This window comes from Polyangium sorediatum, assembly GCF_029946465.1.
Taxonomy (GTDB): Bacteria; Myxococcota_A; Polyangia; order Polyangiales; family Polyangiaceae; genus Polyangium; species Polyangium fumosum.
This window is the reverse complement of record NZ_JARZHI010000015.1, coordinates 115,343-173,013: the sequence shown is the minus strand read 5'-3', so window position 1 is coordinate 173,013 and position 57,671 is coordinate 115,343. Positions and strand designations below refer to the sequence as shown.

At 69.0% G+C, this 57,671-nt stretch carries 42 protein-coding genes (2 of these 42 running past the window's edge); 16 read left to right on the top strand and 26 right to left on the bottom strand.

What is annotated here, in order from left to right:
- Positions 1–804 carry the 5' portion of a DUF6688 domain-containing protein gene (locus tag QHF89_RS19225; RefSeq protein WP_284720685.1) on the bottom strand. It extends 531 nt beyond the left edge of the window, so the window shows 804 of its 1,335 coding nt (coding positions 1–804); it begins with the start codon at positions 802–804; its stop codon lies beyond the left edge, outside the window.
- A 135-nt stretch (positions 805–939) separates the two neighbouring features.
- On the opposite strand from QHF89_RS19225, the gene murA reads away from it, so the two are divergent.
- The 4 genes from murA to QHF89_RS19205 all read left to right on the top strand — a co-directional run bounded on the left by murA (position 940) and on the right by QHF89_RS19205 (position 6,656).
- Complete coding sequence (gene murA, locus QHF89_RS19220) at positions 940–2,211, top strand: UDP-N-acetylglucosamine 1-carboxyvinyltransferase (protein ID WP_136928874.1); 1,272 nt, start codon at positions 940–942, stop codon at positions 2,209–2,211.
- Positions 2,208–2,849 carry an ATP phosphoribosyltransferase gene (hisG, locus tag QHF89_RS19215; RefSeq protein ID WP_136969015.1) on the top strand — a complete coding sequence of 214 codons (642 nt, stop codon included), beginning with the start codon at positions 2,208–2,210 and terminating at the stop codon, positions 2,847–2,849. The genes murA and hisG overlap by 4 nt, the downstream gene beginning before the upstream one ends.
- A gap of 61 nt (positions 2,850–2,910) precedes the next feature.
- Positions 2,911–5,202 (top strand): FG-GAP repeat domain-containing protein, encoded by a 2,292-nt coding sequence (locus tag QHF89_RS19210; protein WP_136969016.1) that lies wholly within the window; start codon positions 2,911–2,913, stop codon positions 5,200–5,202.
- A gap of 20 nt (positions 5,203–5,222) precedes the next feature.
- Entirely contained in the window at positions 5,223–6,656 is a 1,434-nt protein-coding gene (locus QHF89_RS19205; RefSeq protein ID WP_136969017.1) for an Ig-like domain-containing protein, read from the top strand.
- Here QHF89_RS19205 and QHF89_RS19200 read toward each other — a convergent pair whose 3' ends face one another.
- From QHF89_RS19200 to QHF89_RS19170, 7 genes are all read right to left on the bottom strand, one after another.
- The gene (locus QHF89_RS19200) at positions 6,657–8,249 is read right to left on the bottom strand and encodes a hypothetical protein (RefSeq protein ID WP_136969018.1); all 1,593 of its coding nucleotides are present in this window, start codon (positions 8,247–8,249) and stop codon (positions 6,657–6,659) included. It lies immediately after the preceding gene.
- Between the two features lie 126 nt (positions 8,250–8,375).
- The gene (locus tag QHF89_RS19195) at positions 8,376–9,899 is read right to left on the bottom strand and encodes an NCS1 family nucleobase:cation symporter-1 (RefSeq protein ID WP_136969019.1); all 1,524 of its coding nucleotides are present in this window, start codon (positions 9,897–9,899) and stop codon (positions 8,376–8,378) included.
- A 30-nt stretch (positions 9,900–9,929) separates the two neighbouring features.
- On the bottom strand, positions 9,930–11,315 hold the full coding sequence (preA, locus tag QHF89_RS19190; RefSeq protein WP_136969020.1) for an NAD-dependent dihydropyrimidine dehydrogenase subunit PreA: 1,386 nt from the start codon (positions 11,313–11,315) through the stop codon (positions 9,930–9,932).
- A 3-nt stretch (positions 11,316–11,318) separates the two neighbouring features.
- The gene (locus QHF89_RS19185; protein WP_136928881.1) at positions 11,319–12,674 is read right to left on the bottom strand and encodes an FAD-dependent oxidoreductase; all 1,356 of its coding nucleotides are present in this window, start codon (positions 12,672–12,674) and stop codon (positions 11,319–11,321) included.
- Positions 12,671–14,077 (bottom strand): dihydropyrimidinase, encoded by a 1,407-nt coding sequence (gene hydA, locus QHF89_RS19180; RefSeq protein ID WP_136969021.1) that lies wholly within the window; start codon positions 14,075–14,077, stop codon positions 12,671–12,673. Before hydA ends, QHF89_RS19185 begins: the two co-directional genes overlap by 4 nt.
- A gap of 24 nt (positions 14,078–14,101) precedes the next feature.
- On the bottom strand, positions 14,102–14,977 hold the full coding sequence (locus QHF89_RS19175) for a nitrilase-related carbon-nitrogen hydrolase (protein WP_136928883.1): 876 nt from the start codon (positions 14,975–14,977) through the stop codon (positions 14,102–14,104).
- Positions 14,977–16,425 (bottom strand): CoA-acylating methylmalonate-semialdehyde dehydrogenase, encoded by a 1,449-nt coding sequence (locus QHF89_RS19170; protein ID WP_136969022.1) that lies wholly within the window; start codon positions 16,423–16,425, stop codon positions 14,977–14,979. Before QHF89_RS19170 ends, QHF89_RS19175 begins: the two co-directional genes overlap by 1 nt.
- Positions 16,426–16,720: 295 nt before the next feature.
- On the opposite strand from QHF89_RS19170, the gene QHF89_RS19165 reads away from it, so the two are divergent.
- The 3 genes from QHF89_RS19165 (at position 16,721) to QHF89_RS19155 (ending at position 19,932) form a co-directional block, all read left to right on the top strand.
- Positions 16,721–17,926 (top strand): PAS domain S-box protein, encoded by a 1,206-nt coding sequence (locus tag QHF89_RS19165; protein WP_284720684.1) that lies wholly within the window; start codon positions 16,721–16,723, stop codon positions 17,924–17,926.
- On the top strand, positions 17,923–19,155 hold the full coding sequence (locus tag QHF89_RS19160) for a PAS domain S-box protein (protein ID WP_136969024.1): 1,233 nt from the start codon (positions 17,923–17,925) through the stop codon (positions 19,153–19,155). The genes QHF89_RS19165 and QHF89_RS19160 overlap by 4 nt, the downstream gene beginning before the upstream one ends.
- Positions 19,156–19,272: 117 nt before the next feature.
- Positions 19,273–19,932, top strand: a complete 660-nt coding sequence (locus QHF89_RS19155; protein WP_284720683.1) for a CAP domain-containing protein — start codon at positions 19,273–19,275, stop codon at positions 19,930–19,932.
- Between the two features lie 234 nt (positions 19,933–20,166).
- Here the strand turns inward: QHF89_RS19155 and QHF89_RS19150 are convergent, their stop codons facing one another.
- The 6 genes from QHF89_RS19150 to purM form a co-directional block, all read right to left on the bottom strand.
- Positions 20,167–21,102 carry a sigma factor-like helix-turn-helix DNA-binding protein gene (locus QHF89_RS19150; protein WP_284720682.1) on the bottom strand — a complete coding sequence of 312 codons (936 nt, stop codon included), beginning with the start codon at positions 21,100–21,102 and terminating at the stop codon, positions 20,167–20,169.
- A gap of 42 nt (positions 21,103–21,144) precedes the next feature.
- The gene (locus tag QHF89_RS19145) at positions 21,145–22,038 is read right to left on the bottom strand and encodes a hypothetical protein (protein ID WP_136969026.1); all 894 of its coding nucleotides are present in this window, start codon (positions 22,036–22,038) and stop codon (positions 21,145–21,147) included.
- Positions 22,039–22,294: 256 nt separating this feature from the next.
- On the bottom strand, positions 22,295–23,335 hold the full coding sequence (locus QHF89_RS19140; protein ID WP_136969027.1) for a hypothetical protein: 1,041 nt from the start codon (positions 23,333–23,335) through the stop codon (positions 22,295–22,297).
- Positions 23,336–23,711: 376 nt separating this feature from the next.
- On the bottom strand, positions 23,712–24,656 hold the full coding sequence (locus QHF89_RS19135) for a hypothetical protein (protein WP_136969028.1): 945 nt from the start codon (positions 24,654–24,656) through the stop codon (positions 23,712–23,714).
- A 5-nt stretch (positions 24,657–24,661) separates the two neighbouring features.
- Positions 24,662–25,555, bottom strand: coding sequence for an SPFH domain-containing protein (locus tag QHF89_RS19130; protein WP_136928891.1), 894 nt, complete (start codon positions 25,553–25,555; stop codon positions 24,662–24,664).
- Between the two features lie 41 nt (positions 25,556–25,596).
- On the bottom strand, positions 25,597–26,649 hold the full coding sequence (gene purM / locus QHF89_RS19125) for a phosphoribosylformylglycinamidine cyclo-ligase (RefSeq protein WP_136969029.1): 1,053 nt from the start codon (positions 26,647–26,649) through the stop codon (positions 25,597–25,599).
- Between the two features lie 50 nt (positions 26,650–26,699).
- On the opposite strand from purM, the gene QHF89_RS19120 reads away from it, so the two are divergent.
- Together QHF89_RS19120 and QHF89_RS19115 are read left to right on the top strand one after the other, a co-directional pair.
- Positions 26,700–27,125 carry a (deoxy)nucleoside triphosphate pyrophosphohydrolase gene (locus tag QHF89_RS19120; protein ID WP_136969030.1) on the top strand — a complete coding sequence of 142 codons (426 nt, stop codon included), beginning with the start codon at positions 26,700–26,702 and terminating at the stop codon, positions 27,123–27,125.
- A 44-nt stretch (positions 27,126–27,169) separates the two neighbouring features.
- Positions 27,170–28,546 (top strand): flavin monoamine oxidase family protein, encoded by a 1,377-nt coding sequence (locus QHF89_RS19115; protein ID WP_136969031.1) that lies wholly within the window; start codon positions 27,170–27,172, stop codon positions 28,544–28,546.
- Between the two features lie 6 nt (positions 28,547–28,552).
- On the opposite strand, the gene QHF89_RS19110 is transcribed toward QHF89_RS19115, so the two are convergent.
- From QHF89_RS19110 to QHF89_RS19095, 4 genes are all read right to left on the bottom strand, one after another.
- Positions 28,553–29,194 (bottom strand): hypothetical protein, encoded by a 642-nt coding sequence (locus tag QHF89_RS19110; RefSeq protein WP_136969032.1) that lies wholly within the window; start codon positions 29,192–29,194, stop codon positions 28,553–28,555.
- Positions 29,195–29,549: 355 nt separating this feature from the next.
- Entirely contained in the window at positions 29,550–31,214 is a 1,665-nt protein-coding gene (locus QHF89_RS19105; protein ID WP_284720681.1) for a sensor histidine kinase, read from the bottom strand.
- Positions 31,215–31,224: 10 nt separating this feature from the next.
- The gene (add, locus tag QHF89_RS19100) at positions 31,225–32,457 is read right to left on the bottom strand and encodes an adenosine deaminase (protein ID WP_136969033.1); all 1,233 of its coding nucleotides are present in this window, start codon (positions 32,455–32,457) and stop codon (positions 31,225–31,227) included.
- Between the two features lie 60 nt (positions 32,458–32,517).
- Positions 32,518–33,687, bottom strand: a complete 1,170-nt coding sequence (locus QHF89_RS19095; RefSeq protein ID WP_284720680.1) for a vitamin K epoxide reductase family protein — start codon at positions 33,685–33,687, stop codon at positions 32,518–32,520.
- 184 nt (positions 33,688–33,871) lie between these two features.
- On the opposite strand from QHF89_RS19095, the gene rnr reads away from it, so the two are divergent.
- A complete protein-coding gene (gene rnr / locus QHF89_RS19090; protein WP_284720679.1) occupies positions 33,872–36,214 on the top strand; it encodes a ribonuclease R in 2,343 nt (780 codons plus the stop codon).
- Here rnr and QHF89_RS19085 read toward each other — a convergent pair.
- From QHF89_RS19085 to QHF89_RS19075, 3 genes are all read right to left on the bottom strand, one after another.
- Positions 36,211–36,672 carry a 1,2-dihydroxy-3-keto-5-methylthiopentene dioxygenase gene (locus QHF89_RS19085; protein ID WP_136969035.1) on the bottom strand — a complete coding sequence of 154 codons (462 nt, stop codon included), beginning with the start codon at positions 36,670–36,672 and terminating at the stop codon, positions 36,211–36,213. The two genes, rnr and QHF89_RS19085, sit on opposite strands and share 4 nt — an antisense overlap.
- A 62-nt stretch (positions 36,673–36,734) precedes the next feature.
- On the bottom strand, positions 36,735–37,703 hold the full coding sequence (locus QHF89_RS19080) for an FHA domain-containing protein (RefSeq protein WP_136969036.1): 969 nt from the start codon (positions 37,701–37,703) through the stop codon (positions 36,735–36,737).
- A 46-nt stretch (positions 37,704–37,749) separates the two neighbouring features.
- Complete coding sequence (locus QHF89_RS19075; RefSeq protein WP_284720678.1) at positions 37,750–40,104, bottom strand: methyl-accepting chemotaxis protein; 2,355 nt, start codon at positions 40,102–40,104, stop codon at positions 37,750–37,752.
- 550 nt (positions 40,105–40,654) lie between these two features.
- Between QHF89_RS19075 and QHF89_RS19070 the strand changes: the two genes are divergently transcribed.
- Together QHF89_RS19070 and QHF89_RS19065 are read left to right on the top strand one after the other, a co-directional pair.
- Positions 40,655–42,391, top strand: a complete 1,737-nt coding sequence (locus tag QHF89_RS19070; protein ID WP_284720677.1) for a sensor histidine kinase — start codon at positions 40,655–40,657, stop codon at positions 42,389–42,391.
- Between the two features lie 131 nt (positions 42,392–42,522).
- A complete protein-coding gene (locus QHF89_RS19065; RefSeq protein WP_136969038.1) occupies positions 42,523–45,234 on the top strand; it encodes a TolB family protein in 2,712 nt (903 codons plus the stop codon).
- 9 nt (positions 45,235–45,243) lie between these two features.
- Here QHF89_RS19065 and QHF89_RS19060 read toward each other — a convergent pair whose 3' ends face one another.
- Positions 45,244–46,479, bottom strand: coding sequence for an aminotransferase class V-fold PLP-dependent enzyme (locus QHF89_RS19060; RefSeq protein WP_136969039.1), 1,236 nt, complete (start codon positions 46,477–46,479; stop codon positions 45,244–45,246).
- A 129-nt stretch (positions 46,480–46,608) separates the two neighbouring features.
- On the opposite strand from QHF89_RS19060, the gene QHF89_RS19055 reads away from it, so the two are divergent.
- From QHF89_RS19055 to QHF89_RS19045, 3 genes are all read left to right on the top strand, one after another.
- Entirely contained in the window at positions 46,609–47,475 is an 867-nt protein-coding gene (locus QHF89_RS19055; RefSeq protein ID WP_284720676.1) for a hypothetical protein, read from the top strand.
- A gap of 43 nt (positions 47,476–47,518) precedes the next feature.
- Positions 47,519–48,055, top strand: coding sequence for a TlpA family protein disulfide reductase (locus QHF89_RS19050; protein WP_136928904.1), 537 nt, complete (start codon positions 47,519–47,521; stop codon positions 48,053–48,055).
- A 591-nt stretch (positions 48,056–48,646) separates the two neighbouring features.
- Positions 48,647–48,985 (top strand): helix-turn-helix domain-containing protein, encoded by a 339-nt coding sequence (locus tag QHF89_RS19045; RefSeq protein ID WP_136928905.1) that lies wholly within the window; start codon positions 48,647–48,649, stop codon positions 48,983–48,985.
- Positions 48,986–49,049: 64 nt separating this feature from the next.
- Here QHF89_RS19045 and QHF89_RS19040 read toward each other — a convergent pair whose 3' ends face one another.
- A complete protein-coding gene (locus QHF89_RS19040) occupies positions 49,050–51,887 on the bottom strand; it encodes a radical SAM protein (RefSeq protein WP_136969041.1) in 2,838 nt (945 codons plus the stop codon).
- A gap of 30 nt (positions 51,888–51,917) precedes the next feature.
- Here QHF89_RS19040 and QHF89_RS19035 point away from each other — a divergent pair, with 30 nt between their 5' ends.
- Entirely contained in the window at positions 51,918–53,267 is a 1,350-nt protein-coding gene (locus QHF89_RS19035; protein WP_136969042.1) for a hypothetical protein, read from the top strand.
- A 3-nt stretch (positions 53,268–53,270) separates the two neighbouring features.
- Here the strand turns inward: QHF89_RS19035 and QHF89_RS19030 are convergent, their stop codons facing one another.
- The 3 genes in view from QHF89_RS19030 to QHF89_RS19020 are tightly spaced (at most 49 nt apart) and all read right to left on the bottom strand, a layout consistent with a single transcriptional unit that may run on beyond the window.
- Positions 53,271–55,898: a B12-binding domain-containing radical SAM protein gene (locus tag QHF89_RS19030; RefSeq protein WP_136969043.1), complete on the bottom strand. Its 2,628-nt coding sequence runs from the start codon at positions 55,896–55,898 to the stop codon at positions 53,271–53,273.
- A gap of 37 nt (positions 55,899–55,935) precedes the next feature.
- Complete coding sequence (locus QHF89_RS19025; protein ID WP_136969044.1) at positions 55,936–56,517, bottom strand: hypothetical protein; 582 nt, start codon at positions 56,515–56,517, stop codon at positions 55,936–55,938.
- Between the two features lie 49 nt (positions 56,518–56,566).
- Positions 56,567–57,671, bottom strand: partial view of a serine/threonine-protein kinase gene (locus QHF89_RS19020; RefSeq protein WP_136969045.1) — the 3' portion only. Its footprint extends 866 nt past the window's final position; only the last 1,105 of its 1,971 coding nucleotides appear in the window; its start codon lies off the right edge, out of view; its stop codon occupies positions 56,567–56,569.

The following is a 57,671-nucleotide window of genomic DNA, read 5'->3' as shown; positions in this document are numbered from 1 at the left end:
CTCCGGGCCTTCGCGATACACGGCGAGCGGCTTTCCGATCGCCCGCGCGTCCGCGCCCCGCAAGCGCAGGCGGTGGCGAAGCTCCGCGCCGTAGAGGATCACGGTCAGGACCGGGGACAAACAGGGCAAGAAGGCCGGCGGGAACACCACGCCAATGAGCACCCATTTGCCGAAATGCACCGCGAGCAGCACGTGGATGGCGATGCCCGCGAGCAAACCCGCGTGCACGAGGAGCTCGGCCATCGCCGGGTGCAGCGCCGCACGCCTGCGCCGCGAGACCATGTAGGCGAGCGCCGTCACGAGGTGAAACGCGAGCAGGCCGAAGACCTCGGGCTCGGCGAGCGGGCGGAAGACCTCGCCGCTCGCCTCGCACTCCATCACCTGGCAGGTCGCGTTGACGATGTGGTTGTAGAGCAGCCCCCACGCGGGGAGGATGCCGAGGACGAGGACGTCCGCCCACGCCAGAGCCGCGCCACGCCCGTGCGTTCGGGTGTGACGGTAGAGCTTGATGACGGCCCAGAGCCCCATGCCGACGGCCGCGAGCCCGAAGCAGATGAACGCGAGGCCGCGGGCTCCCGTGGCGAGCGCGACGAGAGCCGCGACGGTCGGCGAGACGTACCCGATGACGAGCAACGTCACGAGCGCGGCGTCCGCGACGCGGCTGTGCGTGGAGGGCGAAGGCGCGGGCGCCTCCGCGAGCGGGGCCTCGGGCGGCGCGAAGGGAAGCATCTCGGCCTTCGGCGGGGCCCCGTCTTCGGCCTTTGCCTCGGGCTCCTTGTCGCGTTCGTGTTCCCCGGAATTCATGCGCTCTCCGATGCCCATCGTACCTTGCGTCCTGCGAGCTGACACGCGGATCCTACCCACGCCTACATACGCGGCATCGTGCGCAACGCGCCAAACGTTCGCCTTCCCGCGCGAATCATGCGAAGAGTCGGAGCCATGGACGTCATCCGGATTCGCGGTGGAAAGCAGCTTCAGGGCAAGATCCGCGTGAGCGGCGCGAAGAACGCGGCGCTGCCGATCCTGTGCGCGACGCTCCTCTCGGACGGCGAGAGCATCCTGCGCAACGTGCCGGCGCTCAAGGACATCGAGACCACGGGGGAATTGCTCCGGGTGCTCGGGCGCAACGTGATGGTCGACCCGCCCCTCGTGCGCGTCGCCGGCGGGCCCGAGGCAAACCCCGAGGCTCCCTACGAGCTCGTCAAGCAGATGCGCGCCAGCGTGCTCGTGCTCGGGCCCCTCGTCGCGCGCTACGGCCGCGCCAAGGTGAGCCTCCCCGGCGGATGCCAGATCGGCTCGCGCCCGGTCGACCAGCACTTGAAGGGCCTCGAAGCGCTCGGCGCGACGATCCGCCTCGCGAACGGCTACATCAACGCCGAGTGCAAGCGGCTGAAGGGCGCCGAGGTCGTCTTCGACATGCCGACCGTGACGGGCACCGAGAACATCATGATGGCCGCGGCGCTCGCGAAGGGCCGCAGCACGCTGGTCAACTGCGCCCGCGAGCCGGAGGTCGAGGAGCTCGGCCGCGTGCTGAACAAGATGGGCGCGCGTGTCGACGGCGCGGGCACGGACGTCATCCACATCGAGGGGCGCGACGAGCTCGACCCGTTCGACCATGCGATCATCTCGGACCGCATCGAGACCGGGACGTACATGGTCGCGGCCGCGGCGGCAGGCGGCGACGTGCTGCTCGAGAACGCGCCGCTCGAGGACCTCGAAGCCGTGGTGGCGAAGCTCCGCGCGACGGGCGTGGAGGTCGGGCGCGAGGGCGACTGCGTGCGCATCCGCCGCGACCCCGACCGGCCGCTGCGCCCGGTGGACGTGGTGACGGCGCCGCACCCCGGCTTCCCGACGGACATGCAGGCGCAGTTCATGGTGCTGATGTGCCTGGCGCGCGGGACGTCGCGGATCAACGAGACGATCTTCGAGAACCGGTTCATGCACGTGCCGGAGCTGCGCCGCATGGGCGCGGAGATCGACACCGACGGGCACACGGCGCATGTGCACGGCGGCCGCCCGCTCTCGGGCGCGAAGGTCATGGCCACGGATCTCCGCGCGAGCGCGTCGCTCGTCATCGCGGGGCTGCTCGCGACGGAGGGCGAGACCGAGGTCTTGCGCGTCTATCACCTCGATCGCGGCTACGAGTACATGGAGCGCAAGCTCGCGACGCTCGGCGCGGATACGGTGCGGATCAAGGGGCAGCCGGGGTGAACGAGGGGCCGCTCTCGATCGCCGTCCCGAAAGGCCGCATTCTCAAGGCGCTCGCGCCCCTGTTTTCCCGGGCGGGCCTCGACGTGGGCCCGCTCGTCGCCGACGACCGGCGGCTCGTGCGCGACGACGCGGCGGGCCGCCTGCGCTACGTGTTCCTGAAGCCCGACGACGTGCCGACGTACGTGGAGTACGGCGCGGTGGACCTCGGCATCGCCGGGCGAGATACGCTGCTCGAAAAAAAGGCGGACCTCTACACGCCGCTCGACCTCGGAATCGGCCGATGCCGCCTCGCGGTGGCGGGGCCGCGGGGCAAGCAGGCGCCGGACGTGCCGCGCGTGGCCACGAAATACCCGCGCGTCGCGGCGGACTTTTTCGCGAAAAAGGGGATTCAGGCCGAGGTGATCCCCGTCTCGGGCTCGGTGGAGCTCGCGCCGCTCGTGGGTTTGTCGGACCTGATCGTCGACGTGGTCGAGACGGGAAAGACCCTCGAAGAGAATGACCTCGAAGTGATCGAGACGGTCGCCGAGGTGAGCACGATGCTCATCGCGAACCGCGCGGCGTACAAGCTCCGCGCGGCGGAGATCCGGCCGCTTTGTGAGGCGATCGGCAGGGTCGTGGCGGAGGCTCGGACTTCCTGATCCGGCGTTGACCTCGCTCTCGAAGCCGGCCTACGATATCGTAGAAAGCGAGGAATCCATCATGAACATGCGCGGAACGATGCGCGTCGCGGCGCTCTGGCTGCTCGCGGGCGGAATGGTGTTCGCCTGCGGAGACGGCGGGAGCACGACCTCCACGGGCACGAACACGGGCGGCTCCGGGGGCACGGGCGGCGGCCCGACCGGCGGCGGCGGGACCGGCGGGGACGCGGGGTCGGGCGGCGACGTGTTCACGGACGCCGGATGCCCGCCGGCGCAGATCTGCGGCGATGCGTGTTGTCCCACAGGCGAGACCTGCGCGCTCGGGACGACGTGCGCCCGCGCGCAGCCGCCTTGCACGACGAACGACGATTGCTTGTTCGATAGCTACTGCAACGAGGGGCAATGCGTCCCTTATGGCATTCCCGGCGCGCAGGAGAACGATCCGAGCTGCACGAGCCCCGTGGAGATCGGCGCCATCGTGCCGTCGGAGCAATGCCGCTGGACCGGGCCGCCCGACGGCGACGCGCATCCGAACAACTTCCAGGTGATGGCCACGCCCGTCGTCGTCGATTTCGACTTCGATAACGACCCGAACACGCTCTCGCCCTCGATCGTCTTCACCTCGTTCCCCACGGCGGGCAGCTACACGAACCCCGGCGTCCTGCGCGTCATCAGCGGGAAGGATTGCTCGCAACAGTGGAGCTTCGACGCCGCGGGGGACGCGACCATGTCGCCCGCGTCGGTGGCCGTTGCGGACCTCGACGGCGACGGCCGGGCCGAGATCGTCGCGGCGCGCCACGGCGGCGGCGTCCTCGCGTTCCGCTTCGATCCCGCGACGAATACGTTCGCGCAGCTCTGGCGCTCCGGCACGTGCCCGGGAGGCTCCGGCCCGCCCACCACGTTCGACACGACGGGCGGATCCGACAAATGGAGCGGGCCTTCGATTCACGACCTCGACGACGACGGCAAACCCGAGATCCTCTACGGGGCCACGGTGTACCGCGCCGATGGCTGCATGGCCTCGAATGGACTCGGCTTCCCGGCCTACAGCAAGGGCGTCGTGCCCGTCGTCGCCGACGTCGACGAGGATGGGAAGATGGAGCTCGTGCTCGGCAATGGGATCCATCAATGGGATTCCGCGGCCGGCGATTGGGTCGCGGAGGTCTATTTCACGCCCGGCAACCTCGCCGCGGGTCAGGTGGCGGTCGCCGAGCTCGGCAACTTCCCGCTGGAGGCGTTCGGCGGGCAGGATCGCGCCGAGATCGTGGTCGTGTCGGGCGGGAACATCCGCGTCCAGACGCTCACCGGCACCGTGGTCTTCGGGCCCGTCACGATCCCGGGCGGCGGCACGGGTGGTCCTCCCACGGTCGCCGATTTCGACGGGGATGGCCGGCGCGAATTCGCGAGCGCGGGCGGCACGCAGTACGTCGTCTTCGATTTCGACTGCCTCGCGGGCGGCGACCCCGCGAAATGCGGCGGGCAATCCCCGGGGACGGGCATCCTCTGGAGCCAGCCCTCGAAGGACGCGAGCTCCAACGTGACCGGGTCGAGCGTCTTCGATTTCGATTACGACGGCAAGGCCGAGGCGGTCTACGCCGACGAGTGTTTCCTCCGGGTCTACGACGGGACCACGGGCGCCGTCATTTACAGCGTCGCGCGTTCGTCGGGGACGACCTACGAGAACCCCGTGATCGTGGACGTGGACGGGGATTACCACACGGAGATCGTCACGGCCGTGAACAACTACGCGGGCAACCTCGGCTGCCCCGCCACGGATCCGCTCTTCCCGAATGCAACGTTCGCCCAGAACCACGGCATTCTGGTCCTGCGCGACGAGCAGGAGCGCTGGGCGGCCTCGCGGCCGGTGTGGAATCAACACGCGTACGCCGTCACGCACGTCGGCGATCACGGCGAGATCCCCAAGACGTCGAGCGTGGCGGTCAACTGGAAGGCGCCGGAGCTCAACAATTTTCGCCAGAACGTGCAGGGCGACCTCGAAGCGCTCGGGCAACCCGATCTCACGGCGGGCGGGGACGTGGGCGCCGTGAAATGCGTGGGGACCCTCGCGACGATCGAGGCGCGGGTATGCAACCGCGGCACGCTCCCGATGGTGAGCGGCACCGAGGTCACGTTTTATGACGGCTCGGCGATGGGGCCCGCGCTCTGCACGGCCGCGATCCCGGTCGCGCTCGGCGTGAAGGAGTGCACGATCGTGAGTTGCCAGGCGGATCTCGGCGGCAAGAAGCTCGACATCTACGTCCGCGTCGACCCGCAGACGCAGACGCTCGAGTGCCACGAGAAGAACAACGACGCCCTTTATACCGGCGTCGAGTGCGGCGCCGTGCCGAACTGACGCCCTTCCCTCGCCTTGCCATGTATCATCCCTCCCTGGAGGTGATGATGCACGCCCCCCGCTTTTCCTCGATAAAACGCCCCCTCGCCGCCCTCGGCATTCTCCTCGCGACGCTCGGCGCCGCGGGGACCGCCTCGGCCACGGGCATGCAGGGCCATATCTACATGGCCCACTGCGCCGCCGAGCAGGTCACGGAGCCGCGGCTCCGCGCCGTCTTCGACGCCCACGAGAACGATCTCTCGAACGGCGCCTTTTTCCCCGACTCCGGCTACACCGCGGAGGACCACGATCAAGGCGAAATTCCGCACTGGGAGCAATACGTTCAAGGATACGTCGAGCTGATCCGGACGAAGTACGGAGACAAACCGCTCGACAACCCGGAAGCCGCGGTGCACGTGGCGTTCTTGATGGGGCTCGCGGCCCATGGGATCACGGACTCGACGTTCGATTCGCTGCTCTACGAGCGCGCGGACCAGGTCGACCCGGGAGACATGGATACCTTCGACATGGCGATGGATATCTTCCTCGTCCACGACCATCCGCGGTACTACCTGCCCGAGGTCGCCGTCGACGCGAAGACACAAAGCGAAATCTTCGAGCAGAAGATCGCCCATCCCGTGACGCCCGATGCGATCCAGAAGGCCATGTCGACGGCCAGGTCCGGCATCTTCTTGGTGGCGAACTACCTGTACATCGGCGCCGACGAGTACGGGGAGCGGTTCCCCTGGGCCCGGCAAAGCCTGCGGGATCCGCGGACGCCCGGCGGATATCCGTTCGGCGCCCAGGTCACGAAGGGGTATTACCGCGAGCTCCTCCGCCGGCTCGACGGCGATCCCTCGGCCGACGCCGTGGTCATCGGCCAATACCCGGACGAGGCCTATCCGCTCGCCACGCTCGATAACACGCGGCCCGACGGAAACCTCGTGTTGTTCTTCGGCGAGGGAATGGACCGGGCCACGATCGACGACGCGGTCGTGACCGTGCGCGACGGCGCGGGCGCGGTGGTTCCCACGAAGGTCAGCGTGTATCGCGGCGATCAATGGGCGAACGTCCTGCGCATCTCGGCGCAAGAGCCCTGGCAGCCGTCGACGAAATACACGGCGACCTTGCACAAGTCGATCAAGACGCTCGCCGGCGTCTCCCCGACCGAGGATCACGTCTTTTCGTTCACGACCTGCACGCCGGAATCCCCGGGCGGTGATTGCCCGGCGCAGATCGGGCCGCCGCCCGCCTCGCCCTGCCCGAAGCTCGACGCGGCGTATACGATGCGGCCCGAGGATACGCCTCCGGAAGAGGAGGAGCCGCCCCCGCCGACGAATGTCAATCCCGTCACACAGGACGAGAGCGGATGTACGGCCGCGCCGGCCCGCCGCGAGGCGAGCGCCGGGTCGCTCCTCGCGCTCGCCGGCGCATGCTTGGCGCTCGTCGCGCGGCGGCGCGGCCGTCGTCCCTGATCAGCCGCACATCCCGTTCGGCAAGCACCGCTCGCCGACGGCGCATTGCGTGCCGCCGCAGGTGCACTGCCCGTTGCCCCCGCAGGTGCCCGCCGTTCCGGCATTACAATCGGCGTCCGCGTCGCAGCGGCACGAGGGCGCCTGCGGGATCATGCCGCCGCAAACGAAGCCGGTCGGGCAGGCTCGGCCACAAGCGCCGCAGTTCGCGGCGTCCGTGTAGGGGTCGACGCAAGCCGCGGGGTTCTGGCAGCAGAGCATGTTCGCGGCGCACGCGGCGCCGCCGTTGCACGTGCATGCATTGCCCATGCACACCTCGCCGGCCGCGCAGGTCGTCCCGTTGCAGCTACAGAGCCCCGTGGCACCGGCGCAGTTGCCACCCCCGCCGCACTCGTTGTTCGTGTTGCAGCCGCAGAACTTCTGCTGAAGGGGACCGCGGTCGCAATCAAGGCCGCCGCTGCAATCGTTGCCGCAGCCGCCGCAGTTGGCGTCGTCTTGCTGGGCGTTACGCTCGCAGCCGTTGTCGTTGCCCATCGCGGGCATCGAACAGTTCGCGAACCCGAGATCACACGTCGAATCACAGACGCCGGCCGTGCAGCTCTTCGAGGCGACGTTCGTCCCGGAGCACGCGCGGCCACAGGCGCCGCAGTGATTGATGTTCGTCGCCGTGTTCGTCTCGCAGCCGTCCGTCGGATCGTTGTTGCAATCGGCCGTGCCGGCCGCGCAATCGAGCTCGCACATCCCGCTCGTGCACGACGTGCCCGAGGGGCAAACGTTCCCGCAGGTGCCGCAGTTCTGCGGGTCGTTCTGGAGGTTCACCTCGCAGCCCGTCGCGTCCATCATGTCGCAATCGTCGAACCCGCCCTCGCACGCGCCGAGCGAGCACGTGCCCATGTCGCACGCCTCGGCCGCGTTCGCGAAGTCGCACGTGTCGCCGCAGAAGTTGCAATCGAGCAGCGTGCCGAGCATGGTCTCGCAACCGTCGCTCGTGTTCATGTTGCAATCGGCCGTCCCCGGCTCACAGGGGTTCGGCTCGCACTGGCCGGCGATGCAGGACTCGAAGACGGTGCAGGCCGAACCACACCCACCACAATGCAGCGGATCCGCCTGGGTGTTCGCCTCGCAGCCGGTCTGCGCCATCATGTCGCAATCCGCGAACCCCGTCGTGCACGAGCCGAGCCCGCACTGGCCCGCCTCGCACGTCGCCGTCGCGTTCGCCGCCATGCAGACCGTGCCGCACGCGCCGCAGTTGTTCGGGTCGGTGGCCGTCTCCGACTCGCACCCGCTCGTCGCGAGGCCGTCGCAATCGAAGAACCCTGCCTCGCACGTGTCCACGGCGCAGGCGCCGTTGGCACATGCGGCCGTCGCATTCGGGACGTTGCAGGGGCTGCACCCGGTGCCGCAGCCAAAGGCCGGATCGTCGGCGGAGACGCACACGTCATTGCAGCTCACCTGGCCGGTCGGGCACGCGGCCGCGCCGCCATTGCCACCGCTGCCCCCCGTCGGTTCGAACTGATCGAAATCCTGGGTACAGCTCGCGACACCCAGGCCCGCGAGGGCCAGGGCCATGAGGGCAGACAAAACACCAAACCGCATCGACGCCTCCGTCGGGAAAACCGCGACCGCGGCCACGATTATCCAGATCGACGGAAAGTTCAATTGTTTTGTCGATGTACGCCCGGCAGAAGGGCGCGCGCGTCGGCCGCCAAAGCGGAGGTGTCGTCAGGCTTCTGCCTTCACGGCCGTCGCCTCGGTCCTGCCGAAGATCCGCGTGAGGACGATGTAGAGGGCACCCGAGACGAAGAAGCCCACGAACCAGGCATAGTTGTAGAGCTTCATCCACATCGGGTCGACGGTCATGACCTTGATCGTCCCGAGGAAGCCCGGCAGGTTCGGCAGGATGCCCGCGCAGAGGGCGATGATCGCCGCCAGGTTGAAGCCGCCCCGGTACCAGTAGGAGCCCTCGCGTACGTAGAGCTGCACGAGGTCGAGCTTCGTTTTACGGACGATGAAATAATCCGCGATGAGGATGCCGCCGATGGCGCCGAGCAGCGCCGAATACCCGACGAGCCACGTGAAGATGTATCCCGAGGGGTCCGAAACGAGCCGCCAGGGCTGGATCAGAATGCCAATCACGCCCGTGATGAAGCCGCCCGTGCGGAACGAGATGCCCTTCGGCCAGAGGTTCGCGAAATCGTTCGCCGGGCTCACCACGTTCGCTGCGATGTTCGTCGCGAGCGTGGCGATGCAGAGCGAGAAGAGCGCGACCACGAGCAGGACCGGGTTCTTGAACTTCGTGATGAGCACGACCGGATCCCAGATCGTCTCGCCATAGATCACGGCTGTCGCCGAGGTGACCGCCACGCCGATGAACGAATAGAGGCCCATCGTGGTGGGCAGCCCGAGCGCCTGCCCCACGACCTGATCCCGCTGCGAATACGCATACCGCGTGAAATCAGGGATGTTCAGCGAAAGCGTCGCCCAGAAGCCGATCATGCCCGTGAGCGCGGGGAAAAAGAACGACCAGAACTGGCCCTCTTTCTTCCCGCCCGCAGCAAACGCCGAGGGCGTGTCGAGCATCGGGCCGAACCCGCCCGCCTTGCCATAGGCCCATGCGAGCAGCGCGAGCCCGAGCGCGATGAGCAAGGGGGCTTTGATGTTCAGGAGGACCCGGATCGAGTCGATCCCCTTGTGGATGACCCACATGTTGATCCCCCAGAAAAACAGGAAGCAGAGGAGCTGGGGGAGGCTGATGCCGAGGAGGTTCGCGGGCGCGCTCTCCCACGAGGGGACGAAGACGGCGATGATCTTGTAAATCGCCCAGCCCCCGATCCACGCCTGGATCCCGAACCAGCCACACGCGACGAGCGCGCGCAGGATCGCCGGGATGTTCGCGCCGAGAATGCCAAACGACGGGCGGCAATACACCGGGAAAGGAATGCCGTACTTGGTGCCCGCGTGCGCATTCAGGATCATCGGCAAGAGGACGATCGTATTGCCGAGGAAGATCGTGACCACGGCCTGCCACCAGCTCATCCCCTCGGCGATGAGCGAGGAGGCGAGCATGTACGTGGGCACGCAGGCCGACATGGAGATCCAGAGCGCGGCGATGTCCTTCATCGCCCACTTGCGATCCTTGATCCGTGTCGGCTCGAGGTCGTGGTTGATGTAGGGCGAGACGATCTCGCCCTCGATCTCGTGAATGTCACCAGAGACGCGGACGGCGAGGCGAGCGTCGGTCGTCATGGAGGGCCCCCGCAGAGGTAGGATCAGCCGCTAACGTTTGGCGCGTTCGATCTCGGTGACGTGAAGGCCCCCGGGAACGAAATCGGCGCCGCGCTGGACCCGATCGTTCCAGCTCTCGTTGGGTTTGCCCGAGGGCACTTCCTTCATCGTGATGCAGCCCGAGACGGGGCAAACGAGCTGGCAAAGATTGCAGCCGATGCACTCGTCGTCGTCGACGAACGGCACGCGTGCCCCCGGCGCGCCGCCCCTCGCCGTGACCGCGCGGTCCGGGATGAGCTTCGGGATGTGGGTATGCCCCGCCTTGCGCGCCTGCTCCTCGGTGCGGCCAGGCAGGTGGATGCACTGGTGCGCGCCGTCCATGCAGGCGACGTAGCAGAGCTGGCAGCCGATGCACTTGTCGGTCGAGATGTCCGCGACGACGCGATACCCGAGGTCGAGCTCGCCCCAGTTCTTGTATTGCGGCGCGGCACGGCCCCGGAGGTCCAGGATCGATTTCATGCCCTTCGCATCGAGGAAATCGTTCAGGCCCTCGATCATGTCCTCGACGATGCGGTAGCCGTAATGCATGACCGCCGTGCAGACCTGCACGCTCGTGCAGCCGAGCGCGATGAACTCGGCCGCGTCGCGCCAGTTCGAGATGCCGCCGATGCCCGAGATCGGGAGCTTTGAAACGTACGGATGCCGCGTCAACTCGCCGACCATGTGCAGCGCGACGGGCTTGACCGCCGGGCCACAATACCCGCCGTTCGTCGAGGCGTTCCCGACGCGCGGCAAAGGCACCATCCGGTCGAGGTCGATGGCCATGATCGACTTGATGGTGTTGATCAAAGAGATCGCGTGCGCCCCGGATTCGAGCACCGCCTCGCCCGGCTCGACGATGTCCGTCACGTTGGGGCTCAGCTTGACGATGACCGGCTTCGTCGCGAATTCGACGGCCCAGCGCGCGATCTCCCGGAGCACCTTCGGCTCCGAGCTCACGGCCGAGCCCATCCCGCGCTCACACATGCCGTGCGGGCAGCCGAAATTGAGCTCGTGACCGTCCGAGCCCGCCTCCTCGGCGCGCTGGATGATCTCCTTCCACTCCTCCTTCGTCTCGACCATGAGCGAAGTAATGACGGCGTGGTTCGGATAACGGCGCTTGACCTCGCGAATCTCGCGGAGGTTCACTTCGAGCGGGCGGTCCGTGATGAGCTCGATGTTGTTGAGCCCCATCATGCGCGTATTGCCGTAATCGATGCCGCCGAACCGGCTTGACACGTTGACGATCGGATTGCCGAGCGTCTTCCACACAGCGCCGCCCCAGCCGGCGTCGAAGGCGCGCATGACCTGGTCGCCCGTGTTCGTGGGCGGCGCCGAGGCGAGCCAGAACGGGTTCGGGCTCTTGATACCCGCGAAATCAATCGATAGATCTGCCATGTCTCAGGCTCCCACGCCCATCAGGTACGCGTGCATGCTCGTGACCGCGATCTTCGCCTCGGCGACCGCGTTCACGACCTCCTTGCCGCCATTGACGCAATCGCCAGCGCTCCAGACCTTGGGGTTGCCGGTGCGATACGTCTTCGGATCGACGATGACCCGGCCGCGCATGTCGAGCTCGACGCCCGGGAACGAGCGCGCGACCTCGGTCATGCGACTCTGGCCGACCGCGACGACCACGAGGTCCGCCCGGAGGTCCTCCTCGGTGCCGGCGACGGGCTTTTTGTCCTCGGTCCGGATCACGCGCATACCCGTGATTTTGCCGACGTTGTCCCGTAAAACCGCGACCGGCGAGCGCTCGCAAAGGACCTTCATGCCGTCGACGCGGCCGCTCGCGAGCTCGTGCTCGTAGGCCGAGAGGTCCTCCTCGCCGCCGCGGTAGAGCATGGTCGCGTCGATGCCGAGCAAGGCGAGCTCGTGCGCGACGTCGACCGCCGTATTGCCGCCGCCGACGACGATCGCCCGGTCGACGCCCTTGAAGCGCAGCGTCGGGTCGGCCTTGAGCCGCTCGATGAGGTGCGTCGCGCCCACCACGCCGCCGCCGTCCTCGCCGGGGATCTTGAGACGCGAATCCGGGCCGAGGCCGAGGCCGAGGAAGACCGCGTCGTATTGCTGGAGCAGCGACGAGGCCGAGACCTCTTCGGACGAGCCCGAGACAGGGACGATCTCCACGCCCTGGTACAGCTCGACATTGCCGAGCGAGAGCACCCAGGTGATCTCCTGGAGCGCCTCCTCGACCTTCATCTTGTACGGGGCGATGCCCAGCGTATTGAGGCCGCCCGGCAGGAGCTTCTTTTCGTAAATGGCCGCCTCGTGCCCTTCGAGCGCGAGCCAGCCGGCCGCCGCGACGGACGCCGGGCCCGCGCCGACGAGCGCGATGCGCTTGCCCGTCGGCGCCTTGGGCTTGAAGATCTGCGGATCCTCGGCGAGCGCCTTCTCGACGGCATACCGCTGGAGCCGGCCGATCTTGATCGGATCACGGTGCCAGTCGTTGTAGACGCAAGCGCCGGCGCAGAGGACCTCCACCGGACAAACCTGGCCGCACGATTTGCCGAGCAGGTTCTGCGAGAGAATGGTGCGCGCCGCGCCCTTGACGTTGCCCGTGCCGATCTTCCGGATGAACGTGGGAATGTCGATCGCGGTCGGGCACGCCTTGATGCAGGGCGCGTCCACGCAATACAGGCACCGGTTCGCCTCGGCGATGGCCTCGGCGTCCTCGTACGGCGGCTTCTTGTCCTCGTAAAGGACCTCGAGCCGATCCCCTTCGACGTCCGGGATGTGCGGCGAATGATGGGTCATCGGACCTCCCTTGCGGCAGCCGGCGCCTCGAGCTTGCGCGGGAGATAACGCCCCGCGCCGCGCACGACGTCGAGCTTGCCGTCCTTGTATTGGACGCGGCCGTGGACGATGGTGTGGCTCACCTTGCCCTTGACCTCGAATCCCTCGAAGATGTTGCGATCGCAGCGGTGGTGGTGCGTCTTCGCCGAAATGACGCTCGACCCCTTGGGATCGAAAATCACGATATCGGCATCGGCGCCCGGCACGATCGCGCCCTTGCGCGGATAGAGTCCAAAGATCTTCGCGGGCTGCGTGGAGAAGAGATCGACGAAGCGGTTCACGTCGATGTGGCCGCCAAGGACGCCGTAGGTCCAGAGCAGGCCGAGGCGATTCTCGATGCCCGCCGCGCCGTTCGGGATCTTCGTGAAATTGTCCCGGCCCATGTCCTTCTGGCCGACCTGATTGAAGGGGCAATGGTCCGTCGCAACCACCTGGATGAGCCCCGAGGCGATGCCCGCCCAGAGCGCCTCCTGATGTCCCTTCGGCCGGATCGGCGGGCTCATGACGTACGCCGCGCCCTCGAAATCGGGTTTGTCGTAGACCGAGTCGTCGAGGATCAGGTATTGCGGGCACGTCTCGGCGAAGACGAGCTGGCCGCGCCGGCGCGCGTCGGTGACGGCGTCGAGCGCCTCGCGACACGTGAGGTGGACGATGTAAATGGGCTCGCCGATCATACGCGCCATCATGATCGCGCGGTTCGTCGCCTCGCCCTCGACGGGCGCGGGGCGCGAGAGAGCGTGATATTTCGGGTCGAGTTTGCCCTCGGCGACGAGCTTCTTCTGCAAGGCGACGACGACGTCGCCGTGCTCGGCGTGCACCGTGACGAGCGCGCCGAGGTCCTTCGCCGTCTGCATGACCTGGATGAGCTCGACGTCGTCGACGCCGATCGCGCCGCGATAGGCCATGAACGTCTTGAAGGAGGGGATGCCCTCCTCGCGGACGCATTGCTCCATCTCGGACTTCGTGCGGTCGCCCCACCAGGTAACCGCCATGTGGAAGGCATAATCGGCGACGGCCTTCTTCGCCTTCTCCTTCCACATGGCGAGGCCGTCGAGCAAATGCTGGCCGCGCGCAGGGATGACGAAATCGATGATCGACGTGGTGCCGCCGGCGACGCCCGCCGCGGTGCCCGTCTCGAAATCGTCGGAGCTCTCCGTGCCCATGAACGGCAGCTCCATGTGCACGTGCGCGTCGATGCCGCCCGGGAAGACGAGCTGGCCCGAGGCGTCGATGACGACGTCGTCCGCGCCCTGCTTCACGAGCCCGGACCCGACCGCCACGATCTTGTCGCCATCGCAATACACGTCACCGACGAACTTGTCGGCGGCGGTGACGATCTCGCCATTCTTGATCAGGATGCCCATCTCGTCCTCCCGAACGCCCCTCGATCAGGGCAAGAGCTTGACCATGTCCTCGTACGTCTCGGGCCTGCGGTCGCGATAGAACTGCCAGGTGCGCCGCACCTCCTCGATCAGGTCGAGGTCCATCTCCGCGACGACGAGCTCGTCACGGTCCTCGCTTCCGACGGCGAGGAAATTGCCCCGCGGATCGCAGAAATAGCTGGTCCCGTAGAACTTGCCGATGTTCCACGGCGCCTCGGTGCCGACGCGGTTCGACGCCGCGATGTAATACCCGTTCGCCACGGCGTGCGCGGGCTGCTCGAGCTTCCAGAGGTATTGGGACAAACCGGCCACGGTCGCCGAAGGGTTGAAGACGATCTCGGCGCCGTTCAGGCCGAGCAGGCGCGCGCCCTCGGGGAAATGGCGGTCGTAGCAGATGTAGACGCCGATCTTCGCATACCGCGTCTGGAACGTGGGATACCCGAGGTTGCCCGGCTTGAAGAAATACTTCTCCCAGAAGCCGTTCGTCTGCGGGATGTGGTTCTTGCGGTATTTGCCGAGGTAGGACCCGTCCGCGTCGATGACGGCCGCCGTGTTGTAATACACGCCGGCCTGCTCCCGCTCGTAGACGGGAATGATCATCGCCATCTGGTACTTCTTCGCGTACTCGGCGAGCCGCTGGACCGTGGGGCCGTTCGGGACCGCCTCGGCCGTGTCGCACCATTTCGCGTCCTGCGAGGGGCAGAAATACGGGGTGTTGAAGACCTCCTGCAAGCAGAGGATCTGCACGCCCTTCTTGCCCGCCTCCTCGATGTACGGGAGGTGTTTCTCGTACATCGCGTCGCGGATCGCGAGCACCGAGGCGTTCGGATCATTGAGCGGATTGCTACACTGAATGAGCCCGCCGATGACTTTCCTGGCCATTAGAACCACCTCTCGATGACGATCTTGCGCTCGGTGTAAAAGTCGACGCCGGCCGCGCCGTGCGCCTTCGTGTCACCATAGAGGCTCGCCTTCTGGCCGCCGAACGGGAAGAAGGACATGGGCGCCGCGACGCCGATGTTCACGCCGACCATGCCCGCCTCGACACGAGCGCCGAACTCGCGCGCGGCCTTGCCGTTCGTCGTGTAGATGCTCGACGCGTTGCCGTATTCGCTCGCATTCGCGAGCCGGATCGCCTCGTCGAGGTCCTTCGCCCGCATGAAACACGCGACCGGCCCGAAGATCTCCTCGCGCCCGATCACCATGTCGGGGCGCACGTCCTCGAAGATCGTCGGCCCGATCCAGTTGCCGTCCGGCAAGCCATCGACCGTCGCGTTGCGGCCGTCGAGCACGAGCCGCGCGCCCTCCTGGATGCCCTTCTCGATGTACGAGAGCACGCGGTCCTTGTGCGCCCCCGAGACGACGGGCCCGAGCGTGGTGCCGGGCGCCTTGCCGTCGCCGAGCACGAGCTTCTTCGCGTACGCGACGAAGAGGTCGCGCACGCGCTCGTACGCGTCGCCGACGGGGACGATCACGCTGCCCGCGAGGCAACGCTGGCCCGCGCAGCCGTAGCAGGACTCGACCGCGTTCTGCACGGCGCGCTCCATGTCCGCGTCGGGCATGATCACGATGAAATTCTTCGCGCCACCGAGCGCCTGGACACGCTTTCCGGTCTCGCCGCACTTCCGGTAGACGATCTTCGCGACGTTCGAGGAGCCGACGAACGAGACGCCCTTCACGTCCGCGTGCTCGCAGATCGCTTCGACGACCTCACGGCCGCCGTTCACCAGGTTCACGACGCCGTTCGGCAGGCCGATCTGCTGGATGAGCTCGAAGATGCGGCGCTGCGAGAGCGGCACCTGCTCGCTCGGCTTGAGCACGAAGGTGTTGCCCGTAGCGATCGCGTACGGGAGGAACCAGAGGGGCACCATCGGCGGAAAGTTGAACGGCGTGATCGCCGCGAAGACGCCGAGCGGCTGGCGCAGGACCTTCGTGTCGATGCCCGAGGCGACGTCCTCGAGGTTCTGCCCCATGAGCAGCGACGGGATGCCACACGCGTGCTCGACGTTCTCGATGCCGCGGCCGAAATCGTTGTACGACTCGGAGAACGTCTTGCCGTGCTCGCTCGTGCAGATGCCCGCGATCTCCTCGCGATGCTGGTCGAAGATGCTCTTCAGCTTGAAGAGGTACCGCGCGCGCTGCACCGGCGGGACGGCACGCCACGCGGGAAACGCAGCCTTGGCCGCCTGCACCGCGGCGTCGACGTCGGCCGAGGTCGAAAGAGGGACCTTGGCGAGCAGCTCCCCGGTCGCGGGGTTCTTCACGTCGAGCAACGTGGTGCCCGTCGAAGCAACCCAGGCGCCGTTGATGAAGTTCTCGAGCACGCGCATAAAACGACGATCCTCCTCCTGACTGACGTGGGCCTTCGCCCATCCCCCCCGCGCACGCCGCCCGAGCCCCGACGGGGGCCGAGCGAGACACGCCGAGCACAATCAACCGTGATTTTCTCCCCGCGACAAGGCCCAAGGGCGAACCCTCGCACGGCAACAGCGCATGCCGCCCCGCGTCGTCGCAGGCACGGTTCGGGCGCGTCTGGCGCAGCGCGGGCGCTTGCGAGCGCGCCCAGGATGCTCTTACGCTGAGGCGTACATGCCGGGAGCCGAAGTTTCCGCGTTCCGACAGGCGATGTCGCAAAGGCGCCCGGAGATCTTCGCGCGTATCGTGGAGACGAGCGCAGATGGCGGAGCCTGCGAGCTCGGCGAGGTGCCGCCCGAGCTCCACGCCGAGCTCGGCGCGAGCTTCGAGACGTGGCTCGACACCGCGGAAAACCCGGCCACGAGCGAGCTCGAAGCCTGGGTCCACCGCCTCGGCGACGTGGCCAGGGAGCGCGGCTGGGACATGCGCAAGGTGCTCGCGTGGCTCGAACGCACAGGCCAAGGCCTGCTCGAAGCCGCGCTCGAAGCCGTGGACGAGGGCGTGCCCGGCGCAGACACGGGCGCGCGGCGCATCATCGGCGCGATGAACGCAGCGGCGGCCGCGTTCAATCGGGCGTTCCGGGCGAAAGCGGAAGAAGCGGCGAAGCACGCGACGGTGCTGCGCGCAGTGGCGCAAAACGCGCCAGACGGGATCGGGATCGCCCTCCCCGACGGAACGGTGATCTACGCGAACCCGGCGTTCTGCACGATGATGGGCTCGGAAGAGGCAGGGCGCGGGCACTTCAAGAACTTCGTGCACCCGGACGAACACGCGAAGCTCGCGCACATGGCCGAGGTCTCGCAGCGCATGGGGTACTGGGAGGGGAGCCTGCGGTACCTGCGCGCGGACGGGGTGTCGTTCAACGCGCGGCTCAAGGCGTTCCGTGTGAAGTCGGCGTCGGGCGAGACGATCGCGCGGTGCGTGCTCGTGCGCGACGCGACGCCGGAGGAGCGGGTCGAGGAGGAGCGACGCGCGCTCGAAGAAGAGATGCAAAGGGTGCAGGCCGCGGCGCTGCAGGAGCTCGCGGCGCCGCTCTTGCCGCTCGCCGAAGGGGTGCTCGCGATGCCGCTCGTCGGCGCGCTCGATGCCACGCGGACGCCGCAGATCATCGAGGTGATGCTGGAGGGGATCACGCGGACGGGCGCGGGGCACGTGATCGTGGACATCACGGGCGTGCCGGTGGTGGACGCGGAGGTGGCCGAATCGATCGTGCGCGCGGCGCGGGCCGCGGAGCTCGTCGGCGCGGAGGTGGTGCTGACGGGCGTGCGGGGCGCGGTGGCGAAGACGCTGCTCGATCTCGACGTGGACCTCGGCGGCATGGAGACGTGGAGCACGCTGCGCGCGGGCGTGGCGCACGCGATCGGGCACGAGCGGCTGAAGCGGCAGATGCGCCGAGGGGCGGCGCCGAGGCGATGAGCGAGCCCGTGGGGACGAAGGGCGTGGTGTTCGCGGAGGTGTTCGCCACGCGCCGGGACAAGCTCGTCGATCGGCTGACCGAGGAGGCGCTCTCGGTGCTCGGCGGGACGCTCGGGGCGTCGATGGAGGCCTTTCGCGCCGACCGCGCCATGGAGGTCGACGCGGCCATCGCGGCGCTCCGCGACGGCACCATGCCGTTCGCGGTCGAGAGCTGGAGGCGCTGGATCGACAGCTCGGTGCAGCGCGGCTGGTCGGTGGCGACGCTCCAGGGCGTGCTCGGCGCGATGCGGCAGGTGTTCGTCGACGTGGGGCTCGAGCTCCGCGCGGCGGGCGTGCCGGACGCGACGTCGCGGATCCGCACGTTCATCCGCACGTCGAGCGAGGCGCTTTGCCTCATCGACGAGGAGCTCCGCACGCGGGCGGAGCACCTGCACCGCAAGGCGCAGATCTTCGAGGCGCTGATCCACAACGCGCCGGACGGGGTGGGGGTGGCGGCGCCGGACGGGACGCTGCGCTACGTGAACCCGGCGTTCGAACGGCTGCTCGGGCGCGACGATCTCGTGGGCCGCTCGGTCCACGACACCCTCGCGCCGCAGGCGGAGGCTGTGCATCGCGAGCAAGTGCTGACTTCGGTGCTCCAGCAAGGCTCGTGGAGCGGGGTGCTCCCGTACCAGCGCGGCGACGGCACGACGTTCGACGCGCACGTGACGGCGTTCCTCGTGCGCGACGAGCAAGGTCGGGGCATCGCGCGGTGCGCGATCGTCCGTGATCTGACGACGTCGCGGCGCGCGGAGGAGGAGCGGCGCAGGCTCGCGGCCGAGGTGATCGCGGCGCAACGAGCGGCGCTCGAAGAGCTCGGGACGCCGCTCGTGCCGATCGCGGAGGGCGTGCTCGTGATGCCGCTCGTCGGGGCGATCGAGCCTGCGCGGGCCGAGCGGATGCTCGGCGTGCTCCTCGAAGGGATCGGCCAGCAGAACGCGAAGGTCGTGATCCTCGACTTGACGGGCGTGAAAGAGGCGACCGCGGAGGCGGCCGATGCGCTGCTCCGCGCGGCGCAGGCGGCGCGGCTGCTCGGCGCCGAGGTGGTCACGACGGGGACGGGGCCGGAGCTCGCGCGGACATTCGTGGAAATTGGGGCGGAACTTGGAACGATCGTGACCAAGGGGACCTTGCGCGACGGCGTGGCCTACGCGCTCCGCGTGGCGCGCGGGCAGGCCCCGCGTCGCTGATGGTTCTACGTCCAACGAACGCCGCTGACGACGAACCATTACGAATACGATGGAAGCACGAATGCGGCGCCATTGAGGGATTCGTGAAACGAGGATAGGGTGATACTATCCTTGGCTATGAAAAACATTACATTGTCCCTGCTCCTCGTGATGGGCTCGCTCACGGTGATCGGCTGCGGCGGCCCCATGGAAGCAGAGGACGAATACGCGGACGATTCGGCCGATGAAATCGGCGGGGCGCTGGGCGAGGCCCTGGAGACCACCGCTGCCGACGACGAGAACGCAAAGGCGCTCCCCCAGGAGGCGGACACGGCGGATCTCGTGGCGTGGTGCGACGACATCCTGACCTGGGATCAGGCCTGGGTGGATTACGAGGCGCAGGTGCTGACGCTGGTGAACCAGAAACGCGCCGCCGGCGCGAGCTGTGGAGGCGTGGCCTATCCGCCGGCGCCCCCGCTCGTGGCCGAGGAGCGGCTGCGGTGTGCGGCGCGCAAGCATTCGAAGGACATGGGCGTGAAGAATTTCTTCAGCCACACCGGATCGAATGGATCAACGCCGTGGGCGCGCATCAAGAGCGCCGGCTACACGTACAAGTCGGCGGCCGAGAACATCGCGGCCGGGTATGCCACCCCGACCGCGGTGGTGAATGGGTGGATGACGAGCACGGGGCACTGCAAGAACATCATGAATGCCTCGCTCAAGCAGATCGGCGTGGGGTATTACCAGGGGACGACGGGGTACAAGAAATACTGGACGCAGGATTTCGGGACACCCTGAAAGTCATACCGTTTTGATGACAACGTGAGGCGAAACGCACGCGCGTCGCAGGCCGCCTCCATCGCTTGATTCCCTCCAGGAGCGATCCGCAGAAGGGGGCGATGGAGACGCGAGGTGCTTGCCCAGAACGCACACCGCCTCCATCGCCCGCTTCTACGGATCGTTCCTCGAACGAAGCTGGTTGGTTCGTCGCGCCAAAAAGGTTCCGCGGCGCGGTCGATTTTCGGGAGGTGCCTACCCTGTGAGGAGCCAACCGAACATCGACCGCGCGCGTATCGGGTCGGCCGGGTACGCGCGGAGATAACGCTCCAAGGCGCTGCGCGCGGCTTGCACGTTGCCCTGCATGACCGCGCGCTCGACCGCCTCCACCATGGCCCGCGGCCGGCTCACGCTCGTCGGCTCGTCGCATACACGAACCGGCGCGGGCGGCACCCTTGACGGCGGTCCTTCACACGGGCTCCCCGCGACGACGCTGACGAACAGGCGCGGCGACGAGGACACAGCGACCATGGGCGGCTCGGCGTGCACGAGGACCCACGTCGCCGCGGAGGCGCCCGCCGCGGCGAGGAGCACCGCCGTCACGCTCGCCCATAGGCCCCCCTCCTTTTGCATCTCCGACGCCACGAGCAGCGCGGGGAAGACCGCGTGGAGCTCATCGCGGTAGTCCTTCAACCGCGCATAGGCCTGCTCGCGAGCCCGGGAGCGCCGCGACTTCACGGTCCCCTTGGGAATGTCGAACGCCACCGCGGCCTCTTCCTCCGACAGCCCGTTCATGTCGCACGCGAGAAGGACGTCGAGCAGCTCGGGGCGCATGCCTTCGAGCCGGGCGAGGACGAACGCGTGCACGCTGCGCGAAGCGACGATGTCTTCGGGCGTGGGAGAGGGGGATGGCGCGGAAAAGCTCTCGCCATGGGATTCGTCGAAGATCTCGCCGTGACGTCGCAGCTCTCGTTTGTGGTTTTTCGAGAGCCGGACGGCAAAGCCGTACACCCAGCTCTTCACCGTGGCGCGCGTGGGATCGTGGGCGTCGGCGCTGGCCGTGGCGGCCGCGATGACCTTCTGCGCGAGGTCTTCAGCGTCCGCGGGCTGGTGGCCGAAGGCGCGCATCCAAAGGACGACGAAGGGCCGCAGCGCGAGGATCGCGTCCCTTGGGCTCGGAACGTGGCTCATGCGCATGCTTGGCGTGTCGCCGGGAAAAGGTTCCCGGGATCGTCAAGGCACGCAGCAGAACGTGATGGGTTCGGAGGGTTCGGCGACGCCTTCCAGCTCGCCGCCGCTCGGAGCGCACGTGCCGGAGGTGTACAGCAGGTCCGTGACGCGCTTGCTGCCGAGGGGCTGGCCCGCGGGGCTCATGTCGATGCACGCGCCCTTGTCCGAGGAGACCGACGTGCCGAGGAGAAACGCGCCGCACGCGTCGTCCTTGTACGCCGTCACCGCGGCCGTGCAGGCGCTGCCCTCCACATCGCCGCACGAGCACGCGGTACATGTCCGCGTGTTCGTGAAGGTCCGGTAGTACACGTGCCGCTCCGTGTACCCTTCGGTCGGGCAGGTGGTGGAGTCGCCCTCGAGGAAGACGCACGATTGGTAGCCCGCGTCGGCGAGGGGGACGCACATCTCGTCATCCGCGCACGCGGCGAGCCCGGTGTCTTCGAGCCCTTCGCATGCGACGGCCGCCTCTCCCCAATGCGGCTCGGGGAGCGGCAACGTCGAGGGCGCCGAGGGCGCGCAGCCGCCATCCGTCTTGCCGAGCTTCCCGACGGTGAGCGACTGGACGCATGGCACGCCGCCGCAGTCGAGGCTCGCCGGGACGGCGTTCTCCGCGGTGCAAGCGCCATCCCATACGTCGGGCGGGGTGAAGGGAGTCTCGGCAGCGCCGGATACGAGATCACAGACCGCCGCATGCGCCACGAAGGTGCTCGGTGGTGCGCAGCTCCCGGTGGAGGAGCTGCACGTGCACGCATCACACGACGCGGCCGGGACGATGAGATTACGGTAGCGGGTGAACTGATGGAGAAGGTTGCCAGGGCACGTGGGCGCCATGTCTGCCGGGCCAAACCAGACCAGGTGGGGGAAGCTCCACGCATAGTTGGTCGGCCGGAGAGGCACGCACGTGCCATCACATTTTGGGGAGGCGTCCTCCTCGGTGGCGTCAGGGCCGGCGTCTTCGCCTGGGCCGGCATCGCAGAACTCACAGAAACGGCCGTCGATGCAACAGCAGTTATCGAAGCCTGTCGCCGGCGTCCAACAGTCGGGCGCCTGGCCTACAATCTCGCCGTTCCCACATGCAGGGACTGCTATCGCGACCATCACCGGTAGAAAACAACAACTTAAAACCAGATAAATTTTCGAATTCACACAACCCTCACTTGAACTCGAACCGTGGCGAAATCCCCAAAGTCCATAGGGCTCCGGTTCGCCAGAGGATCACCTCACCCGAGGTAGACCTCATCAGCACTTTCGTCTCCTGAAGCGGCGCCAAAACCTCCCCGAACAGGGCGACGGACATCCGCTCGCCGTGGTACATGAAAAACGTTGCGCGCGCGCCTGCCCATATCAGCGTGTCCGACCAATCGACTGGCGAAATCTCCGTAGCATACATCACATTGAGACTGCCCCCGCCCCCCATGCCGCATAGACCAAACCGCTCATGGGGCGTCACGCAGCCGATCCCGAGCCCAGCCCATGTCGTCGCCTGGACGGGTACCACGCCAACCTCCTGTTCCCATGTACCCATCCCACGGAACTCCACGCCGACAGACCATAAACGCCAGCGCGCGTCAAGGGACAAACCTCCACCCACCCCTATCCCGGGCAAACCCGCGGGGACAAACAAGGCGTTCGCGCCAACCGCCCAGGTCGGACCGGCCAAACCCTGTTCGGTCGGCGCAGGCGGCGGAGTCGGCGTCGTCTCCACACGATAAAACGGATCCAGGGTTCGTCGGCGGAGGGGGGCATCATCATCGTACGCCACGAAGGGACGCAAGGGTGGAGACGGCGCCGCCGTACCGACCTCGATCACCGGCGCACGCAGGAGCCACGAGGGCACCTCCTGCTTCTTCAGCTCCCACTTCCCAAGGTTCAGCGAGATCGCGTAGGCCGTGTCCTGCATCAGCTCGCGACAGTCGATCGGCCCAGGGATCATGGCCTCCCAGCGCTCCACCCCTGCGTCGTCGAGGGCGGAGACATGCGCCTCCATCTTCCGCCCGCCACCTTTCAGCGTGATCCGCACGAGCGCGCGGGCGTCGTCGCGCACGACGTGGTAGCCGAAGTCCCCTTCGAGAAACAACGCCAGCGTGTCGTGATCCATGCACCCGCGCGCCGGCTCATAATCGAGACGGAAAGCCACCTCCTCGGCAGCGCTCTCGCGCGCGGGAGCGATGACGAGCAGGAGGCCGAGGAGCACGGGAAAGCGACGCATGCCCAAGCTTTACTGCATCCGGGTTGGTCCGGGGAAGCATGCTGATTGGTTTTGGGTCAGGAGCGCAGAGCTCCACGCAGGCCTCTGAAGACGACCTTACCCGAGACAAACTCGGATGTCAAGCCCGGGACAAACGTTTTTGTTCCAGGACGAACGGGAGGTGGGCACTTGCCGTCGAAGCGGAGGAGCCGGCTCTCGGCCCGCGAGGGTGTCACGGTCGGGAAACGCCCACCCCGACGCTCGCTATTCTTGGGAAAACTCGAAGCGCTGCAAAAGCTCAAGGCCGACCTCGCGGCACAAGAAGCGGCGCTTCTCTCGGAGCTCTCCGGCGCCGACGCGACGCCGACTTCGTGAAGACGCTTTAACGAATTTTCGAGGCCCCGAGCGCGGCCACGATGAGGGCGCTCGCCACATCGGCCCGCTCCGCACTCACGAGGTCATCGGCCGACACGCGCAGGCGCGGCACCTTCACCTCACCGCGTGTCACCATTGCCTTGTCGGGGCCCGGCACGAGCTCCACGAGCACGACGCCCGAGGCGCCGATCACCGCGAGCCACGTCTTGCCGTCAGGACGCGTGATGGGCACGCAAACGGCGCCCTTCCCGGCGAGCGAATGGGCGAGCCTGGCCTCGGGCTCCGGGAGCTCCGGCACAGGCCCGTCGAGGCGCAGGCCGAAATGAACGGCCGACGCAGGGTCGTCCGCCGTCGCAGCCGCATCCCGCACCGCCGACGTGAGGCTCTCCGCGAGCGGCGGCTCCCGCTCGATCCGCGCGAAATCGGCCGGGTCGAGGCGCAGGAGGAAACGGCGCATCGAGCGGGCCGCGGCCTGCACGTACGATTGCTCCATCGAGGCCCGCCGCAGGATGCCCTCCGCCTCGCGGTTTTTCCGGGCCTTGCAAAGCTCGGCCGCGCCGCCGAGCACGGCCGCAGGCGGGGGCGGCGGCTCGGCCCGCGCAGCCGGCGCGTCGCGGTAGGCGTGGCGATGAAACCCCGCGCCCGTGGGCGGGAGCGCGAGCACGAGCGAGAGGCTCCCAAGCTCGGTCTCGGGCGTCCGCGCAGCCGCGGCAAACGCGTCGCGCAGGGTCGAGAGCCGGTTCGGGTGCGCCGTCAAGAGGACGTGATCCTCCGCGGAGACCGTGAGCACCACGCGATACGCGCGCACCTCGCGCGCGCCCATCGACCAGCGATCGGCCTCGCCCACGAGCTCGACCGCGCTGCGCTCGACGAGCGCCGACAGCTCGGCCTCGCCCCTCGCGTCGAGCAGGCTCCTCGCGCCCGCAGCGAGCGCACTGCCTTCGGAGAGCATCGCGGCTAGATCTTCCGGCCCGTCATGAACTTGCGGGCCTGGAGCTCCGCCTCGGCCTCCGCGATGGCCTCGGCCTCGTGCTGCGCGGCCGTGCGGAGCGCGCCTGCGCCGGGGTTGTCGACGCGCACGCGCTGGTCGGTCGTGGCCGCCTCGGCCATCACGGCCGCCGTGTGCCGGACGTCGTCGTAGGGCTTGGCGAGGTCGAAGATGACCTTCGTGTTGCCCTGGCTCAGGTTCGCGAGGGCCTCGAAGCGCCGCAGCTCCATCGCGCCCGGCGACTTCGAGAGGATCGAGGCGGCTTCGGCGAAGTTCTTCGCGCTCTCCACGTCGGCCTCGCTCTTGATGACCACGTACTTGCGGTCGCGCTCGGCGATCGCGACCTTCGCCAGAACCTCCTGCATCTGCGGCGGAAGCTGCACGTCCTGGAGGCCGATCAGCTCCACGTGCAAGCCCCACTGCGAGACCGTGCTCTCGACCTGCGTGCGCACCTTGGCCGCGACCTCCTCGCGATGCGCGAGAAGCTCGTCGAGGCGCGTCTCGCCGACGACGTCCCGGAGCACGACCTTCGCCCGATCCTTCACCGCGGCCTCATAGTTTTCCACGGCCAGCGTGGCCTTCTCGGGGTCGACGACGCGGTAATAGAGGACCGTGTCGACCATGGTCGTCACGTTGTCGCGCGTGATCACCATTTGCCGCAAAAGGTCGCGGTTTTTCGTGCGCGTGTCGATCTTGCGGAGCGACTGGAAGCCGGGAAGGAAGAGCGTCACGCCGGGCTGCACCCGTCCGGAGAGCTTGCCGAGCGTGAAGCGCAGCGCGACCTCCCACTGGTTGATCTGCCGGAGGCCCGCGAGGAGATACGCGACGAGGAGAAACCCGAACACGAAGAGGAGCGGTTCCATGGTTTCGCCAATGTAACCGGCGAATCCGCGGCCACCACGGTCTATCGGTCGAATCGCACCCGATCCTCGAACGGCACGTCGGCCCCGACCTCGACGACCTCGCCGAGCCGGAAGGCCTGCTCGCCCGCCCCGCGCAGCGCATCGAGCGCAGCCGCCTCGGCCTCGGGCGCAACCACCACGACGAGGCCCACGCCGAGGTTGAACGTGCGGCGCATCTCGGCCTCCTCGACCGGCCCTTGCTCGACGATCACCCGGAAGATCGCCGGCCGCTCGTACACGGACAGGTCGAGCCGCGCGCCGAGGCCCTCCGGCAGGACACGCGGGAGGTTGCCCGGCAAGCCCCCGCCCGTGATGTGCGAGAGCCCGCGCACGGCCGCAGGCACCGCCGCGAGCAGCTCACGCACCGCGCGCGCGTAAATGCGCGTGGGCACGAGGAGCGCCTCGGCCGCGGTGCGCCCGAGCCCGGGGACCTCGTCGTGGATGCCGAGCCCCATTCGCTCGAACAGCACCTTGCGCGCCAGCGAATACCCGTTCGAGTGGAGCCCACTCGACGCGACGCCGAGCACGACATCACCGGCGCGCGCCTTCGTGCCATCGAGCATCTTCGCCCGCTCGACGACGCCCACCGCGAAGCCCGCGAGGTCGTACTCGCCCGCCGCGTACATGCCCGGGAGCTCGGCCGTCTCGCCGCCGAGCAGCGCGCAACCGGCGAGCTTGCAGCCCTCGGCGATGCCCCGCACGACGGCCTCGCCCACGTCGAGCTCGAGCGTCCCGGTGGCGAAATAGTCCAGGAAAAACAGGGGGCGCGCGCCGACGGTGATGACGTCGTTCACGCACATCGCGACGAGGTCCTGGCCCACGGTGTCGTGCACGTTCGCGGCGAACGCGACCTTGAGCTTCGTGCCGACGCCGTCCGTTCCGCTCACGAGGATCGGGTCGACGAGCCCGCTCGGCAGGGCGCAGAGGCCCGCGAAGCCGCCGACGTCGGCGACGACCTCGGGGATGCGCGTCGGGCGCGCGAGCTTTTTGATGCGCTCGACGAGGGCGTCTCCCCGGTCGATGTCCACGCCGGCCTGGCTGTAGGTGATGGGCATGGCGCCGGAATGTCACAGCTTGGGGCGAGGTGCTAGGGTTCGTCGCCGCCATGACCGATGCTTCCTCCCGCCCGCCCGTTCTCGTCGCCGCCGCCGTCCTCGTCGAGGAGGGGCGCGTCCTGCTCACCCAGCGCAAACGCGGCACGCACCTCGCAGGCGCCTGGGAGTTCCCCGGCGGCAAGGTCGAGCCCGGCGAAGACCCGCGCGCGGCCCTCGTGCGCGAGCTACGCGAGGAGATCGGCATGGAGGTCTCGGTCGGGGATCCCGTCGAGGTGACGTTTCACCGATACCCGGAAAAATCCGTGCTGCTCCTGTTCTTTGCAGTGACGCGCGCGCCGGGATCCCCCGATCCGCAGGCGCTCGACGTCGCCGACGTGAAGTGGGCCGGGCCGGGCGACCTTCACGACGAGCTCTTCCCGCCGGCGGACGTCGCGATCCTGTCGAAGGTGCGGGCCCTGCTCGCGCCCCATCGGTAAACGGAGCACACGACCGGCCCGAACAGCGGTATCCTGCCCCCGCGATGAAAGAAACCGGGCAAGGAGCGCCGCGCGAGGCATCCGTGGTGGTCGTCGGCGCGGGGCTCAGCGGCCTCGTGGCGGCGCGAAAGCTCGCAGCCGCGGGCGTCTCGGTCGTGGTGCTGGAGGCGCGGGACCGGGTCGGCGGCCGGACGCTGAGCCACACGACGGCGCAGGGCAACCGCGTGGATCTCGGCGCGCAATGGATTGGCCCCACGCAGGACCGAATGACGAAGCTCGTCGCCGAGCTCGGCCTGTCGCCGTTCAAGCAATGGGGCGACGGCAAGAAGGTGCTCTCGCTCGGCGGGACGCTGACGACGTACAAGACCTCGATCCCGAGCCTGTCCTTGATCGGCGCCGTCGACCTCGGGATCACGATCCAGCGCATCGAGACGCTCGTGAAGGAGGTGCCGATCGACGATCCGCTCTCCGCGCCGAAGGCGCTCGAATGGGACGGGACCACGGTCGAGGCGTGGAAACGCAAGAACGTGAAGACCCGCGGCGCCAAAGCGATGCTCGACACGGCCGTGCGGGCGGTCTTCGCGGCGGAGCCGTCGGAGCTGTCCCTCCTGTTTTTCCTGTATTACCTGCGCCAGGGCGGCGGGCTCATGCGCTTGACGGAAGTCGAGAATGGCGCGCAGGAGACGCGCCTCGCGGAGGGGTTTCAGGAGGTCTCGAACCGGCTCGCGCGTGGGCTCGGCGAGGAGCGGGTGGTCCTCGGCGCGCCGGTGCGGCGCATCGCGCAGGACGCGGAGGGCGCGACCGTGGTCTCGGACGCGGGCACGTGGCGGTGCAAGCGGGTGATCGTGGCGATACCGCCCGCGCTCGCGGGGCGCATCGATTACGAGCCGGCCCTGCCCGCGTCGCGGGATCAGCTCACGCAGCGGTCGCCGATGGGCAGCGTGATCAAATGCGTGGCGACGTACGCGTCTCCGTTCTGGCGGCAAGCGGGATATTCGGGCGAGGCGCTCTCCGACGTGGGCTCCGTCAAGCTCGCCTTCGACGATTCTCCCGAGGACGGCTCGCACGGCGCGCTCGTCGGATTCTTCATGGGCAAGGACGCGCGCGCCATGAGCGGAAAGAATCCCGAGGAACGAAAAAAAGCCGCCGTCGACTCCTTCACGCGTTTCTTCGGGCCGAGCGCGGCCGCGCCGATCGATTACGTCGATCAGGACTGGCCCGCCGAGCGCTGGTCGCGTGGCTGTTATTCGATGGTCCTCGGCCCGGGCGTGCTCACCGCGCACGCCGCGGCGCTTCGCGCGCCCGTGGGACGTGTCCACTGGGCCGGGACGGAGACGGCGCGCGTGTGGACGGGGTACATGGAAGGCGCTCTCGAAGCCGGCGAGCGCGCCTCGGACGAGGTGCTCGCCGTCCTCGGCTGACCCGATTCAACGCCTCCGCATGGGCTCGGGCTCGCGCGGGGTGCCGTCCGGCGCCGAGACGAAATACAGGAGCCCGCGGCGCGGATCATGAATGCCCGCCGCCCGCTCGACGAAGGGCGTCAGCGGCGAGACCACGACGAGCCGAAGCATACGCCGCGCCTCGGCTTCGAGCAACGCGTCGTCGACCAGCTTGCGCGGGATGTCCGAGAGCGCACCGCGCAAAATCGGCATGGGCACGCCGGGCGCATTGCGATACGCCCCGTAGAGCCGCCCCATCGCCGCGAGGATCGAGGAAATCACGTCCGGGTCGGGCGCCTTGCCGCGCGAAGCGAGCAATCGTTGCGCATGAAGGAGGACATCCCCGAGTTCGCGAATCTCCATCTTTCGGAGAATTTCGTTCATCTCGTCGAGCGGCGTCCGGAGCCTCCGGCTCCCGGGGGCCGAGCGCGGCTCCGTCGAGAGCACATGCACCACGCCCGCGGGCTCGGGCGGAATCGAGAAATAATCCGGCGCCATCGGGCGCATCGCGGACCGAGGCGCATACCGCTCGGATACGGGCTGCGCCGTCTCGGCCGATGCCGCCGTCACCGTGCCCAGGCGCAACGTGCGGAGCGGCGAACGCGTCTTCGTCCCTGCCTCGTTGTTCATCGGTCCTCTTCGTCAAGCAATGAGCAATGGCCCGACGCCCATTTCTCCGATGCTCGGCCCGCCCAGCTCGACCGCAGCCACGAGGCAAAAAGTCGAGCTCGCTTGGAGGCCGTCCCCGTCGAATGTCGCGCTAGTGCCCAGCCTTGACCGAAGAGGCAGCAAGGGCGCGCGACCGCTCGTCGCGCCTCCGCTTGACGTGTTCACCCGCAAGGAAAGGCAAGAGCGCGAATCCACCCGGGGCCACGATCGCCACCACCCAAAGAACGATACGGAGCCAGGGCGCCATGAACGGGTGCCCATTGCAGCGGCCGTGCCACGCAGGGTGTCGCCGTCGTGCACGACGCTTCGCACCGCCTCAAGAAGACCGCGCCTCTTCCTCGTCCGCAGCGAGGGACCGCTCGACCGCAGCGCGCGCCTCGGCGCTGTCCGCGCGGGGCAGCCGGATTCGAAAGCGCGCACCCCCGAGCGGCGACGTCGTGGCCTCGATCGTCCCTCCATGATCGACGACGATTTTCTTCACGATGGTGAGCCCGAGCCCCGTGCCGTCGCGCTTCGTCGTCACGTAAGGATCAAAGAGGACGTCGCGCACCTCGGCCGAAATGCCCGGCCCGTCGTCGTCCACGTCGACGACGTACGAGCCGCCCACGGCCCGCGCCGCGACCACGACCCGCCCCCAGGAGCCCTCGCTCTTGCCGGCGCGCTTGCGCGCATCCCGGAGCGCCTGCGCCGCATTCTGCACGACGTTCGTGAGCACGCGGTGGAGCATTTCCCGATCGAGGACCGCGGGCATCGAGCCCTCGGGCACGTCGAAGCGGAGATCGACCTTCGAGAGGAGCGCCTCCTCGTCGAAGGTCCTGCCCCCCTCCGTCCGCGCCGAGAAATGGTCGCGTTGCTCGCGCAGGAAGGAGCCGAGGTCGACGGGCGCGAGGTCCGCCCGCGGCAGCCGCGCGAAGCTCGAAAACTCACCGACAAGGCGGCGGAGCGTGCCCACCTCCTCCTCGACGACTTCCAGCGTGGTCTGCACGATGCGGCGGTAATCAGGGTCGTCGCCGGCATAGCGGCGATGGCATTCCTGCACGGCGAGCTGGATCGGCGTGAGCGGATTCTTGATTTCGTGCGCAAGGTGCCGCGCCATCTTCTGCCATTCGCTCATGCGGCGCAGAAACTCGACCCGGGCGCGGCTCTCGTCGAGCTCCTCCAGCATTCGATTGAACGCGCGCCCGAGGTCGCCGACCTCGTCGTCCCCCGTCACGGCGACCCGCACCGTCAGATCACCCGCTGCCACGGGCCGCGTCGCCGCCGCGAGCTCGGCGATCCGCCGCGTTACCGGCCGCGCGACCACGATGCCGGCGAGCGCGGCGAGCAAGATCAAGAGACCAAACAAAAGGCCAAACGCCCGCGTATACGTCCGATCGACGTACTCCTCGCGGTGATGTCGTTCGATCTGATGATAGGCCTGGACGAACTCCTGCGCGGATTCCATCTCGGCAAACCGCGCGTTTGGCGCGGCAAACGTGGCGACGAGGAAAGGGCCCTCGTCCTCGGAGGCCTCGCCGAGCGGCCTGCGCACGAGCAACGTGCGCTCGGCGGCCGGATCCACGGGCCGCTCCCGCTCGTGTTTGCCGAGGAGCGCCCCCGAAGCATCCTCGATTTTGAGCGAGACGAGCGATGGATGCGCCGCGAATTCGCGCGCGAGCTCCGCGGCGACCCGCTCCCCTTCCCCCGCCTTCGCCACGCGCGAAAGCTCCGGCCGCATCGCAATGGCGTCGGCCTCGTATCGCATGCCTTGTTTGATCGTCTTGGCGAGGTCCGCATACACGCCGAGCGCCCGGTCGAGGTGCGCGCCGAACTCCGGCTGAAACGCGGTCGCGCTGACGCGGGCCACCATCGCCCGCGCCATGAGCAGCGCGGCGACGAGCGGGATGACGGCGGTCACGAGCACCGCGAGGACGACGCGGCGCTCGATCTTTCGTGTCTTGATGAGGGGAGCGGGGCGGGGAGGATTCGGTGGGCCGGACACGGACGCGATACTAGTTCGCTCCGTCCTCGATGGCGCGCTCGACGGCGGCGTGCACCGGAGAAACCTCCGACGCGGGCTTCTGCACGTCGAAGCTCACCGGCGGCACCACGCCGCGCGGCAGCCACGTCTCCTGCTCGTGGCGCGAGGCGTCGGGCTTGCGCGCCGGCAGGATGCGCCCATCCGGCTGGAAGCGCTCGAGCTCTTCGGTCACGCGCCGCAGATACGACTGCTTGATGTGGAACGGCATGAACGCGCTCTTGAACCCCGAGACGAGGATCGTCTTGATGTCCCGGAGCGACATGCCCATCTTCGTGTGGCAGAGCCAGAGCTCGTTCGACACCGTCGTGTCCGTCACGAGCCGGTTGTCCGTGTTCACCGTGACGCGCAAACCGAGGTTGTAATAGAGCTTCAGCGGGTGCGACGCGAGATCACGCACCGCGCCGGTCTGCACGTTCGACGACGGGCAGGCTTCGAGCGGGATGCGGTGATCGTTCACGTAATGCAGGAGGTCGCCGTTCTCGCGCAGGCGGCAGCCGTGGCCGATGCGATGCGCGCCGCAGACGTGGATCGCCTGCGCGATCGACTCGGGGCCGTACGCCTCGCCCGCATGGATCGTGCAGTTGATGTTGTTGTCGCGGACGAGCTGGAAGGCGGCCTTGTGGTGCTTGGCGGGGTTGTCGTACTCGGCGCCGGCGAGGTCGAAGCCGACGACGCCGCGGTTCTTGTACGCCACCGCGAGCTCGGCCATCTCCAGCGAGGAGTGCGGCGAGATGTTGCGGATGCCGCACACGATGACCGCGCTCTCGATGCCGAGGTTGTCATGCGCGGCGCGCAGGCCCGCGAGCACCGCCTCGACGACGCTCGTGAGCTTGAGCCCGAGCCGCGTGTGGAGCATCGGCGCGTAACGAACCTCCATGTAGCGGACGTTCTCGCGCGCCGCGTCCTCGGCGAGCTCGTAGGCGGCACGGAAGAGCGCCTCCTCGGTCTGCAGGACGCGCAGCGTGACGTCGAACGCCTTCAGGTACTCGACGAGCGAGCCCGTGTTTTGCCCGAGCCGCATCGCACGCCGGAGCTCGGCCGGGTCGTACGACGGCATGTCGACGCCGTGTTTCTTGGCGAGGTCGATGATCGTCTCGAGTCGCAGCGAGCCGTCGAGATGGACGTGGAGGTCCGTCTTCGGGAGCTGCTGGAAGAACTCGAGGGGCAGCGTACTTACGCTACCCGTCGCTGTATCTGTCTCCATGGTGAAGTGTTACACGGACAGCGCTGCAAGGGGAGGCCGATCCGCCCGGCCCGGCCAGCGTCAAGCGGACGGCGAGCGCTCCTTGCGCGGCGCGTCTCCGTCCAGGTCGCCGACCGAGGTCCTCAGCGTTACGAGCGCCGCGAGCAAAAACGCCGCCCCGAGCACGACGAACATGCTCCAGAGCGGCAGCGAAAGGCGCGCGCCCCCGAGCTCCTGCGTCATGGCCATCTCGACGCGATCGGGGTTGTACCCGAGCACCACGCGTTTCCCTACGAACGTGAACGGTAGCCCACGGCCGCCGAGCTCCTCGAAGAGCTTTTTGTCCCGCTCCAGATCGGCGATCGTTTGCGGCGCCTTCATGCAGCTCGCGAGGGCGTCGGCTTCGAGGCCCGCCGTCGGAGCGATGAGCTTGGGGAGGGCCTCGCGCGTGAGCTGCTCGGGTTCGGCTGCGTAGAGCTGATCGGCGACGGCCTCGCGTTTTGCCGTGGGCACGCAGAGGTACACGAGCGCCGCGGGCTCCGCGCCCGGGTGGCCCGAGAGCGGCATCATCTTGCGCACGAGCGTCACGCGGTCGCCGTACTTCTCGGCGACGCCGTGCAGCACGGGGTGCATCCGCCGGCAGAAGGGGCACTCGAAATCGGTGAACCCGACGATCGTGACCTTGCCCGGGGCTTGCTCGGCCTGAATCACCGCGGGCAGCGGCGGCTCGACGGGATACCGGCCCCACACGAACGGCACGACCACCGCGAGCATCGCGGCCGTGACCCACGCGGTCGTGACGGACCTGCGTTGCGGCAAGAGGACGCTGCCTTCGTCCTTCCACGCGCGGATCGCGATCCACACGGAGGTCAACGCGATGACGATCGCAGAGAGGTCGACCGCGACGCACCAGGCGCAGAACGCGCCGATCTCGGTCTTTTGCAGCCACAGGAGGAAGGCCGCGAAGAGGCCGCCGGGCACGGCGAGCGAAGCGACGAGCACGTGCTGGGATTTGCGCCGAGCGACGAGGGTCAGGCCAAAGAGGAGCGCGTACGCCGCGAGGCCGAGGCTCGGCAGCGGGGCGAGGCCGAACAGGCGCGACCAGGGGGACATGCGCACCGCGAAGCAGCCCGATGTCACGCCGCAGAACGCGGGATCGCCCGCGTTCGTGTACTCGACGACGAGCGCAGCCGAAGCGGCGATCGCGACGAGCAGGGGCAAACGGAGCAAAAGAACGGGCAACGTGCGCATCGGCTCATGTTTTGCACAAGCGCCGTCCTTTCGCAGCCGGCTTGGTTCGGGACATGCTAGGAAACCGCTCACCGCGTGCCCCCAGACGCGAACAGGAGGGGGTTTGGGGCGTAGCTCGGCTCGTCCGAGCGTAGCCTCGAGCGTTGAGTTGAAAGGAATGTCCGGCCTCCGGGCTCCACGACCCATGACGTCGATCGGCCGCGTAACCATCGCCGAGGTGCTCGCCGAGCACAGTCGCCCGCTGCACATCCACGAGATCGCCAGCCGGCTCGGGCTCACGGAGGGCGCCTACGAGCCGCTCCGGCGCGTGCTCGACGATCTGTGCTGGGACGGAAGCGTCATCGCCTTGCCCGGCCAGCGCTTTCGCCTCGCTGTCGCGCGCGCCCGCGAGGAGCGGCGCGGCAAGGAGCACGAGGGGACGCTGAACGTGAACCCGCGCGGCTTCGGGTTCGTCACGGTGCTCGACCTGCCCGACGACGTCTTCGTGCCGCAAGAGGCGATGGCCGGCGCGCTGCACGGCGACACGGTGGCGATCCGCGTGGTGACGACGTCACGCCGGGGCATCGAGGGCGCGGTGGTGCGCGTGGTGAAGCGCAAGACGACGCGCGTCGCGGGCGTCCTGCGCAAGCGCGGGCGGAGCGCGTGGATCGAGCCCGACGACTCGCGGCTGCGCGGCCCGATCGTCCTGAAATCCGAGCCTCGCATGAAGCTCGAAGACGGCCTCGCCGCCGTCGCCACGATCACGCGCTTCCCGGAGATGCCCGACGAGAATCCCGAGGGCGTGCTCGAAGCCGTGCTCGGCGTGCCCGGCGATCCAAACGTGGAGGTCGCCAAGGTGCTCGTGCGCGAGGCGATCGAGGAAGAGCATTCGGCCGAGGCGATCGCGGAGGCGGAGGGCTTCGGCGACGAGGTGCCGCACGAGGCGCTCGCCGGCCGCGAGGATCTGACGCACCTGCCGCTGCCGACGATCGACCCGGAGGACGCGCGCGATCACGACGACGCCGTATGGGCCGTGCGGAAGGAGGACGGCTCGTACCGCGCTTGGATCGCGATCGCGGACGTGTCGCATTACGTGCGGCCCGGGACGGCGCTCGACGCGGGCGCGATGGGGCGCGGCAACTCGATCTACCTGCCGGATCGGGCGATCCCGATGCTGCCGCGCGCGCTCTCCTCGAACCTGTGCTCGCTCGTGCCGAACGTCACGCGCCTCTGCTTGTGCGTGGAGATCGACCTCGACGCGACGGGGACCGTGCTGGGCGCGCGGATCTTCGAAGGCTTCATGCGTTCGCGCGCAGCCCTCACGTATCCGGCCGTGGCGCGCGCGCTCGGGCTCGCGAAGCACGCGGTGGCGAACCCCGACGCCGAGGCGATGCGCGACGACCTCGAAGTGCTGTGGGAGCTCTCGCGGCAGCTCCGCGCGCGGCGCATGCGGCGCGGCGCGCTCGACTTTGATCTGCCCGAGGCGAAGGTCGTGCTCGACGTGGAGACGGGTGCGCCGCTCGACGTGGAGAAACGCGCCCACGATCCCGGCGTGAAGAAGGCGTACGAGCTCATCGAGGAGTTCATGCTCCTCGCGAACGAGACGGTCGCGCGGGAGCTCGTGACACGAAACACGCCGGCGATCTTCCGGGTCCACGCGCCGCCGAACCCGGAGCGGCTCGAGCGCTTCGTCACGATGTGCGAGACGCTCGACGTGGGCTTCGAGCTCGAAGACGCCTCGGATCCGAAGAAGCTCGCGACGTTCCTGAAGCGCATCGCGAACCATCCGCAAAAGCAGGTGCTGCACTCGCTGCTGCTCCGCGCGATGAAACAAGCGGTCTACGACGTGGGCAACGGCGGCCACTTCGGCCTCGCGTCGACGGCGTACCTGCACTTCACCTCGCCGATCCGCCGCTATCCGGACCTCGTCGTGCATCGGGCGATGCGCGCGCTGCTCCAGAAAGAGCGCATCGACACGAGTGCCGAAGCCGAGGAAAAGCTGCGCCTCGCCGCGTCGACCGCGTCCGACTGCGAGCGCCGCGCGATGGACATCGAGCGCGAGGTCGTCGACCTCTACCGCGCGCTCTTCATGCGCGCGCACATCGGCGAGATCTACGAAGGCACGGTGACGGCCGTCGTGGGCACGGGCCTCTTCGTGGCGATCGACAGCCCGTTCGTGGACGTGCTCGTGCGCCTCGACGCGCTCGGCCCCGACGGCTACGAGGTCGACGAGACGGGCCTCTACGTGACGGGCACGCGCAGCGGCGAGCAGATCAAGCTCGGCGACTCGATGCTCGTGCAAATCGAGGATGTCGCCGTGCTACGTCGCTCGATCTACGGCCGGCGCGTGATCGCGGTGGAAGAGGAAGGCGCGCCTCCGCCGAAGCGCAAGGTCCGCCGGACGGCGTCGACGAACGGCCAGGACAAACGCGCCCGCGGCAAGGCGGAAAAGGTGTCGACGAAAGGTCGCGCCGCACGCGGCGGCGCGGATGGCTCGAAAAAGACGAAAACGAAGAAGGTCGCAAAGTCGAAAAAGACGCGGCGTTAACCGCCGCGTGTATCCTCGCTCGACGCGCGATAGAGCGGCGAGAGGCCCCCGCGCTCCGCGTACGGCTGCAGGTAGCGGAGCGACACGTTCGCGCTCGGCAAGAAGCGGTGATAACGCTTCTCCGGGATCACGAGCGCGTCGCCCGGACCCACCCATATGCGCATCCAGCGCTCGTCGGCCGCGCGCACGTCGTAGACGCCCTCGCCTTCGAGGAAAAGCCGCACCTCGGCGCCGATGTGCAAATGCTCGTCGATCTCGCGCGCGATCGTCGCTTCGTCGCGCGGGTTCGCCACGCTGAGCCGGACGTCGTCCTGCTTGGTAAAACCACGGTCGGCCCGAATGCGTTCGAGGAGCGGCTGCATCGATCCTGAATCGAATGCCTCGGCGAAGATCCCCTCGGCCCGCAGCTCCTCGGGGCTGCAAACGCGCTCACTCGGGCTCATCCACACCGCTCGCATCGCATCCTCCGTACGATCCCCCCCAAATCATCCCGCCCGGACGGAGGCGCGGCGTCAAGGACCTAACGCCGGATCAACCAGAAGAAGCCGATGACGCTGAGGACGAGGACGAAGGCCGCAAAGAGGAGCACCACACCATCGGTGAGGCTCCAGCCAGACTCGGGGGCCGGCGTGGCCGAGCGCTGAGGCCGGAGCGGACGCGAGGCATCGTCCTCCACGGGCGTCGGCTCCGGCGCCGCGGCCGCAGAAGGCGTCTCGTCCTCCGCCATGGGCGGCGGGGGCGCGTCTTCGGGCCGCATCGGCTCATCCGCGCACCGCGACAGCTCCGCGAGCGCCTCGGCCGCGGGATACTCGAACACCACGACATTGCGGCCCATCGCGAGGGTTTGTCCGGACCGCCAGGTGACGTCGGTCGGGCCGAGCGGCGCGCCTTCGAGGAGCGCGGCCTTCGAGCCGAGGTCCCGCACGAGCAGGTGCTCGCCCTTGAGGCCCACTTCCACGTGACGGAATGCGGTGTCTGGATCGTCGAGCGGGAGGTCGACTTCCCGCGCGCGGCCGAGCACGTACCGCCTCCCCGCGTCCGTGAGCGCGAGCGTCTTGCCCTCATCGGGCCCCGACACGACGACGAGCTTCGGCCCCGCGTCCTCGCCTTGCGCGGCGAGCCCACGCGCGACGAGGTCGAGCGCCAGCGCCTTCGTCGTCGCAGGCGTCGCGCGCGCGGTCGCGAGCGGATCGATCTTCACTTCGAGCCACACGCGGCCGAGGCGAAAGAGCTCTCCCGATCGGAGGACACGCGGCGATTGCGGCGGCAAGAGCACGGAGCCGAGCGCCGTGCCGTTCGTGCTGCCCTCGTCGACGATCACGTACTCGTGGCCGCGTTGCCGGATCGAGGCGTGACGGAGGCTTACGCTGGGGTCGGGGAGGCGGAGATCGGAGCCTTCGCCGCGGCCGATGAACACGCGCGGCATGTCGAAGGTGAGCGCGAGGTCGTCGCCCGTCGCCGATGCCCGCACCGTGATCGTGACTGCCATGAAACCTCGGGCGAACGCGCGGCGAGAGGCTCTGCCGCGCGTGCCTTCAGGCGCCGATGCTCCGGCGCACGCGCTCCACGGCGTTGCCGAGCTGGCGCATCGTCTGCTCCTGAATGCGCGCCGCCTCCTCGATCTTCTTGGAGGCGTCGAGGAGCTGCTCGAAGCCGCGGTTCTGGTTGCGCTGCGACGCGTTCAGGTTGTTCACCATCGCGGAGATCTGCTCGATCGAGCTCGTCATCTGCCGGCCGCCGCGGGCCTGCTCCTGGCTCGAACGCTCCACGTGCTGCGTGATCGTGCGCATCTTCTCGGCGCTCTTCATGATGAGCTCCGAGCCGCGCGCCTGCTCGGCCGTGGCCGCGGCGATCTGCTGCACGGTCTCGGCGATGCGGCCGATCGCGTCGGTGACCTGCTTCGAGCCCTTGGCCTGCTCGACCGTGGCGCGCGCGATGGCGCGCACCATGTTCGTGCTCTTCTGCGAGCTGTCGAGGATCTTCTTCAGCGCGCGCTCGGCTTCGTTCGAGACCTCGACGCCGCGGTCGACGTTGTGCGCGCCGCGCTCGACGGCGGCGATTGCGTTCTTCGACTCGGCCTGGATCGTCTTGATGAGGTCCGCGATCTCCTTGGTGCTGCCGCCCGCGCGATCGGCGAGCTCCTTGATCTCGTCGGCGACGACGGCGAAGCCTTTTCCGTGCTCGCCGGCCTGCGCCGAGAGGATCGCGGCGTTCAGCGCGAGCAGGTTCGTCTGCTCGGCGACGTCGTCGATGACCGCGAGGATCTGGCCGATCGCCTCGATGCGGAAGCCGAGGTTCGAGATGACGCTCACCGCCTCCTGGCTCGACTCCTTGATGCGGTAGATCTCGCTGATCGTCTTCAGGATCGCCTCGGCGCCCTTCTCGGCGTCCATGGCGACCTCCTCGGACAGACGCGCCGTCTCGTTCGCGTTCGACTGAACCTGATCGATGGACACGTCCATCTGGTTCATCGAGGAGCTCGTCTCCTCGGCCGTCAGCGAGAGGCCGTCGACGTTCTTCGCGACCTCGCGGATCGAGTAGGCCATCTCCTCGATCGAGGAGACCGTCTCGCGCACGCTCGCCGCGAGCTCACCGACGTTCTCCGCGACCTCGTCGCTCGTCGCCGTCATCTCGAGGATGCTCGACGAGGACTCTTCCGCGCTCGTCGCGAGCATCTCGATCGACTGCGAGAAGGTCGACAACGAGGCGTTGATGTCGCGCGCGTGCGCCGTCGCCTGCTCGGCCGAGGAGAGCACGGTGCCGAGGCCATCGCCGAGCCGCGGCAGGTACTCGTCGATGACGCCGAGCGCCTCACCGAGCTCCGCGCGCCGCTTCTGCTCGCGTTGCTCCGAGCCGCTGAGGCGCTCGCCGATCGACGCGAGCTCCATGTAGATCCGCGCGACCTCGGGCTTCGCGCCCACGGGCGCGCGAACACGCTCGCCTTCACCGGCGCGTTGCACGGCGGTGACGATCTCGCCTTCGAGGATCTGCATCGCCTCGGCGAGCTCGGCGCGGCGCTTCTGCTCGCGCTGCTCGGCCTGGGTGAGGCGCTCGCCGATCGAGGTGAGCTCCATGAAGATGCGCGCCACCTCCGGCTTCGCGCCGGGCGGGGGACGGACACGCTCACCCTCGGCGACGCGCTGGACCGCGTCGATCACGTCGGCCTCGACGTTCGCGAGCGTCTCGGCGAGCTCGCCCTTGCGCTGGGTCTCGCGCTGCTCGGCGGTCTGCGCGCGCTGCTCGGCGGCGGAGAGACCTTGCTCCGCGGCGATCGCGCGCTGCTCGGCGGCCGAGATTCGCGCTTCGAGCGACTGGAGCCGCTGCTCGGCGCTGCCGGCGCGCTGCTCGGCGACGTTCGCGCGCTCCTCGGCGAACTGGACCTTCTTGTCCGCGTCTTTCGTCGCGTCGCGGACCACCTCGGCGACGCCCGAGAGCTCCGCGTAGATGCGCGCCATGTCGGGCTTCGCGCCTGCCGGAGCGCGCACGCGCTCGCCGGACGCGGCGCGACCGAGGGCTTCGATCACCTCGTCGACGTTCACGCTGCTCGTGCCTGCGTTCTGTTCGAGCTTCGCGACCTCTTCGTTGAGCTCCGAGGTCTTCTTCGAGAGACGCTGGATCTCCTCGTAGACGTCCGCGAGCTCTCCGGTCACGCCTTCGGGCAACGCCGGCTTCTTGCCGCGGGCTGCGGCCTTCAGCGCGTCGACGAGCCCGCCGAGCTTGACGTTCGCGCCCTGCGACGCGCTGGCGACGAACATCGCGACCGCGGCGCCGAGGCCTATCAGGTAGAAGAGCTCGGACGTGAAGTCCTTGAGGAGAGACTTCGTTCCGATGCCGAAGAGGACGGCGGCGACGAGGACGACGGCGGGGGGGCCGAGCTGCCTTGAGTTCATGGTCTGACGCGGCTTGCGGGTGGCGCGGATCGGGCGACGCTCCGGCCGAGGGGCAGGCGCGAGCCGACACGCGAACGCTCGCCGAGGTTAAGAGCGCCGGGGCCTCCGGTGCAAGGAGAGGGATCATTTCCTCGCGATCGAGGCCTAGGACCCGCCCCGATGGCCGGCCCCCTCGCCGCCCCTGCGCCTTGAATCCCCCGCCCCCTCGGTGTTTTTCGCCGGCGTGCTGTAGTCCGGCGAGGTCCCGAAGGGCTTGTCGTATCCGCGACGATGCGGAGGTCTGCGGGTCGGGCCACCGTCGTTCGATCCGATGAACGTGCCGCACCCCACAAGCATCCCGGAAAGAAGCAGCAACCCGACGAGTCTCCTCATGGATGAGCCCTCCCTGCGCTGATGTCGGACCCCGAACTCCGTGGACGTCGGCGGCCCGGGGCACCCTACGGCGCGGGTGTAGAATTTTTTGCCGCATGAAGCCTCACGCGCAAGGGACGTTGCAGCGCGAGAGCGCGGCTGCGCCTATGATGCGGGCCGTTCTGAGGCTTCTTCGCCCGTGACCCTCGCTGCCCGGCTGCTCCTCGCCTTCGGCCTCGTCGCCATCTTCGCCGCGGCGCTCGTGGGTCTATCGCTGCGCGACGCCTCGCGTCAGATCATCGAGAGCGACTTCGAGGACCGGATCGAGGCCGCCGCGATGGGCGTGCGTCGCGAGCTCGCGCGGGAGGCGCGCGAACTCGAAGGGTTGCTCGGGCCGTTCTGCGCACACGACACGTTCGTGGACAAAGCGCACCTCCTGCTCGAACGCGCGCGGGGCGACGAGGCCGCGATCGAGTCGGACGCGCGGATCTCGATGCGGCACTTCGTCCCCGATCAAGCGCGCGCGCTCGGGCTCGACGACCTCGTGCTCGTCACCGACAAGGGCCTGATCCTGGCTGCCTCGGACGTCTCGCGCACGGGCACGAAGGCCCCCGATCTCGCGAAGCTCTTGCGATCCCCGACGGGCGGCGCGCCGCGGCTCAGGCCCGATCCGAAGGGTGGCGAGGCTTCCCTCGAAGTGCACTGCGCGCGCTCGGGCGGCGGCGTCGAGATCGGGCTCGTCGGTGCGCGCCGCGTCGGCAAGATCCTCGAACGCATCGGCGCCTCGCACGGCGTCGAGCTGCGCGTCGAAGGGCCCGAGCGCGTGAAGACGGTGGGCGACGCGGTCGTCCGGCCGATCGACGTCGTCGAGGTCCCGGGCCTGCGCGTCGTGGCCATCGCCACGCGCGACAAGCTCCACGGCGCGCTCGCGAAGCTCGATCGCGCGATGCTCTTCGCCGGCTCCGTCGCGCTCGTGCTCGGCCTCGCCATCGCGTTCGTCCTCGCGCGGAGCCTCTCGCGCCCGCTCGTCGAGCTCGCCCGCGAGACACGCGAGGTCGTGGCCGGCGCGCCGCGCACCGTGAAGGGGCGCGGGGGCCGCGAGCTCACCGACCTCGCCGACGCCTGGAACCACACGATCGCCGAGCTCGCCGCGATCCGCAGGCGCCTCGCCGCGACGGAAAGGATCGCCGCGCAGCGCGAGGTCGCGCGGCAGATCGCGCACGAGATCAAGAACCCGCTCGCCCCGATCCGCGCCGCCGTCGAGACGCTGCGCAGGCTCCGCGCCCGCGAAGATCCCGCGTTCGACGAGTACTTCGAGGAGGCGACGGTCACGGTGCTGCAAGAGGTCCACCGGATCGCGAACATCGTCACCGAGTTCACCCGCTTCGCGCGTCTGCCCCCGCCGAACCCTGCGCCGATCGATCTCGTCTCCGTGGCGAAGGGCGTGGTCACGCTGCACGTCTCTGCGGGCGAAGGCGTCGAGCGCACGGGGACGCGGCGGGTCGAGCTTTCGTCCGAGCCGATCCCGAAGGTGATGGCCGACCGTGATCAGATGGTGCAGGTGCTGACGAACCTGATCCAGAACGGCCTCGACGCAGCGAGCGCCGTGCGTCCCGACCCGCGTGTGCTCGTGACGATCGGCCCGCTCGCGGAGAACAAGGTCCGCATCGTCGTGCGCGACAACGGCCCGGGCGTACCTGCGGAGATGGTGCCGCGGCTCTTCGAGGCGTACGCGACGACCAAGGAGAAGGGGACCGGCCTCGGCCTCGCGATCGTCCAGCGGATCGTGTTCGAACACGGCGGAGAAATCGCCTACCGCGAGGCGAAAAAGGGCGGCGCGGTCTTCGAGGTCTGGCTGCCCGTGTCGGGTCCGCCGCTGCTCGACAAACCGCCGACCCTCGAGACCACGCTCCGCGGGCCGGACAAGGCCGCCTAGAACCGGGGCCAAGCCCGGACGATTCCCCCTCGAGACGAAGCTAGCTTCGTGATCGCGCAGAGCGCCGAATCGTTCGGCGCCCTGGGGCCTCGGCGCTGGCGAGCGTCGATCGCCTCTGGCATGGTCCGGCCATGCGAAGTTCGACGGCACGCGTTGCGTTCGCCCTCTCGCTCGTGGCTCTCACCTCGCTCGCGCCGGGTTGCGGCGGCGCACCTCCGAAGCAGACGCGCACGTCGCGCCCGAAGCCTACGCTCGGCCCCACCACGAACCCCAAGCCCGCCGTCACGATCCAGGGCCCTGCGCTCTTGCCCTCGTACGTCCTCACGCGGCTCGACGACGAGAACACGTCGCCGTACGTCGCGCGACGCGGCGACGACACGCTCGTCTTCTACGACGCGCGCGGCCGCCTCTACACGCGCCTTTGCGGGCTGGAAGGGAAGCCCAGGACGGCCGAGCCCATCGACGTCGGCCCCGCCTCGGCCGAGATCCCCGTCGCGGCGATCGAGGCCGTCGGCGACGGCTACCTCGCCGCGTGGGTCGAGGGCATGAAGAGCAACGCCGCGGTGAAGATCCTGTCCCTCGACGCGACGGGGGCCGCGCGCGGCGCGCCCATCACGCTCGCGCAGTCGGCCGACGAGGTGAGCTGGGTCGAGATCGTCGCGGGCCCGAGCTCGGCGCTCGTCGTCTGGGAGGTGCCGCGCGACGACCACTTCGACGTGCTCGCAGCGCCCGTGACGCCCGGAAAAACCCCGTCCGCCGCCGTCGTCCTCGCGCACGACGCCCTCGGCTGGGATCTCGTCGCGACCGAACGCGGCGCCGCAATCGCGAGCGTCGTCGCCGGCGCAAACGGCGCGCAGAACGAGTCCGAACAAGGCCGCGTCGGTCGCGTGCTCTACGCCGACGTCGATCTCTCGGGGAAGGTCTCGGCGCCCGTCGTCGTGAACCCCGAGGCCACGGCGCAGAACGACATCATCGTGGGCCTCGCGGGCGGCCGCACGCTCATCGGCTGGACCGACGTCCGCAACATCGACTCCAGCGTGTACGTCGCGGCCGTCGAGCCCGGCGGCAAGATCGTCACGCCTCCGAAGCGCGCGACCACGCCGGTCGGCGAGCAGGCGCTCGTCTCGCTCGTCTCGGGCGCGGGCGCGGGCAAACGCGCGCTGCTCGCGTGGGAGGATCTCCTGCGATCGCCGCGCGATGGACGCCTCATCCACCTCGCCACGATGGACCCCGACGGCAAGCTCGGCGCCGAGCGCGCGACGCTCGTCTTCAGCGCGAGCGGCCCGCCCGACATCACCGCCGACGGCGACGGCTTCGCCGCGCTCACGCTCGCGCCCGCCTCGACCGGCGCGGGCCCGCTGCCCAAGGACGCGCCGATCTGGCCTGCGTTCGTGCGCTTCGGCCCGGACCTCCAGATCCGCGCCTCCGAGCCCGTGCGCGCCGAGCCCTTCGCGAGCAGCGAGGGCATCCCCTACCTCACGCGAAGTTTGTCCTGCCACGCCGGCGCTTGCATGATGCTCGCGTCGAGCGAGGGCTCGCCCGCGACACTCGCGGCGGTCGGCTTGCCCGTGCGGCAGAGCCCCTGGCGCGCGCCGGCGTCGCGGGATCCCGAGGAGACCCCGCCGCGCCCGCTCGGCGTCACGGCCCTCTACGACGGCGAGCACCTTGCCCGCGTGGCCGCGACGGAGCGTCCCTCCGGCGGCTCGCTCGCCGCGTGGGTCACCTACCACATCGAAGCGAACAACGACCGCGACGGCGGCAAGCCTGCGCGCAAGGACGACCCGCTCGCCACCGTCGGGGTGCGCGCCATCTCCGCGGCCGGCGTTCCTGGAAAAACCCAGGTTCTCTCCCGCCGCGCGCTCTCGATCGGCGGCGTCGCGATCGCCTCCGCGCCGGGCGGCAAGACCGAGGAGAGCGCGCTCGTCTGGGCCTCACGCGACAAGAACGAAGCGCAGGTCCAGATCGCCAAGCTCGGCCCCGAGGGCGACAAACTCGCGCAAAAACCGCTCACCACGATCGCGCGCAAGCCGAGCAAGGATGGCGTTCCGAGCGAGGTCTCCGACGTCGCCGTCGCCTACGCGCCTCCGTCGGATCCGGGCAAGACCGACGACGGCTTCATCGTCGCGTGGGTCGACACGCGCGACGGCAACGCCGAGGTCTACGCCGCGCGCGTCGATCGCACGCTGCGCAAGGTCGTCCAGGACCGACGCATCACCGAGGCCCCCGGCGACTCGGCCGAGGTGCAGATCGCGGTGCGCGGCAAGGAGACGTTCCTCGTGTGGTCGGATGCGCGCAGCAACCCCGACGAGGGCGCCGGCGACATCCACGTCGTCCGCCTCGACACGCGCACGCTCCAGAAGGTCGGCCCCGAGACGCGCCTCTACGCTTCCCCCGCGCACTCGCGCTCGCCCTCGGTCACGCTCGCCGGCGATCGTGTGGTCGTCGCTTGGATCGAAGAGGCCGCCCCCGACGCGAAACCCGAAGCATCCGATGCAGGCGTACGCATCGCGATCCTCGATGAGCGCGGCATGCTCGCCGGCAGCCCTCGCCTCGTGCGGGGCGAAGAGCAGAGCGCGGTCACCTCCGTCGCCCTCGCGTGCGGGCCCTCGAAGTGCCGCGGCGTCCTCACCTCCGTGCTTCGCGACAGCATGCTCCTCGACGCGTTCGAGCTCTCGCCCGGCGCGCCCCCCGGACCGCTCAAGGCCCTCGCCGCGCTCACGGGCGGCGCCAACGCGGACGTGTCCCCTGCGTTCGCGGGCCGCGAGGGCACCTCGCTCTTCTTCGGCGACGACGCCATCGGCGGCACCGGCCGCGTCCGGTTCATGACGATCGGCTGGCCCTAGATCGTTCTCCTACCAATCCTCCGATCGCGCCCGCGGCGCGCCTCGCAGCTCGGCGAGCGCGTCCTCGGTCGAGAGGAGCACCTGCTCCGCCTCGTCCACGTGGTTCGGCCAGTGCGGGCTGAACCGCAGCACGCCGTCCGGGATCGCCGTGCTGATCCCGCGGGTGAGCAGCGCGCGCTGGAGCGCCACCACGTCGATGTCCTTCGGCGGCAGCACCGCGAGGATCCCGCTCCGCCGGTTCGCCTCGGGCGCGCGCAGGCTGGTGAAACCTCGCTCCACGAGCCCCGGCTCCACCGCGTCGCCCCAGCGCACCACGTGCGCGTGGATCGTCTCCACGCCGAGCTCGACCACGAGATCCACCGCCGCTTCGAGCCCCACGAGCCCGATCGCGTTGATGCAGCCGACCTCGAACACCTCCGCGCGCTTCTTGAACGGCCGGTCGTACCGCATGTGGCCCGGCCCTTCGAGCAGGAAGCGCACCGCGTCCTCGTGGCTCAACCACCCCGCGACGTGCGGTTGCAGCGCCTCCACGCGCTCCTTCCGCACGTACAGCATCCCCGTCCCCTCGGGGCCCATCAGCCACTTGTGCCCGCCCGAGGCCCAGTAATCGATGTCGAGCGCGCGCACGTCCACCGGCACCGCGCCCGTCGCCTGGATCCCGTCGACGAAGAGCTCCGCCCCGTGCGCGTGGCAGAGCCGCGCCATCTCCCCGAGCGGCATCCGTAACCCCGTCCGGAACTGCACCGCGCTCACCGCCACGAGCCGCGCGCCCTTCGCGAGCTCCTCCGCGAGCCGCCCGAGCCCTCGCTCGTCGCTCTCCTGGAAATCCGACAGCGGCAGGAACACAGGCTCCACGCCGAAGAGCTCCCCCGCGCGCATCCACGGCGTCACGTTCGCCGGGAACTCCCCTTCGAACAGGATCACCCGATCGCCGCGCTTCCACGGGAACGACAGCGCGATCGCCGTCACGCCCGACGACGTGTTCGGGAGGAACGCAATCTCCTCAACCGACGCGCCGACCAGCCGCGCGAGCTTCTCGCGTAGCCGCGCCCGCTGCGCCCCGTAGGTCCCGAAGGCTTGCGACCCGCGCCGTCCCCAGTCTGCGATCGCGTTTTGCATCGCGCGCCGCACGGGCCAGGACGGCGGCGAGATGGCCGCGTGGTTGCAATAGACGAGCGGCTCCAGATCCGGGAAATGCTCCCGATCACCGAGTTTTGCCGTGAATTTGACGTCGTCGCGACCCATGGGCGAGAGGATGCCCCTCCCCGAGGCCTCCTGGCAAGGCGCGGCGCTCGCGCACGGCGCGCGGCTCGGATACCCTCCCAGGCCGACGTGCGCGGCAACGACGGTGCTTACCGAGATCCGCTCCAGGGCTTGCGTACCCGTGTGCAGGACCTCGCTCGGGAGGTCGAAGAACGCGAGGCCACGCTGACCGACGCGCTCCTCGACCACCTGCCTCCCAAGCTCGCCGAAGCCCTCCGCGACGGCCGCGCCCGCGCGCGCCTCCCGGCGACCACCGAGGCCGAGCTCCTCGCCGCCGAGGCCACGCTCCTCGCCTATCGGGACGCCCTCGATCACGCGATCGATCTCGCGCCCGACCTCGAGGACGAGCAACGCGCGCTCCCCGAGGAGGCGCCCGATCCGCAGCTCTCGGGCTCGTTACGCCCCTTCATCGACCTCTTCATCGCCGGCATCGTCCTCGAGACCTGCGAGGCCGCCGAGCGTGGGCTCCGCCTGGCCGCGCTCGCCCTCGCCAAGGACGCCGAGGTCGAGGCCGAGACCAAGTACGCCTTTCGCGCCCGCTTCCACGCGCACGACGCGCCCTTCTCGATCCTCGCCCAAGTCGCCTACGCGCAAAACGACACCCCGGCCGAGGTCCATGTCTTCGTCACGACCTCCGTCGCCGCCGGAACACCGCCATTGCGGATTCGCCCCCAGACGTTCTTGCATGGTGTCGGCAAGGCGATCGGCCTCGTGCGCGAGGCGGAGGTCGGGGACGAACGTTTTGATGATTTGTTCTTCATCGAGGCCGAGCCCGACGACGCCAAACGCCTCCTCGGCCCCTCGGTGCGCAAGGCGCTCCTCGGCGTCGCCTCCTTCGACATCCCCGATCTCGACGTGCGCGGGGGCCGCGCCTTGCTCCACTTCCGCTTTGAGCCGAACGAGCGCCTCCTTCGCAACGCCACCCTCGCGCTCGCCGGCATCCGCAAATCCCCCGTCTCGGTCACGCTCCTGCGCTGATACCCGCGTCTTCCTTCGTTTTTCGCGTGGTACATTGCGCGCGATGAAGGCCGCCTCGAAGTGGAAATGTTTGGCGCTATCGTTCTCCATGGCCGCGATCCTGGGCGCCGCGGCATGTTCAAACGACCCGACCCCGACGCCGGAGCCCAAGCCGGCTGCATCCGCGGCGTCGAAGGGACGTGTCGAGTGGGTTCGTGCGACCGAGGGGGAGGACGTCGCGACGTCCGTGCGGCGCGAGATCGAGCGTGCTCGCAAGGACGGACGAGATCTCCTCGTCTACGTGGGCGCGACGTGGTGCGAGCCCTGCCAAAGGTTCCATCACGCGGCCGAGAAGGGGGAGCTCGACGACATCTTTCCTCGCCTGCGGATCCTCGAGTTCGACCTCGATCGTGACGCCGAGCGGCTCGCCGTTGCTGGTTACGCATCGCGCCTCATCCCCTTATTTGTCGCGCCAAACGATGACGGCACCGCCTCGGAGCGGCGCATCGAGGGCTCGGTCAAGGGCGAGGCGGCGGTCATGGAGATTGCGGGCCGGCTCCGCCGCATCTTGCCGCGCGCCTCGGCCGGCCCTACCGGCTGAGCCGCTCGCCATTCACGGACCCGCCACGGACCGAAGCGCCGGGCCGACTGCTACGTTCTTTTCGCACCCCTCGCGTCTCGAACGAAACCCGCGAGGGCTGTGGGGGTCTCTTTCGGTGCGCCCATCGCTTCCGCGCGGGGGGCGAAGGTTCGGCCGAGCCGATCATAACGATCACGTCAAAGGCCGCCGGCGCGTCATCGTTGCACGCGCCGCATCATCGAGATCTTCGGGAAGACGCGCGTGTTCCCTCGCGTTTTGCGCGCGTCTGCCGGTCACCGAGGCGAGCGCTTCGCCTCGGGAGGGGAGCGTGCGCGCATGCATCGATACGTAACACGAATTACAACCATGAGTTCCTTTGACAAACGGGGCGCGGGTTCGGTTCCATCAATAAAACCGTATTTTCCAGTGCCCAGGTTCGTCGGAACGGTGCATAGTAGGGGCGTGCTCGCCCAAAAGCATAACAGGGTGGACGTGGGGCCTGCGCCCGCCCGACGACAAACCAGGTTCCAGGTCCTGCAATCAACCACTTCCTTGATCCGGCACGTGGAGGGCCGGCGGGGTCGTCCGTGAGGATGTCCCGAAAGAAACGCCATGCCGCGACGAACCGTACCGGATCCTTTCGCAACGCAGGTGGGTGGCCGCATCCGTGAGCTTCGTCTGGAACGAGGCATGTCCCTGGCCGAGCTCGCGGACGCGAGCGAGCTGTCGAAGGGACACCTTTCCAGCGTCGAACACGGGCTCGCAGCCATCACGATCCAGACGATCTCCCGGCTCGCCCGGGGGCTCTCGCTGCCGCCCCTCTACTTGCTGACCTTCCCGGGGGAAGACGAGCGCGCGCACGCCGCGGAGCTCGTTCGCAAGCTCCCGACCGATCAGGTCCGCAAGCTCCGCCGTCAGCTCCAGGTGCAGCTCGGTCTGCGCAAACGCTGATCCCAGCGTATACCTCGTGCTGATCCCGTAATCGGGGCCGCCCTGAAAAGCGGCCCCGATTTTTTTAGGTCGACCGCGACGAACGGCGCTCGATCGGCATGACGCACGTTTCCCCGAAGCGCTCGACATCGATGTGCCGAACGCCGAAGCACGCCGATTGAACGGCGCAACGCTCGCACGCAGGGACCTTCCGGCGAAACTCGACCGGCCCGGGGATGGGTTTGCCCGAGATGACCCGTTCGTCGGCGCCGAACGCGCAGAGGGGCGGGCCGCAGGGCCCATCGAGCCCGCGTACCACGATCCCCAAGACAAACGCGCGATCGAGCGCCTTCCGCAGCGCGGCCCGGAGACGCGCGGGATCCGGCACGATCGTCCCGACGAGCGCACGATCGAACGGCATCGTCGGGTACGAGATCATGAGATGCATCAGGCTCGGATGGCGGCCGAACGTGTCGTGGATGAAATCGGGCAACGCCCCGAGCGCGTCGATGCCCTCCGCCGTCGTCACGGCGTTCAGCGCGACCGGGATGCCCGCGTCGAGCAGCGCATGGATGCCCCGCACGGTCCGCTCGTGCGTGCCGGGCGCTCGCGTGATGGCATCCGAGACCGCGGGATCGCCGCTATGGAGCGAGACGAACGCCTGCGTGACGCCCGCCTTCGCGAGGCGCGAGGCATACCCCGGCTTGCTCGCCTGGATGGCGTTCGTCTCGAGCGTCACCCCGGTAAAACCGAGCGCGCGCGCTCGCTCCACGTAACGAATGAGCTCGGGGTCGAGCATGGGCTCGCCGCCCGAGACGATGAGCGCGCGCGCGCCGGCCGCCCATAGGTCTTCGATCCATCGAACGACCTGCTCGGGCCCGTAGCGCCCCCAATCGCGGCCCTGCCAGCACATGCCGCAGTCCTGGTTGCAGCCGAAGCCCGTCCGCACGATACCCTCGGGCGGCTCGATACCCGCCACGATCTGGCGGAAGAAGCCGAGCGGCACACCCACGGGCAGACGCGCGAGCTCCTTTCCGAGCCCCGCGGCGCGCTCCCATCGCTCTTTCGTCGTCGCCACGACGAGTCGCGCCGCCATCGCCTCGAACGCCTTCGCCCACCGCGCGGCCTCCGGTACGCTCGGACAAACCTCCACCGTGGCTTTGCCCGCGGCCTTGTCCCAGCCGAGCCGCAGGCGCGCGATCGGATCCCGTTTCCCGAGCACGAGCTCGACGTGATGTTTGTCCGCATTCACGTCGAGCAGCGTGAGCCCGAACGCGGGCAGGTCCACGGGCAGCGACGGCGCGTTCACGATCGTCCGGGCGAGCTCGCGTTTCTTCGCGGCCGCCTCGCCCTCGACGCTCGGCGGATCCCGAAAGACGACGCCGGTTGTCTCGGCCACGTCCCGGCCGCGCGCGCGGCCCTTCGCGGCCATGGCGCGCTCGACGTCGTCCACCGTCACGAGCGCCGGATCGGCCGCGGACGAGACGAGCGCGAGCAGCGTCTCGAAGAGCGTGAGCTCGTCCCGGCCCCCGCTTCGCCGAATGGATGCGGCCGCGAGCTCGGCGATGGCACGGACACGTTTGTCCTGGAACCGCCATGGGCGCGCAGGCAGATACCCATAACGCGCGCTCGCGTCGTCCTCGGGGCTCTCGTAGGCGTCGGCGAGCAGGCCATCCCGCTCGGCGAGATAGTAGAGCGCCGTATCAGGATAAAGCCGCACGCGCGAGAGCAAGAGGTGCCCGCGAAGCTCGTGCATGCCGGTTTGTCGCATGCATGCAAGGTTTGTCCGGAGGTCCAAAAGCGTCGTCCACGGCGTGAACAGGATGAAGCCGAAGGCCGCATGCGAGAGATCCATCGCGGGCGCGTATTCGGTGTTCCAGCGGCGGAGCGCTTCGAGGAAGCGGACGAGCGTCTCCTGCGTCGCGCCTTTGTTGAAGCGATCGAGCTCGGGCTGGGAGAAGTTCTCCACGCCGACGAGGAAAGGCGCGAGGCGGATCGACGAGCGCCGCGCGGACGCGAGCGCGCGCGTGAAGCGGGTCGTGTTCTGGAGCCACCAGTCGGCGCGTGATTCGATGAGCAGCGTGAAGGGCCCGAGCTTTTCGGCCTCGGCCGCCTCGACGAGCTCGGTGAGGTAATAAAACGGGTTCTGGTCGCGCAGGACGAGCGCCTCGATCTCCGGCGCATTCGCGCGCAGATACCGGAGCTGGACGAGCGCCCACGCGAGCGCCTCGTCGCGCGATTTGTACTCGTAATGGTTGCCCGTCGTGCAGAACCCGCAGCCGCGGCCCGCGCCCTCGGGGATCTTCGTGCCCGCATAAAGCGGGTTCTCCCGCGCGTCGGCCTGGTACGGGCAGCCCGTGTTGCCCGTGATCGGAAACGAGGGAAACCGCGGGCGCGCGTCCGCGGTCGCGTACACGGGCCGGAGCAGCGGCGCATACCGCGGCAGCGGTTCATCCGGGAGCGCCCGGCCCGCGAGCGCGGAGAGGAGCGCGACCACCGCCTGTGGTTCTGCCGGACAAACGTGGTTCGCCGGCGCGTCCGAGAGGTCGTGCTCGCCGACGAGGCGGACGAACGTCGTTTCAGGCAATTCGCGGGCGAGCCGCGCGACGATCGCCGTGCTCCAGAGCCGCTCGTAAAGGATCGTCGGGTACGGGCGAAGCGCACGGACGAGCGCGTCCCAGGCCGCGCTCGCTTCTGCCTCTGCGCCGCGCGGCAGGTGCGCCACGACGAGGTCGCCCGGGATCCCCGCGGCACGCATCGCGCCCGCGATGTGGTGCAGCCCCACGTCGTCGAGGAACGAGCGGTCGCGATGGCTATGCAAGCTGAGGACGGCCGCCGGGAGCGCGCCTTCGCCGCGCGCATCTTGGGCAGGCAGAGAGAGGGGCGGCACACCCGCCTCGCGAACGAGCGGCAAGGATCGCATCGGGGCCCGGAAGCCAGTAGGCTACACCGGGTGCGGCAGCCCGTCATCCTCCTCGGCACAGGCGACGTCTCGCTCGCGGCGGCGGATGGGGACGTGCTCGTCGAGCCCGAAGGCGGCGGCCTCGAAGCGATCGAGGCGCTCTTGGCCCGGAGCCCGCGCGCGGCCGTCGTGACCTCGGGGGGAGACGAAGGTTTTTTCCGGGCGAGCCTGTGCCTCGAACGGGGCGTGAAGGCGGTGATCCTGCGCCGCGGTGCGTTCTCCGAGGCGCAGGAAAAGGAGCTCGCCGCGCGGGCGCGGAGCTTCGGGCACGAGCTCTTCCTGCACGATGATTCGCGCGGATACCGGCGCGTGCGCGCAGGCGGCGAGCGTGTGCAGGTGGGCGCGCCCGAGGTCGCCGCGTGGGAAACGGCGGCACGCGGAGCGCTTGGGCAAAGCAGGCGGGCGGCCGCGATCGGTCTCGACGTGGATCCCGCCTGGGAAGAGGCCGCAGAGACCGCGGAGCCGCTGCCCATGGACGCGCCCGTGCCGGGTTTGTCCGAGAACCTGGAGGAGGTCGCGTTCACGAACGGGGACAAACCCGTGCTGTATCTGGTGGTCCCCGCCCGCTCGCTCGAAGCCGCGCGCGCGCGGCACCCAGGCGCGGCGATGGCCCTCGCGCGCGCGGAGGCGGCGCCGCTCGCGGTCGAGGGCGCGACGGGCCGGCGCATCGAAGGCGCCTCGGGCGAGGCGACCGTGCATGCGTTTTTCTCGACCGACCCGGATCTCGCCGCGCGCGCGGCATCGCTCTGGGAGCAGGGTTCGTCCCGGAACGCTCTCGTGATCGGCGAGCTGCTCGGCTATCCGCCCTGCTGCACGGCCGCGTTCGTGGCGCTCGCCGATCGCCGGAACAACGCGGCGCTCGTGTACGTCACGGCCGCGCGCACCCGCGCGCTCGGCGCGTCGTTTCATCCGCTGCTCGACGTGGCCGTGCGGCGCGTCGTCCCCTTCACCCCGTGCTCGTTCGGCTGCGAACGCGCCGCGGCCGTGGCCTCGCGTGTCGTCGCCGCGCTCCCGCGCGTGCAAGCCGAGGCGCTCACCCGCGCGCTTACGCGGCCCGTGCTTTACCTCGACGAGGCGCGGGCCGTCGCGCTCGAAGGCGCCCGGGTGGACGGCGCCGCGCTCTCCTTCGAATCCGCGGTTTTCCTCCCCGCCCCGGCCCCGCTCGACCCCGACGGCGAGATGTTCGCGCGAAAGCTCTTGGGGGCATTCTTCAAGGGCGGCGGCACGCTCGTGTGCACGGACGATGGATTCGAGGTACGCAGCGCGTCGTTCACGCGGCGCCTCGGACGAACCTCGCCGCGGCTCGGGGTGCTCTTGCCGTTCGGCAGGCTGTCCGGGTAAACCTCAGCCGAGATAGCCCGAACCGCCCGGAGCCACGTCCACGCGCCCTCGCTGGCCGCCCGGAGCCATCGCCGCTTGGTTGCGCCGCCCCACGGGCCGCGGCGGGATTTCGAGCAGGTACTTCGTCACGGTCGCCTTGTCGTACCGCCGCGACATCCAGAAAAGGTCGTACTCGTTGATCTTGTCGAGCGTGCGGATGCCGAGCTCGCCCATGCGCGCGAGGATTCGATTGCGCGACGCATCGATCACGTCGCGTTTCTCCTCCCATTTCATTCCGCCGATCTCGTCGTACGCGAGCGTCACCTGACCTGTCTTCAATCGGTCGAAGCCCGGGCGCAGCACGATGCCGGCGTCCTCCGGGTCGACGCCCATGCCGGGGAACAGGTAAAACCCCTGGAAACAGCCGACGATGTCGATCTCCTCGGCGAGCGTCTCCACGAGGTGCACCGTGGCGTCGACGTCCTCCTCGGTCTCGTGGAAATAGCCGGAGATGAAATTGACGCGGTTGATGATGCCGGCACGATGCGTATTCTGCAGCGTCTCGATGATGTCCCGCGAGAGCAGGCCCTTCTTCATCAATTCGAGGATCTTGTCGCTGCCGCTCTCGGCGCCGTAATTGAGCAGGAGGCAGCCGGATTCGCGCATGAGCGCGGCGAGCTCGGCGGAGATGTCGGTGGGGCGGCAGGAGTCGGTCCATTGCAGGCCCGCCTTCGAATCGACGAGCCGCCGGCACATGCGTTCGAGCAGGCGCGGGCTCACGTTGACGAGGTTGTTCAGGAACATGAAGTCCCGCACCCCGTATCGCTCCGCGAGGGCCATGAGCTCGTCCGCGGTCTTCTCCGGCGACTGGACGTCGAGCCACTCCTTGGCGCTGCAAAATTCGCATTTCGCCGTGCACCCCTTCACGAATCCATAAGGGAGATACACGAAGGGCTCGATGGGCTCGCCGTGGTAGAGGCCGTCCCGCGCGAGGGCGTCGAGCAGGCGCTCGGTGGGTTTGCCGCGGTAGAGGTCGAACGGGACGTCGTCGAAATCGGGCCGCGGCATGGCGTTGAGGTGCGAGCGAATGAGCTTGTTTTTCGTGACGCTCTCGCCCTCGCGGGACCAGACGCCCGGAATGTCGGCCGCGCGGCGATCCCGGTACGCTTCGAGGTGCAAGAGGCCGAGGAGCGGGACCTCGCCGTCGCCGTCGACCACGTAATCGAACGTTTTCGAGGTGCCGAGCGCGCGGTCGCCGTCGACCTGGTCCCGCTCGCCGCCGAGCACCGTGGGAAACCCCGTCCGCTCCTTGACGAGCCGCGCGAGGCACGCCGCGATGTTCATCTGGAAATGGCCGAAGTAATCGACGATGGAGAACCCGACCAGCGCGCGGCGGCCGGATGCAGCGGCGGCCACGAGCTCCGGGCCGAAGGAATTCCACATGTGCTCGGCCGCCGCCGCGACGGCGGGGCTCTCGGCGCCGGCGAGCCAGCCGTCGACGGCGGCGTCGTCCACGAAGCCATCGAGCCGGTCGTCGGCGTGCGAGATCTGCAAGTCGAAGATGCGCGTGGAAAAACCGTGGCCGCGGGTGAACGCCGCGAGCCGCGCAGCCGCGAGCGAGGGCAATTCGAGCTCGTCGTAGCTGTTGCGATAACGCGGGACGTGCACGAGGACCATTTCGATCGGTCGGTTCGTCGCACGCGTCGCATATCGTTCGACGCTCGCCTGCGCAAGGGCGACGGACGCCGCGGCGCCGGCGAGCGAGGCCGGCGAGGGCGTCTCCGCAATGCGGGGCGCCGCCAAGGCGTGGCGCGTCGCGACTTCCAAGGGGTTCGGGACGACGTCGAGCCGCACGGGGCCGTCCCGAAGGAGCGCCTTTCGCGTCAGCGATGCGCCCTGCTTGCTCCAGCGACAAACCAGCGCGCCGCGTCGCATGACGACCTCGACCTCGAAGGGCCCCTCGCCCTGCATCTCCTCGTCGAGATCGACCTCGACGACGACGTCGCCGATACGCGCGTGGCAGACGAGCCGATCGGCGCCGACGGCCGCGACGGCCTCGGTCACTTCGAGCCCCCGCGCGGCGCCCGGAACGACCGCGTCCGCGAGCGCGAACGGGCCGGCGGCGAGGCGAGCGAGCCGCGCCGCGACGTCGGCAGGAAGCTCGAACGGGATGCGCGCGCCCGCGACGAAAGGCGTGCGCGTCGAGGCCGCGCGCAGGATGCGGCGGCCCGCCGGCGCGCGTACGGACAAACCCACGAGCGCGCCCATCGATTCACGCCGCGCTTCCTCGACGAGCGCGAGGAACATCGGTTCGAGCACGAGCGCGCCCGCGTCGATCACGTCGGGAGACGCCGTGTCCCGAAGCGCCCGCGCGAGCGCCGTCGGGACGACGATACGAACGCCGGACGTCGCCGCGACGAGGGCACGCGCGGCGTCCTCCGGCACGTCCTCGCCAAGGACGAGGCAGCCGCCTTCGCCCGCGAGCTTGGCCGCGAGATCGGGCGCGCGGCGGACGGCTTCGGCCGCGGTCGTGGGCACGACACGCGCGGCGCGCGCGAGGCGCGCGAGGGGCGAGGCGACCCGAGGCGCCGATTCCGGCTTCCCGGCGACGGCGACGAGAAGAGCTTGCCGCTTGCCGTGCGCGTCCGTCATCCCGATCGACTCTACCACCACGAGGGGCGGAGGCGGATCACCACTCCACGACGAACGTGCAGCGAGGCGCGCCCTCGATGCGGCACCCCGGGACGTGCGTGATCGTGGCGCGTGGCTCGAACCGCTTCGCCATCCCGAGCACCATGCCGACCTCGGCCGCGCAGTCGTACGGCGTGTCGACGCTCATCTCGATCCGGCGGTCAGGGAGGGAAGCCCGGGCCACGGCGTAATGGCCGATGCCTTCGAGCGTCGTACCGTCCTTCGGGTCGAGCATCAGCCGGCCGCCGAGGCGATGCATGGCGTGGTAGGCGATGTCGATCGACGCGAGGGCCGCCTGGACGTCGCGGAGGTCCGGCGGGAAGGCGGCATTCGCCATGATGCTCTCGCCGCACTTGTAGAGCGCATTCGGGCCGATCTCGCGCTTGATGCTGGCGAGCGTGGCGAGCCAGTCGCGCAGCGAAAACCACTCGTCGACGAAGGACGCGCCGCCCTTGCCGTCGTCCACGCAGATGCCGTGCTGCACGAGGATGCGATGCGCGAGCCGAGGGAAATTCTCGAAGGCGACGATGAACGGCAAGACGCCGTTGCGATGAACCTCGACCGAGCTGGTGGAGAGCACCGGACCACCTCCCTTCTTTCTCGCCGCACGCGCCGCGCAGGCCGCAATGCTACCAGCGGAACCCAGCCCGCGCAGCCCGCTCGGCGTGGAGCGAGGCGCGGGCACGATCCCCGGCGCGGTAATAGTGCTCGGCGAGGACCCCGTCCCGCTCGCCCTTCTGCTCCAGCCACGCCGCGGCGAGCGCGTGTCCGAGCGCGCGATCGGCCTCGGTGAGCATGCCGTAGGCCGCCTCCCGCACGAGCGTGTGGCGAAAGGCGAGCTCTTGCTCCCCGGGAAAACGGCTGCCCGCGTGAGGCACGACGAAGCCACGATCGACGAGCACGCGGAGCCTGCCGCTCTCGGTCGTCGTGCGCGTGTGGCCGAGCAGCGCCGAGAGGCCGCCCGACCAGAAGACGTCGCCGAAGATGCTCGCCGCGCGCAAGGTGCGCCGCGCTTCCGCGTCGAGCGCGCCGATCTGCGTCTCCAGGAGCGAACGCGCCGAGGTGGGAAGCTCGTCGCCGCGCCCTTCGAGCGCAGCACGCGAGAGCTCTTCGACGACGAGCGGCAGGCCCGCCGCGCGCTCGACGACGCGATCCACACGCGCAGCCTCGGCCCGATCGCCGAGCCACCCGCGCGCAAGCTCGACCGCAGCCTTGCGCGGCAGCGGCGCGAGCGGCATCACCTGCGTGAACGTCACGCCGGCCGTGTGGCCGAACTCGTCGAAGAGCTCCGGCCGCGCGAGGGCGAGCACGAAGAGCGGGCGATCGTAAAGCTCGCAAAGGACGTCGCCGAGCGCGTGGATGGAGCGCGCGTCGCACCACTGGAGATCGTCGATGAGCAGGAGCGCCGGGCGCCCCGCGCGGGCCATGGCGAGCGCTTCGGCGCAATCGACCGAGGCGTCGGCCGTCAAGCGCCCCGCCTGCGTGATCGCCACGTTCGTGATCCCGCGCGCCCGCGCCTCGCGCACGAGCTCGCGCCCGAGCCGCGATTTGCCGATGCCCGGCGGACCCGTCACCAGCACCGCGCGCGGCGAGACCTCTTCGAGGCACGCTTCGAGCGCCGAGAGCAGCGCCCCAAGCTCGCGCTCCCGGCCCACGAAAGGCGCACCGAGGAGCATCACGGAGGCCTCGACGTACGTCCGCGCCGCCGTGATGTCGCGCATGCGCACCTCGCGC

Excerpts from the sequence above, each read along its gene's own strand:
- QHF89_RS19115 (WP_136969031.1), top strand. The coding sequence starts at position 27,170 with ATGAAAGAAACCGGGCAAGGAGCGCCGCGCGAGGCATCCGTGGTGGTC.
- hydA (WP_136969021.1), bottom strand. The coding sequence starts at position 14,077 with ATGGGCATCCTGATCAAGAATGGCGAGATCGTCACCGCCGCCGACAAG.
- QHF89_RS19185 (WP_136928881.1), bottom strand. The coding sequence starts at position 12,674 with ATGACCCATCATTCGCCGCACATCCCGGACGTCGAAGGGGATCGGCTC.
- add (WP_136969033.1), bottom strand. The coding sequence starts at position 32,457 with ATGGAGACAGATACAGCGACGGGTAGCGTAAGTACGCTGCCCCTCGAG.
- QHF89_RS19170 (WP_136969022.1), bottom strand. The coding sequence starts at position 16,425 with ATGCGCGTGCTCGAGAACTTCATCAACGGCGCCTGGGTTGCTTCGACG.
- purM (WP_136969029.1), bottom strand. The coding sequence starts at position 26,649 with ATGCCCATCACCTACAGCCAGGCCGGCGTGGACATCGACCGGGGAGAC.
- QHF89_RS19030 (WP_136969043.1), bottom strand. The coding sequence starts at position 55,898 with ATGACGGACGCGCACGGCAAGCGGCAAGCTCTTCTCGTCGCCGTCGCC.
- murA (WP_136928874.1), top strand. The coding sequence starts at position 940 with ATGGACGTCATCCGGATTCGCGGTGGAAAGCAGCTTCAGGGCAAGATC.
- QHF89_RS19210 (WP_136969016.1), top strand. The coding sequence starts at position 2,911 with ATGAACATGCGCGGAACGATGCGCGTCGCGGCGCTCTGGCTGCTCGCG.
- QHF89_RS19150 (WP_284720682.1), bottom strand. The coding sequence starts at position 21,102 with ATGAGCCACGTTCCGAGCCCAAGGGACGCGATCCTCGCGCTGCGGCCC.
- QHF89_RS19095 (WP_284720680.1), bottom strand. The coding sequence starts at position 33,687 with ATGCGCACGTTGCCCGTTCTTTTGCTCCGTTTGCCCCTGCTCGTCGCG.
- QHF89_RS19175 (WP_136928883.1), bottom strand. The coding sequence starts at position 14,977 with ATGGCCAGGAAAGTCATCGGCGGGCTCATTCAGTGTAGCAATCCGCTC.
- QHF89_RS19120 (WP_136969030.1), top strand. The coding sequence starts at position 26,700 with ATGACCGATGCTTCCTCCCGCCCGCCCGTTCTCGTCGCCGCCGCCGTC.
- QHF89_RS19160 (WP_136969024.1), top strand. The coding sequence starts at position 17,923 with ATGAGCGAGCCCGTGGGGACGAAGGGCGTGGTGTTCGCGGAGGTGTTC.
- QHF89_RS19110 (WP_136969032.1), bottom strand. The coding sequence starts at position 29,194 with ATGAACAACGAGGCAGGGACGAAGACGCGTTCGCCGCTCCGCACGTTG.
- QHF89_RS19165 (WP_284720684.1), top strand. The coding sequence starts at position 16,721 with ATGTCGCAAAGGCGCCCGGAGATCTTCGCGCGTATCGTGGAGACGAGC.
- QHF89_RS19060 (WP_136969039.1), bottom strand. The coding sequence starts at position 46,479 with ATGGGTCGCGACGACGTCAAATTCACGGCAAAACTCGGTGATCGGGAG.
- QHF89_RS19075 (WP_284720678.1), bottom strand. The coding sequence starts at position 40,104 with ATGAACTCAAGGCAGCTCGGCCCCCCCGCCGTCGTCCTCGTCGCCGCC.
- QHF89_RS19085 (WP_136969035.1), bottom strand. The coding sequence starts at position 36,672 with ATGCGAGCGGTGTGGATGAGCCCGAGTGAGCGCGTTTGCAGCCCCGAG.
- preA (WP_136969020.1), bottom strand. The coding sequence starts at position 11,315 with ATGGCAGATCTATCGATTGATTTCGCGGGTATCAAGAGCCCGAACCCG.
- QHF89_RS19195 (WP_136969019.1), bottom strand. The coding sequence starts at position 9,899 with ATGACGACCGACGCTCGCCTCGCCGTCCGCGTCTCTGGTGACATTCAC.
- QHF89_RS19080 (WP_136969036.1), bottom strand. The coding sequence starts at position 37,703 with ATGGCAGTCACGATCACGGTGCGGGCATCGGCGACGGGCGACGACCTC.
- QHF89_RS19205 (WP_136969017.1), top strand. The coding sequence starts at position 5,223 with ATGTATCATCCCTCCCTGGAGGTGATGATGCACGCCCCCCGCTTTTCC.
- QHF89_RS19065 (WP_136969038.1), top strand. The coding sequence starts at position 42,523 with ATGCGAAGTTCGACGGCACGCGTTGCGTTCGCCCTCTCGCTCGTGGCT.
- QHF89_RS19135 (WP_136969028.1), bottom strand. The coding sequence starts at position 24,656 with ATGCTCTCCGAAGGCAGTGCGCTCGCTGCGGGCGCGAGGAGCCTGCTC.
- QHF89_RS19050 (WP_136928904.1), top strand. The coding sequence starts at position 47,519 with ATGAAGGCCGCCTCGAAGTGGAAATGTTTGGCGCTATCGTTCTCCATG.
- QHF89_RS19045 (WP_136928905.1), top strand. The coding sequence starts at position 48,647 with ATGCCGCGACGAACCGTACCGGATCCTTTCGCAACGCAGGTGGGTGGC.
- QHF89_RS19040 (WP_136969041.1), bottom strand. The coding sequence starts at position 51,887 with ATGCGATCCTTGCCGCTCGTTCGCGAGGCGGGTGTGCCGCCCCTCTCT.
- QHF89_RS19130 (WP_136928891.1), bottom strand. The coding sequence starts at position 25,555 with ATGGAACCGCTCCTCTTCGTGTTCGGGTTTCTCCTCGTCGCGTATCTC.
- QHF89_RS19200 (WP_136969018.1), bottom strand. The coding sequence starts at position 8,249 with ATGCGGTTTGGTGTTTTGTCTGCCCTCATGGCCCTGGCCCTCGCGGGC.
- rnr (WP_284720679.1), top strand. The coding sequence starts at position 33,872 with ATGACGTCGATCGGCCGCGTAACCATCGCCGAGGTGCTCGCCGAGCAC.
- QHF89_RS19155 (WP_284720683.1), top strand. The coding sequence starts at position 19,273 with ATGAAAAACATTACATTGTCCCTGCTCCTCGTGATGGGCTCGCTCACG.